The sequence below is a fragment of the Nonomuraea sp. B12E4 genome, from assembly GCF_039871825.1.
Taxonomy (GTDB): domain Bacteria; phylum Actinomycetota; class Actinomycetes; order Streptosporangiales; family Streptosporangiaceae; genus Nonomuraea.
Genome location: NZ_JBDPME010000016.1, coordinates 113589 through 169511, shown reverse-complemented (window position 1 = coordinate 169511; position 55923 = coordinate 113589). Strand labels below are relative to the sequence as shown.

At 71.2% G+C, this 55923-nt stretch carries 53 protein-coding genes and 2 pseudogenes (2 of these 55 running past the window's edge); 33 read left to right on the top strand and 22 right to left on the bottom strand.

Going from position 1 to position 55923, the window contains the following annotated elements; genetic code table 11:
- Positions 1-371 carry the 5' portion of a helix-turn-helix transcriptional regulator gene (locus ABGB18_RS31140; RefSeq protein ID WP_347699187.1) on the bottom strand. Its footprint begins 451 nt before the window's first position, so 371 of the gene's 822 nt are visible here — the first part of the coding sequence; its start codon is at positions 369-371; the stop codon falls past the left edge of the window.
- Positions 372-671: 300 nt separating this feature from the next.
- Between ABGB18_RS31140 and ABGB18_RS31135 the strand changes: the two genes are divergently transcribed.
- The 7 genes from ABGB18_RS31135 to ABGB18_RS31105 all read left to right on the top strand — a co-directional run bounded on the left by ABGB18_RS31135 (position 672) and on the right by ABGB18_RS31105 (position 7181).
- A complete protein-coding gene (locus ABGB18_RS31135; protein WP_347699186.1) occupies positions 672-2315 on the top strand; it encodes an ABC-F family ATP-binding cassette domain-containing protein in 1644 nt (547 codons plus the stop codon).
- Positions 2316-2531: 216 nt separating this feature from the next.
- Positions 2532-2807: a hypothetical protein gene (locus ABGB18_RS31130; protein WP_347699185.1), complete on the top strand. Its 276-nt coding sequence runs from the start codon at positions 2532-2534 to the stop codon at positions 2805-2807.
- A 121-nt stretch (positions 2808-2928) separates the two neighbouring features.
- Positions 2929-4527, top strand: a complete 1599-nt coding sequence (locus tag ABGB18_RS31125) for an AAA family ATPase (protein ID WP_347699184.1) — start codon at positions 2929-2931, stop codon at positions 4525-4527.
- A 69-nt stretch (positions 4528-4596) separates the two neighbouring features.
- Complete coding sequence (locus tag ABGB18_RS31120) at positions 4597-4839, top strand: ABC-2 family transporter protein (RefSeq protein ID WP_347699183.1); 243 nt, start codon at positions 4597-4599, stop codon at positions 4837-4839.
- 26 nt (positions 4840-4865) lie between these two features.
- Positions 4866-5060, top strand: a complete 195-nt coding sequence (locus tag ABGB18_RS31115) for a hypothetical protein (RefSeq protein ID WP_347699182.1) — start codon at positions 4866-4868, stop codon at positions 5058-5060.
- On the top strand, positions 5057-5320 hold the full coding sequence (locus ABGB18_RS31110) for a hypothetical protein (RefSeq protein ID WP_347699181.1): 264 nt from the start codon (positions 5057-5059) through the stop codon (positions 5318-5320). The genes ABGB18_RS31115 and ABGB18_RS31110 overlap by 4 nt, the downstream gene beginning before the upstream one ends.
- A gap of 175 nt (positions 5321-5495) precedes the next feature.
- Positions 5496-7181, top strand: a complete 1686-nt coding sequence (locus ABGB18_RS31105; protein WP_347699180.1) for a PQQ-dependent sugar dehydrogenase — start codon at positions 5496-5498, stop codon at positions 7179-7181.
- Between the two features lie 101 nt (positions 7182-7282).
- On the opposite strand, the gene ABGB18_RS31100 is transcribed toward ABGB18_RS31105, so the two are convergent.
- From ABGB18_RS31100 to ABGB18_RS31090, 3 genes are all read right to left on the bottom strand, one after another.
- The gene (locus tag ABGB18_RS31100; protein ID WP_347699179.1) at positions 7283-7930 is read right to left on the bottom strand and encodes an HD domain-containing protein; all 648 of its coding nucleotides are present in this window, start codon (positions 7928-7930) and stop codon (positions 7283-7285) included.
- Positions 7931-8224: 294 nt separating this feature from the next.
- Entirely contained in the window at positions 8225-9049 is an 825-nt protein-coding gene (locus ABGB18_RS31095) for a patatin-like phospholipase family protein (protein WP_347699178.1), read from the bottom strand.
- A gap of 263 nt (positions 9050-9312) precedes the next feature.
- Entirely contained in the window at positions 9313-9780 is a 468-nt protein-coding gene (locus tag ABGB18_RS31090) for an ATP-binding protein (RefSeq protein WP_347699177.1), read from the bottom strand.
- A 184-nt stretch (positions 9781-9964) separates the two neighbouring features.
- Here ABGB18_RS31090 and ABGB18_RS31085 point away from each other — a divergent pair, with 184 nt between their 5' ends.
- Complete coding sequence (locus ABGB18_RS31085; protein WP_347699176.1) at positions 9965-10135, top strand: hypothetical protein; 171 nt, start codon at positions 9965-9967, stop codon at positions 10133-10135.
- A 42-nt stretch (positions 10136-10177) separates the two neighbouring features.
- Here the strand turns inward: ABGB18_RS31085 and ABGB18_RS31080 are convergent, their stop codons facing one another.
- On the bottom strand, positions 10178-12460 hold the full coding sequence (locus ABGB18_RS31080) for a xanthine dehydrogenase family protein molybdopterin-binding subunit (RefSeq protein ID WP_347699175.1): 2283 nt from the start codon (positions 12458-12460) through the stop codon (positions 10178-10180).
- 73 nt (positions 12461-12533) lie between these two features.
- On the opposite strand from ABGB18_RS31080, the gene ABGB18_RS31075 reads away from it, so the two are divergent.
- Positions 12534-13004, top strand: coding sequence for an MSMEG_6728 family protein (locus ABGB18_RS31075; protein WP_347699174.1), 471 nt, complete (start codon positions 12534-12536; stop codon positions 13002-13004).
- A 194-nt stretch (positions 13005-13198) separates the two neighbouring features.
- Here ABGB18_RS31075 and ABGB18_RS31070 read toward each other — a convergent pair whose 3' ends face one another.
- The 3 genes from ABGB18_RS31070 to ABGB18_RS31060 are packed head-to-tail and all read right to left on the bottom strand — an operon-like array spanning position 13199 to position 16157.
- The gene (locus tag ABGB18_RS31070; protein ID WP_347699173.1) at positions 13199-14656 is read right to left on the bottom strand and encodes a multicopper oxidase family protein; all 1458 of its coding nucleotides are present in this window, start codon (positions 14654-14656) and stop codon (positions 13199-13201) included.
- Complete coding sequence (locus ABGB18_RS31065) at positions 14653-15057, bottom strand: hypothetical protein (protein ID WP_347699172.1); 405 nt, start codon at positions 15055-15057, stop codon at positions 14653-14655. The genes ABGB18_RS31070 and ABGB18_RS31065 overlap by 4 nt, the downstream gene beginning before the upstream one ends.
- Positions 15054-16157 carry a carboxymuconolactone decarboxylase family protein gene (locus tag ABGB18_RS31060; RefSeq protein WP_347699171.1) on the bottom strand — a complete coding sequence of 368 codons (1104 nt, stop codon included), beginning with the start codon at positions 16155-16157 and terminating at the stop codon, positions 15054-15056. The genes ABGB18_RS31065 and ABGB18_RS31060 overlap by 4 nt, the downstream gene beginning before the upstream one ends.
- Positions 16158-16352: 195 nt before the next feature.
- Here ABGB18_RS31060 and ABGB18_RS31055 point away from each other — a divergent pair, with 195 nt between their 5' ends.
- The 7 genes and pseudogenes from ABGB18_RS31055 to ABGB18_RS31025 all read left to right on the top strand — a co-directional run.
- The gene (locus tag ABGB18_RS31055; RefSeq protein ID WP_347699170.1) at positions 16353-17651 is read left to right on the top strand and encodes a sensor histidine kinase; all 1299 of its coding nucleotides are present in this window, start codon (positions 16353-16355) and stop codon (positions 17649-17651) included.
- Positions 17648-18310 carry a response regulator transcription factor gene (locus ABGB18_RS31050; RefSeq protein WP_347699169.1) on the top strand — a complete coding sequence of 221 codons (663 nt, stop codon included), beginning with the start codon at positions 17648-17650 and terminating at the stop codon, positions 18308-18310. Before ABGB18_RS31055 ends, ABGB18_RS31050 begins: the two co-directional genes overlap by 4 nt.
- Positions 18311-18364: 54 nt before the next feature.
- Entirely contained in the window at positions 18365-18964 is a 600-nt protein-coding gene (locus tag ABGB18_RS31045; protein WP_347699168.1) for a sulfite oxidase-like oxidoreductase, read from the top strand.
- Positions 18965-19693, top strand: coding sequence for a ferredoxin reductase (locus ABGB18_RS31040; RefSeq protein ID WP_347699167.1), 729 nt, complete (start codon positions 18965-18967; stop codon positions 19691-19693).
- 1 nt (position 19694) lies between these two features.
- Positions 19695-19961: a DUF6510 family protein gene (locus ABGB18_RS31035; protein ID WP_347699166.1), complete on the top strand. Its 267-nt coding sequence runs from the start codon at positions 19695-19697 to the stop codon at positions 19959-19961.
- 189 nt (positions 19962-20150) lie between these two features.
- Positions 20151-21554 (top strand): LCP family protein, encoded by a 1404-nt coding sequence (locus tag ABGB18_RS31030; protein ID WP_347699165.1) that lies wholly within the window; start codon positions 20151-20153, stop codon positions 21552-21554.
- A 115-nt stretch (positions 21555-21669) separates the two neighbouring features.
- Positions 21670-22092 (top strand): annotated as a pseudogene (locus ABGB18_RS31025) (cytochrome P450); the annotation flags it as partial.
- A gap of 22 nt (positions 22093-22114) precedes the next feature.
- Here ABGB18_RS31025 and ABGB18_RS31020 read toward each other — a convergent pair.
- A pseudogene (locus ABGB18_RS31020) lies at positions 22115-22216 on the bottom strand (DUF3073 domain-containing protein); the annotation flags it as partial.
- An 87-nt stretch (positions 22217-22303) separates the two neighbouring features.
- On the opposite strand from ABGB18_RS31020, the gene ABGB18_RS31015 reads away from it, so the two are divergent.
- From ABGB18_RS31015 to ABGB18_RS31000, 4 genes are all read left to right on the top strand, one after another.
- Positions 22304-22636: a metalloregulator ArsR/SmtB family transcription factor gene (locus ABGB18_RS31015; protein ID WP_347699164.1), complete on the top strand. Its 333-nt coding sequence runs from the start codon at positions 22304-22306 to the stop codon at positions 22634-22636.
- 134 nt (positions 22637-22770) lie between these two features.
- Positions 22771-23037: a hypothetical protein gene (locus tag ABGB18_RS31010; protein ID WP_347699163.1), complete on the top strand. Its 267-nt coding sequence runs from the start codon at positions 22771-22773 to the stop codon at positions 23035-23037.
- A 10-nt stretch (positions 23038-23047) separates the two neighbouring features.
- Complete coding sequence (locus ABGB18_RS31005) at positions 23048-23926, top strand: 1,4-dihydroxy-2-naphthoyl-CoA synthase (protein WP_347699162.1); 879 nt, start codon at positions 23048-23050, stop codon at positions 23924-23926.
- 1 nt (position 23927) lies between these two features.
- Positions 23928-24581: an aminoglycoside phosphotransferase family protein gene (locus tag ABGB18_RS31000; protein ID WP_347699228.1), complete on the top strand. Its 654-nt coding sequence runs from the start codon at positions 23928-23930 to the stop codon at positions 24579-24581.
- Between the two features lie 66 nt (positions 24582-24647).
- Here the strand turns inward: ABGB18_RS31000 and ABGB18_RS30995 are convergent, their stop codons facing one another.
- Positions 24648-25571, bottom strand: a complete 924-nt coding sequence (locus tag ABGB18_RS30995) for an NADP-dependent oxidoreductase (protein ID WP_347699161.1) — start codon at positions 25569-25571, stop codon at positions 24648-24650.
- 203 nt (positions 25572-25774) lie between these two features.
- Here ABGB18_RS30995 and ABGB18_RS30990 point away from each other — a divergent pair, with 203 nt between their 5' ends.
- From ABGB18_RS30990 to ABGB18_RS30980, 3 genes are read left to right on the top strand one after another with little or no spacing between them, the layout of a single operon-like run.
- Complete coding sequence (locus ABGB18_RS30990; RefSeq protein ID WP_347699160.1) at positions 25775-26263, top strand: hypothetical protein; 489 nt, start codon at positions 25775-25777, stop codon at positions 26261-26263.
- Positions 26263-28359: a flotillin family protein gene (locus tag ABGB18_RS30985; protein WP_347699227.1), complete on the top strand. Its 2097-nt coding sequence runs from the start codon at positions 26263-26265 to the stop codon at positions 28357-28359. The genes ABGB18_RS30990 and ABGB18_RS30985 overlap by 1 nt, the downstream gene beginning before the upstream one ends.
- 26 nt (positions 28360-28385) lie before the next feature.
- Positions 28386-33215, top strand: a complete 4830-nt coding sequence (locus ABGB18_RS30980; protein ID WP_347699226.1) for a DNA repair ATPase — start codon at positions 28386-28388, stop codon at positions 33213-33215.
- Between the two features lie 124 nt (positions 33216-33339).
- Here ABGB18_RS30980 and ABGB18_RS30975 read toward each other — a convergent pair whose 3' ends face one another.
- On the bottom strand, positions 33340-34209 hold the full coding sequence (locus ABGB18_RS30975; RefSeq protein ID WP_347699159.1) for a dihydrodipicolinate synthase family protein: 870 nt from the start codon (positions 34207-34209) through the stop codon (positions 33340-33342).
- 71 nt (positions 34210-34280) lie between these two features.
- On the opposite strand from ABGB18_RS30975, the gene ABGB18_RS30970 reads away from it, so the two are divergent.
- Positions 34281-35150, top strand: coding sequence for a LysR family transcriptional regulator (locus ABGB18_RS30970; RefSeq protein ID WP_347699158.1), 870 nt, complete (start codon positions 34281-34283; stop codon positions 35148-35150).
- Between the two features lie 22 nt (positions 35151-35172).
- Here the strand turns inward: ABGB18_RS30970 and ABGB18_RS30965 are convergent, their stop codons facing one another.
- On the bottom strand, positions 35173-35760 hold the full coding sequence (locus tag ABGB18_RS30965; protein ID WP_347699157.1) for a TetR/AcrR family transcriptional regulator: 588 nt from the start codon (positions 35758-35760) through the stop codon (positions 35173-35175).
- Positions 35761-35841: 81 nt separating this feature from the next.
- Between ABGB18_RS30965 and ABGB18_RS30960 the strand changes: the two genes are divergently transcribed.
- Positions 35842-36795: a zinc-binding dehydrogenase gene (locus ABGB18_RS30960; protein WP_347699156.1), complete on the top strand. Its 954-nt coding sequence runs from the start codon at positions 35842-35844 to the stop codon at positions 36793-36795.
- 160 nt (positions 36796-36955) lie between these two features.
- On the opposite strand, the gene ABGB18_RS30955 is transcribed toward ABGB18_RS30960, so the two are convergent.
- Positions 36956-37900 carry a serine hydrolase gene (locus ABGB18_RS30955; protein ID WP_347699155.1) on the bottom strand — a complete coding sequence of 315 codons (945 nt, stop codon included), beginning with the start codon at positions 37898-37900 and terminating at the stop codon, positions 36956-36958.
- A gap of 141 nt (positions 37901-38041) precedes the next feature.
- On the opposite strand from ABGB18_RS30955, the gene ABGB18_RS30950 reads away from it, so the two are divergent.
- A complete protein-coding gene (locus ABGB18_RS30950) occupies positions 38042-38179 on the top strand; it encodes a hypothetical protein (protein ID WP_347699154.1) in 138 nt (45 codons plus the stop codon).
- A 3-nt stretch (positions 38180-38182) separates the two neighbouring features.
- On the opposite strand, the gene ABGB18_RS30945 is transcribed toward ABGB18_RS30950, so the two are convergent.
- From ABGB18_RS30945 to ABGB18_RS30935, 3 genes are all read right to left on the bottom strand, one after another.
- Positions 38183-38719, bottom strand: coding sequence for a flavoprotein (locus ABGB18_RS30945; protein WP_347699225.1), 537 nt, complete (start codon positions 38717-38719; stop codon positions 38183-38185).
- A gap of 419 nt (positions 38720-39138) precedes the next feature.
- Complete coding sequence (locus ABGB18_RS30940) at positions 39139-40578, bottom strand: MFS transporter (RefSeq protein WP_347699153.1); 1440 nt, start codon at positions 40576-40578, stop codon at positions 39139-39141.
- Positions 40579-40617: 39 nt separating this feature from the next.
- Positions 40618-41340 (bottom strand): class I SAM-dependent methyltransferase, encoded by a 723-nt coding sequence (locus tag ABGB18_RS30935; protein WP_347699152.1) that lies wholly within the window; start codon positions 41338-41340, stop codon positions 40618-40620.
- Positions 41341-41586: 246 nt separating this feature from the next.
- Here ABGB18_RS30935 and ABGB18_RS30930 point away from each other — a divergent pair, with 246 nt between their 5' ends.
- On the top strand, positions 41587-42852 hold the full coding sequence (locus tag ABGB18_RS30930) for an LCP family protein (RefSeq protein WP_347699151.1): 1266 nt from the start codon (positions 41587-41589) through the stop codon (positions 42850-42852).
- Here the strand turns inward: ABGB18_RS30930 and ABGB18_RS30925 are convergent.
- Complete coding sequence (locus tag ABGB18_RS30925; RefSeq protein WP_347699150.1) at positions 42849-43328, bottom strand: tetratricopeptide repeat protein; 480 nt, start codon at positions 43326-43328, stop codon at positions 42849-42851. The genes ABGB18_RS30930 and ABGB18_RS30925 overlap by 4 nt on opposite strands.
- Before the next feature lie 67 nt (positions 43329-43395).
- On the opposite strand from ABGB18_RS30925, the gene ABGB18_RS30920 reads away from it, so the two are divergent.
- On the top strand, positions 43396-44325 hold the full coding sequence (locus ABGB18_RS30920) for an ATP-binding protein (protein ID WP_347699149.1): 930 nt from the start codon (positions 43396-43398) through the stop codon (positions 44323-44325).
- A gap of 83 nt (positions 44326-44408) precedes the next feature.
- Positions 44409-44795, top strand: coding sequence for an SCO5389 family protein (locus ABGB18_RS30915; RefSeq protein ID WP_347699148.1), 387 nt, complete (start codon positions 44409-44411; stop codon positions 44793-44795).
- Between the two features lie 31 nt (positions 44796-44826).
- On the opposite strand, the gene ABGB18_RS30910 is transcribed toward ABGB18_RS30915, so the two are convergent.
- The 3 genes from ABGB18_RS30910 to ABGB18_RS30900 form a co-directional block, all read right to left on the bottom strand.
- Positions 44827-45807 (bottom strand): LLM class flavin-dependent oxidoreductase, encoded by a 981-nt coding sequence (locus ABGB18_RS30910; protein ID WP_347699147.1) that lies wholly within the window; start codon positions 45805-45807, stop codon positions 44827-44829.
- A gap of 32 nt (positions 45808-45839) precedes the next feature.
- Positions 45840-46511 (bottom strand): ribonuclease HII, encoded by a 672-nt coding sequence (locus tag ABGB18_RS30905; RefSeq protein WP_347699146.1) that lies wholly within the window; start codon positions 46509-46511, stop codon positions 45840-45842.
- A 137-nt stretch (positions 46512-46648) separates the two neighbouring features.
- Complete coding sequence (locus tag ABGB18_RS30900; protein ID WP_347699145.1) at positions 46649-47626, bottom strand: LysR family transcriptional regulator; 978 nt, start codon at positions 47624-47626, stop codon at positions 46649-46651.
- Positions 47627-47705: 79 nt separating this feature from the next.
- Here ABGB18_RS30900 and ABGB18_RS30895 point away from each other — a divergent pair, with 79 nt between their 5' ends.
- From ABGB18_RS30895 to ABGB18_RS30885, 3 genes are all read left to right on the top strand, one after another.
- Positions 47706-48998: a pyridoxal phosphate-dependent aminotransferase gene (locus ABGB18_RS30895; protein ID WP_347699144.1), complete on the top strand. Its 1293-nt coding sequence runs from the start codon at positions 47706-47708 to the stop codon at positions 48996-48998.
- 142 nt (positions 48999-49140) lie between these two features.
- Positions 49141-49785: a GNAT family protein gene (locus ABGB18_RS30890; RefSeq protein ID WP_347699143.1), complete on the top strand. Its 645-nt coding sequence runs from the start codon at positions 49141-49143 to the stop codon at positions 49783-49785.
- Positions 49786-50058: 273 nt separating this feature from the next.
- Positions 50059-53238: a BTAD domain-containing putative transcriptional regulator gene (locus tag ABGB18_RS30885; protein ID WP_347699142.1), complete on the top strand. Its 3180-nt coding sequence runs from the start codon at positions 50059-50061 to the stop codon at positions 53236-53238.
- Positions 53239-53511: 273 nt separating this feature from the next.
- On the opposite strand, the gene ABGB18_RS30880 is transcribed toward ABGB18_RS30885, so the two are convergent.
- Positions 53512-54903 carry a methyltransferase gene (locus ABGB18_RS30880; protein ID WP_347699141.1) on the bottom strand — a complete coding sequence of 464 codons (1392 nt, stop codon included), beginning with the start codon at positions 54901-54903 and terminating at the stop codon, positions 53512-53514.
- 157 nt (positions 54904-55060) lie between these two features.
- On the opposite strand from ABGB18_RS30880, the gene ABGB18_RS30875 reads away from it, so the two are divergent.
- Positions 55061-55372 carry a hypothetical protein gene (locus ABGB18_RS30875; protein ID WP_347699140.1) on the top strand — a complete coding sequence of 104 codons (312 nt, stop codon included), beginning with the start codon at positions 55061-55063 and terminating at the stop codon, positions 55370-55372.
- A gap of 36 nt (positions 55373-55408) precedes the next feature.
- On the opposite strand, the gene ABGB18_RS30870 is transcribed toward ABGB18_RS30875, so the two are convergent.
- Positions 55409-55923, bottom strand: the 3' portion of a protein-coding gene (locus ABGB18_RS30870; protein WP_347699139.1) for a TetR/AcrR family transcriptional regulator. 82 nt of this gene lie beyond the right edge of the window; only the last 515 of its 597 coding nucleotides appear in the window; its start codon lies off the right edge, out of view; it ends in the stop codon at positions 55409-55411.

The following is a 55923-nucleotide window of genomic DNA, read 5'->3' as shown; positions in this document are numbered from 1 at the left end:
TGGTTGGCGGCCAGCACGTTCATCCGTCGGTCGCAGACCAGGGCGGGCGTGTCGGTCCAGCCGTCGATCAGCCATCGCAGGCAGGCGGGGACCCCCGCGTTCGGCTCCGGCGGAGGATGCAGCAGCGGGCGGGCCAGCGCCCACATCCGCTCCGCCGCGTCGGGACTCAGCTCCAGCACCCGTACGAGGGAGCCGAGGATCCGTTCCGACGGGCGGCGCTCTGTCCCGTTCTCCAGCCGGGTGTAGGAGGCGGTGCTGATCCCGGCCAGCATGGCGACCGCCTCCCTGCCGGGCTCGCTGGAGTAGCGGGCGGGTGCGAGGGTCTCACGCCAGGTCCGGAGGAAGTCGCCAAGGAGCTTGCTGCTGTCCATTTCGTCACCGTACGACGGATTTTCCCGGGCAAGGTGACCGCGCGACTCCTACGCACCCCACTACCTGGCGAGGCCGGAGCACCGGAATTCGTCCGGTATCCTGGCGGGCGCACGTGATCGGAATCAGGGAGATCCAGACATGGTGGGTGACGACGACATCTCCGGGTGATACCCGGACGTGATCGGCCTTCGGCGGGCGTGTGAGCACGCAGCCGCTGTGGCCGTTTCGTCGTTCCCCGAATCCATGTCCCCATGCCGGGCGGCCGCGGCGTGCCCGGTGTCGCATATGAGGTCTCTGACATGTCCGACGCATTCGTCATCTGCTCCAACCTGTCGTTCGCCTGGCCCGACGACACCCCGGTCTTCGAGGATCTGTCCTGCACCGTGGGCGCGGGCCGTACCGGTCTGATCGCGCCGAACGGCGCCGGCAAGAGCACGCTGCTCAAACTGATGGCCGGGCGGCTGCGGCCCACCGGCGGCTCCGTGTCCGTCCAGGGCGTGCTCGGCTACCTGCCGCAGAGCCTGCCCTTCGACGGGGACCTGAGTGTGGCCGAGGTGCTGGGCATCGCCCCGGTGATCCGCGCGCTGGACGCCATCGAGGCGGGCGACACCAGCGAGGAGCACTTCACCACGATCGGCAACGACTGGGACATCGAGGAGCGCACGCGCGCCCAGCTCGACCGCCTCGACCTGGCCGAGCTCGCCTTCACCCGGCGGCTGTCCACGCTCAGCGGCGGTCAGGTGGTCACCCTCGGCCTGGCCGCCCAGTTGCTCAAGCAGCCCGACGTGCTGCTGCTGGACGAGCCGACCAACAACCTGGACCTGGCGGCGCGGCGCCGGCTGACCGCCGTGCTCGACGACTGGACCGGTTGCCTGCTGCTGGTCAGCCACGACCGTACGCTGCTGGACCGGATGGACCGTATCGCCGAGCTCGACCGCGGTGAGGTCCGCTTCTACGGCGGGAACTTCACCTCCTACCAGGCGGCGGTACGGGCCGAGCAGGAGGCCGCCGAGAGGACCGTGCGCCACGCCGAGCAGGAGGTCAAGCGGGAGAAACGGGAGATGCAGCAGGCCCGCGAGCGGGCCGCGCGCCGGGCGAGCACCGCCGCCCGCAACCTGAGCAGCGCCGGCCTGCCCAAGATCGTCGCGGGCGGAATGCAGCGACGCGCCCAGGAGTCGGCGGGCAAGGCCCAGGAGACGCACGCCGCCCGGGTCGGCCAGGCTCAGGCCCGGCTGCGGGAGGCCGGCCGGGCGCTGCGCGAGGAGCAGCAGATCGTGCTGGAGCTGCCCGGCACGCACGTCCCCGCGGGCCGCACCCTCTTCACCGGCGAGGGCCTGCAGGCCCGGTACGGCGAGCGCGACCTGTTCGCCGGACCCGGGGTCGACCTGGTGATCCGCGGGCCCGAGCGAATCGCCCTGACCGGCTCGAACGGCGCTGGCAAGTCCACGCTGCTGCGCCTGATCGAGGGCACGCTGGCCCCGTCGGCGGGGCGGGTCAGGCGTGCCGAGGGCCGGGTGGCCTATCTGTCGCAGCGGCTGGACCTGCTGGACCTCGACCGCGGCGTGGCCGACAACCTGGCCGCGTTCGCCCCCGGCATGCTTCCGGCCGAGCGGATGAACCTGCTGGCCCGGTTCCTGTTCCGCGGCTCCGGCGCGCACCTGCCGGTCGGCGCGCTGTCCGGCGGCGAGCGGTTGCGCGCCACGCTGGCCTGCGTCCTGTGCGCCGAACCCGCCCCGCAGTTGCTGCTGCTGGACGAGCCCACCAACAACCTCGACCTGGCCGGCGTCGCCTGGCTGGAGAGCGCGCTGGCCGCCTACGAGGGGGCGTTCGTAGTGGTGAGCCATGACGAGCGGTTCCTGGCGGAGATCGACCTGAACCGGCGGCTGGCCCTGGCCGACGGGCTGCTCCGGGAAACCGGCGCCCCGACGGCCGAGGACACCTGAACCGGCCGCCAGGATGGCGAAGGGACTCTTCACCCGGCGTCGCGGATGGCGAGGGACACGTGAAGCGGCCTTCCGGGATGGCGAGGGACACGTGAAGCGGCCTTCCGGGATGGCGAGGGCTAGTGCCGCCGGCGGAGGAGGTGAGCCGGACTCAAGAAGTCACGGAGTCGAAAGTTGTGGTTCAGGTGCCGATCATCTGGGCGGCGCCATTAGGTCATGAAATATCGTGACACTCCGCCCCATGCGTACCAGCACCCCGCTGCGGTGGCCCAGCAGGCGGAGAACAAGACGGCCGCCGGCCGTGCGGCGCGGCACCGTACGCACCGCCGGGTTCCGGGCCTGGAACGGCAAGGAGGACCGGCTGCGCGCCAAGGGCCGGCCCCGAGGGGCGTGCTGTTCATCGATGCCCACGACAGCCCGACGCGCTCCCCGCTGCTGGTGGTCGGCAACGAGGTGAGCGGCACCACCGCCGTGTACGAGATCAGGTCCTGAACACCCGCGTGATCCCGCCCTGCCCGTCAGGGCGGGATCACCCCCGTTGAAAGGAGTCGCACGGCCCCCGACTTTGAGGGCTTTCGACTTGCCCAACTCAGAGCAGTGGCAGAATGTGACCATGCGGCCACCCCGAGCGAGATACTTCAACACCACCGGCCCGTGTGGCCCTCAGCACCACTACATGCTGCCCCCAACGCAGCGGCTCCCGCAGGCGCGCGAGCTCATCGAGATGGACCGCTACTTCGTGCTGCACGCGCCCCGGCAGACCGGTAAGACGACCGCGCTGCGCACCCTGGCGTCCGAGCTCACCGCCGAGGGCGACGTCGCCGCTCTGATGTTCTCCTGCGAGCGCGCGAAGTCGGCCGGCGACGACGTCGGGTGGGCGGAGTCGCTGCTGCTGGATTCCCTCCGCGAAGCCGCCGCGCGGACGGGATGGCCAGAGGAGTTGCTGCCGCCGGATCCCTGGCCTCAGGTCACGCCGGGCAGCCGGTTCGGTTCGGCGCTGAGCGAGTGGTGCCGCCGCTGCCCGCGCCGGGTGGTGCTGTTCCTCGACGAGATCGACGCCCTGCAGGGCAACAGCATGGTCAGCATCCTCAGCCAGCTCCGCGACGGCCACAACGCGCGGCATGAGGGCCGTCCGTTCCCCGCGTCCGTCGTGCTGTGCGGGTTGCGCGACCTGCGTGACTACAAGGTCGCCTCGGGTGGCGAACCCGGCCAGGCGAATCCGGCCAGCCCGTTCAACATCGTCGCCGAGTCGCTGCGCCTGGGCGACTTCACCGCCGACGAGATCGCCGAGCTGTACGACCAGCACACGCAGGCGACCGGCCAGGAGTTCACCAAGGATGCGGTGGACCGGGTCTTCGAGCTGACACAGGGACAACCATGGCTGGTCAACGCCCTCGCCTTTGAGATCATCCTCCAGATGGGGACGACCAGTGCCATCACCGACGGGCAGGTGGAAGATGCCAAGGAGCGGTTGATCCGGAAGCGCGCCACCCATCTGGACGCCCTGGTGGCCCGGCTGCGCGAACCCCGGGTGGAACGAGTGATCGAACCGATCATGGCGGGAATGTGGCCGGACACGGATAATTCCTTCGACGACGACATTTCCTATGCCCATGATCTGGGCCTCATCCGGGGGACCAGAGACCTGGAGATCGCCAACCCGATCTATCGAGAGGTCCTGCTACGGGTCCTGGGCCAGCGCACGGAGCGATTCGTGAAGGCCGACCCGCACAGCTTCGTACTGCCGGACGGCCGTTTCGACCTGCCCCGCCTGCTGGAGGAGTTCGTCGTGTTCTGGCGCGAGCACGGCGAGGTGCTCATCCGGCAGGAGGGCTACCACGAGGCCGCCTGCCAGATCATCCTCATGGCCTTCCTGCATCGGCTGGTCAACGGCGGAGGCCAGCTCGATCGCGAATATGCCGCGGGCACCAAGCGCCTTGACGTGCTGGTCCGCTGGCCCTACACCGGCCCGGATGGCGATCGGCTGGTGCAGCGGGAGGCCATGGAGCTGAAGGTCTGGCGAGCGGGCGAGAACGACCCGCTGCCCGATGGACTCTCACAGCTCGACCGGTACCTGGACCGGCTCACCCTCTCCACCGGCGTACTGGCGATCTTCGACCGGCGCCCCGAAGCCCCGTCCTGGAAGGAACGAGGCGCTTTCGGGCAGGCGACCACACCGTCCGGCCGCCAGGTCACCGTTCTGCGCGTTTGACGGGTGCCCGCCGGCTGCACGCCGAGCCATCGCGCTGCTCCGGGAAAAACGTTCCCGTTGCGGGTCTTCATGAACGACGTCTTCAGCAAGTTCGGCTCGTACCCGGTGAAGATCTTCGGCGGGGTGGTCGAGTGGCTGCTCACCTTCGTGCCGCCGGTCGCCTTCGTGGCGTACGTGCCGGTGAGCGTCATCCTGGGCAGGCTGGACAGCCCCTGGGCGCCGGCCGCGCCGGTGCTGCGGGTGGCGCTGATCGTGCCGGCGTACCGCGTGTGGCGGCGCCGGCTCGACCGCTACCAGAGCGTCAGGCACTAGGGCCGCACAATTAACTTCGTCAAGATTTGAATTCCATCGGGGGGAAGATCGCGAACGCGTGGCCGGAGGAGCACGTCGGTCGGCTGCGCCACTACCAGACGCTGCCGAACGTGATCGGCTACGTGGCCAGGACCGACCGCTACGACGAGTCGCGCATCATCGGCACGCCCACCGAGACCAACCTGTACGCGCCGGCCAGGGCCACGCAGGACCCCGGGTGAGCGTGGAGACGATCTACCGAGAGTTCGCGACCAGGACCTACGGGAAGCGGGCGGCGAAGCAGGTCGCCTCGGCGCTGTCGAAGTCGGTGCTCAAGGAGAAGGACGCCGAGCGCGTCGCCCGGCAGATGCGGGCCTACCCGACGCCGGCGGCGAGTGGCGAGTGGGACTGGGTCCGGGACGCGGCCGAGGCCGACCTCTACCACGACCGCATCTCGCGGGGCTGGGACCGCTACGGCGGCATCGCGGTCCCCCGCCCCTGACCCTCGAAGCCGCCCGGGCCGGGACGCCGGCCCGGGCACGTCGTTGAAACTTTCACGGTCGCGTGGTCATCACCGCAGATCACGGGATCGTGCCGGCCGTGATGATTGAGGTCTGGTGACCGCGATGCCTACGGTGCAGGCGTCCGCCCACGGTGATCCGGTCAAGGAGTCCGCCATGCGCGCCCGTGTCATCCCGGCCCTGATCCTGGCTCTGCTCGCACTGGTGATCAACGTCCCCGAGGCACGCGCCCAGGTGGTGGGCGGCTTCGACTTCGCCAGGGCGGAGGTGTCCGTCACGGGCCTCCAGGTGCCCTGGGCCCTGGCGTTCCTGCCGGACGGCAGCGCGCTGGCCTCGGAACGGAACACCGGCCGGATCATGCGGGTGCGCCCGGGCCAAGCGCCCACCCAGGCGGCCATGATCAACGGGGTGAGTGCCTCGGGCGAGAGCGGCCTGCTCGGCATCGCGGTGTCGCCCTCCTACGCCCAGGACGGCTGGGTGTACGCCTACTTCACCAGCACCAGCGGCGACAACCGCCTGGTCAGGCTCCAGCTCAGCGCCCCCCAGACGCAGACGGTGATCTTCTCCGGCGTCCCGAGCGCCACCATCCACGACGGCGGCCGCATCGCCTTCGGCCCGGACGGCATGCTGTACGTGGCCACCGGCGACGCGAGCACCACCGCCAACGCCCAGAACCTCAACAGCCCCGCGGGCAAGATCCTGCGCATGACGCCCACCGGCGGCATCCCCTCCGGCAACCCGTTCACGAACTCGCGCGTCTGGAGCTACGGCCACCGCAACGTGCAGGGCCTGGCCTGGGACGGCCAGGGCAGGATGTACGCCACCGAGTTCGGCCAGAACACCTGGGACGAGATCAACCAGATCGTCGCGGGCGGCAACTACGGCTGGCCCACGTGCGAGGGCAACTGCGGCAACAGCTCCTTCCGCAACCCGATCGTCACCTGGACCACCGCCGAGGCGTCACCGAGCGGCCTGGCCTACGCCAACAACACGCTCTTCGCCGCGGGACTGCGCGGCCAGCGGCTCTGGACGGTGCCGCTGACCGGCAACGGCACGCCGGGCACGCCGCTGGCCGAGCTCCAGTCCGCCTACGGCCGGCTGCGCGGGGTGGCGGTCGGGCCGGACGGCTGGCTCTGGGTGACCACCAGCAACCGGGACGGCCGCGGCTCTCCGGTGGCCCAGGACGACCGCGTCATCCGCGTCCCGCCGGCCACGAGCGGCACCGACACCACCGCGCCCACCGCGCCAGGCAACCTGTCCGCCTCGGGGACCACGGCGGCCGGCACCACGCTGTCGTGGAGCGCCTCGACCGACGACGTCGGGGTGAGCGGCTACAACGTCCTGCGCGCGCCGGGCTCGTCGGGCGGCACCTTCACGCAGGTGGGCACCTCGGCGACCACCTCGTTCACGAACACCGGGCTGTCCCCGAGCACCACCTACCGCTACCAGGTCCGCGCCCGCGACGCGGCGGGCAACCTGTCCCCCGTGTCCAACACGGTCATGGTCACCACCTCGCCCGGCGGCGGCACCGGCGGGTGCACGGTGACCGCGACCACCCAGTCCCAGTGGCAGACCGGCTACGTGGTCCAGCCCGTCACGGTCACCAACACCGGCACCTCCACGACCACGGGCTGGACGGTGACGTTCTCGCTGCCCAGCGGGCACACCACCACGGGCTACTGGAACGCCGTGATCACCCCCGGCCCGCAGATCGTCACGGTCAGGAACACCCCCAACAACGGCACGCTCGCCCCCGGCCAGAGCACCTCCTTCGGCTTCCAGGTGAGCCGCCCCAGCGGCAGCTCCGGGATGCCCTCCGGCTACCAGTGCTCAAGCTCCTGATCCGGCCCGCGCTCACGCCCGTCGCCACTCAGCCGCGGCGGCGGGCACGTGGAGCCTCTCGGCCCCTTCCGGCCGCCCGCCGCGGGGCCGGCTCGCCCTGACTACTCGGGCCAGGCAGAGCCCCGGATGGTCTCCACGAAGTCCCCGCGCCGGAACCCCGGCACGAAGTGCTCCAGCACGTCGGCCTTGACGTTGCCGAACGTCGTCTCCGGCCGCGGGGCGATGCCCTCGGTGAAGGCCCGCAGGATGCGTTCCTTGAAGTCGGGACGCGGGTGCAGGGCGACCACCTCGGCGCGCTCCTGGTCGCTGAGGTCGTCGTATCCGATCCCGAGCACGTCGTACTCCACCCCGGCTGTGACGAGCGCCACCTCGGGCTCCATGAACTGCGGGATCCCGGGCGTCGTGTGCAGGGCGATGGCCGTCCACACCCGCCGCACGCTGTCCTCGGGCACGCCCCTGCTCTGCAGGAACCGGCGGGCCTCGTCGGCGCTGTCCACCTCGAAGCGCCGGCCGCTGCCGCGGAACCTCTCGTCCAGCCCCAGATCGTGGAACATGGCCCCGACGTAGACCAGCTCCGGGTCGAAGCTCAGGCCGCGGTTGCGCCCCTGAAGGCTGCCGAACCAGTAGACCCGGCGCGAATGGTTGTAGATCAGCTCGGACGTGGTGTCCCTGACCAGCTCGGTGGCCTCCGCGGCGATCCTGGTGTCCGGTACGGCGACGCCCGCGACGGACTTTTCCTGCACTGACATGTGAGGTTCCTCCAACCCATGATGGTTCCAGCCTGCCCGTCCGCCGGTTGGAGGGGCCATGTCCCACGGGCCATGAATCCCACAAATCTGGACATAGTTAACCTGGAACGTGTCAGTGAAAGCACGTTCCGTCATCGTGTACGCCTACGACGGCGTCCGGCTGCTCGACGCCGTGGCCGCCGACCCTGCGGTCCCAGGCGGCCGTTCGCGATGGTCGCCTCTCCTGCGCCACGTGACGCCTCATGTGGTCAGGCGGAGGAGCGGCGCGGCCGTCCCGTCACCAGCGCGCTTCGCTCACCCCCACATGGCGGCCACCCGGGCCGCGGCCGAGCGGCCCTGCGCGAGGCCCGCCTGCGCGCTGGGCGTGCGCACCTCGGGATTGAGCGGATCCGTCCCGAACGCGGCCCGCGAGTCCGCGTCCGCCTCGATCACCTCGACGGTGCCGGTGAGCCCCTTCCAGGTCGGCTCCCCCAGGTCGGGCATCGGGGCCAGCACCAGCACCCGGTCGAAGCCCGCCGCGAGGTCGGCGTTGGTGGTCGAACGCATACCGCCGTCCATGTAGCGTACGCCGTCGATGGTCACGCACGGCCACACCCCGGGCACCGCGCAGCTCGCCGTCACCGCGTCGACAAGCCCCACCCCGGACTCCGGCGTGAACAGCCTCAGCTCGCCGGTGAGCGCCGCCACGGCGGTGATCACCAGGTCGCGCTCGGGCCACTCGTGCACCGGCAACCGCGCCGCGATCACCTCTCTCCGCCGCGCCTCCGTGACCGTGGACGCGCCCAGCGCCAGCGCGCCGAACGCGCGCCGCAGCTCCTCCGGGTCGGGCGTGCTCTCGAACAGCTTCTGGTAGCGGGCGAACAGCTCCTCCATCGCCACCCCGCTGGCCAGCTCGGGGTTCTGCAGCGCCGGGTCCGTCTGCCGCCGCAGCAGCTCGGGGAGCGGAAGCCCGCCGGTGATCTGGGCGCCGACCACCGAGCCCGCGGACGTGCCGACGATCCGGTCGGCGGAGGTGACGTCCACTCCCGCTTCGGCGAGCGCGGCCAGCACGCCGATCTCCCATGCGCTCCCGGCGACCCCGCCGCCGCCCAGCACCAATGCCCGCCTGACTCCGCTCATCCGCATTCGCCCCTCATGACTGCTACTGGCTGGAATGACTCCTCGAAGCGCACGGCATCGTATCGGGTCCCCCTCTCGCCCTCGCCGGCACCCAGTGGCTGCTGGACGGCTACGCGCTGGCCCTGGCCGCCCTGCTGCTCGCCGCCGGATCGGTCGCCGACCACCTCGGCCGGCGCCGCGTCTACCTGGCGGCGCTGGGAGTGTTCGCCCTGTCCTCGCTCGTCTGCGGGCTCGCCCCGACCGGCGGGAAGAACAGGCGGGAGCTAGTTCCCGGACCTGAGCGGCACGACGTTGGCGGGCGTGCCCCGGCGCGGGAGCGCGAACCAGGTGGCCTTGCCCACCAGGTCGGGCCGGGTGAGGTAACGCTGGGGGTGACAGCCGTGGAAACCGTCGGAGAGCCGGGCCACGATCCTCAGTCCGCGCCCGTGCTCGGCCCGCTCGTCATGAGGCGCCGGGGCCGGCAGGAGCGGGCTGCTGTCCACGACCAAGCACATGATCTCTTTGGCGTCCACGTGGAGCACGAGTTCGTAGGGACCGTCGCCGTACATGAGGGCATTGGTGATCAATTCGCTCACCATGAGAACGGCGTCGTCTACGAGGTCGGGAGAAAGGTCGAGTGCCGACAATTCACGGCGAATGACGGCGCGCGCCTGGCCGACCGTCCTGGCGTCCTCGCGCAGCTCCCACGCGTACTGCATCCTGCTCGGGTGAGCTGATCGCAGCGTGGGCATGGCAGGCCTTTCCTCTGTGGCCGGGCAACGGATTCGCATTTCGCTCAACAAGTGGAGCTCCCTGGGATCGGCGTACGCGGCTGTCGAAACTTGTACGCACGGGAAGCCCGTTTGGGTCGAATCTTTGGCGAGAAATCACGATTCTTTTCGGCGCGGCGCCTCCGCGAGGGGTACGGATTCTGCCATGAGCAGTACGCAAGAGAACACACCCGAGATCGACACCGAGCCGCTCCCCGAGGCCACCCGACGGCCACCGGCGCGCACGCAGCGCCCGGAACCGCCCAAGCCCGCCGGCAGGCTGGCATTGGAGCAAGCACTCATGGCAGCGGGCAAGGAGCTGAAGGACCTCACCTGACCTGGTGAACGACCGGCCGATCCAGGCGATCAGCCGGTCTTCTCATACCCGCAGCAGGGACCACACGGCCGCCGGGGTCAGTGGGACGTCCGTCACCCGCTCCGCGATCTCCGGCAGGGCGGCGGCCACCGCGTTGGCGATGGCGGCCGGCGGGCCGATCGTGCCGGACTCGCCGCAGCCCTTCATCCCGCCCGGCGTGACCGGCGAGGGCGTCTGCAGCGTGACCACCTCGATGTCCGGCACCTCGCGCGCGGTCGGCAGCAGGTAGTCGGCGAACGCCTGGCCGTCGGCGGTGTAGACGATCTCCTCCGTCAGCGCCTGCCCGATGCCCTGCGCGACGGCGCCCCTGATCTGCCCCTCCACCACGGCCGGGTTGACCAGCACGCCCGAGTCGTTGACCACCCAGTAACCTTCGAGCTCGACCGCGCCCGTCTCCGGGTCGACGGCCACCGCCGCCGCGTGCGCCCCGTAGGCGAAGGTGTAGGCGGCCGGGTCGTAGCTGACGCGTTCCTCCAGGCCGGGTGTGACGCCGTCGGGCAGGTCCCAGCCGCGCCACGCCGACGTGGCCAGCTCCCGCAGGGGCACGGACGCCCGCGGGTCGCCCTTCACCCGTATGGCGCCCTCCACCAGCTCCAGGTCGGCCGGGGCCGCCTCCAGCCGGTGCGCGGCGATGGCCACGAGCTTGCCGCGCAGCCGGTCGGCGGCCTGCGTGAGCGCCCCGCCGCTGACCGGCAGCGACCGGCTCGCGATCGACCCCATCGACGAGTACGGCGTCGCCGCCGTGTCTCCCAGCACCACCCGCACCCGGTCGATGGGCACCCCCACCCGGTCGGCCGCGAGCTGGGCCAGCGTCGTCTCGATGCCCTGTCCAATCGACACCACCCCCGCCGACACCACCACGGACGCGTCCTGTTCCATCCGCAGGACCGCGCTCTCGTATCCGCCCGACTGGATGCTCGCGTCCTTGAGCTCCATCGACGGCCCCATGCCGGTGCTCTCCGTGTGGCAGGAGTATCCGATGCCGCGTCGGCGCCCGTCGTCCTTCTCGACCGGCCTGACCAGGTCGCGCAGGGTCCGCAGGGCCAGCGGATAGTCGCCGGAGTCGTAGCGCTGGTAGACCCGCGTCGTGTACGGCAGCTCGTCGGGCCGCAGCATGTTCCGCAGCCGCAGCTCGATCCGGTCGAACCCGAGCCGGCGGGCCGCCTCGTCGATCAGCCGCTCCCTGGTCAGGGTGGCCTCGGGCTGGCCGAAGCCGCGGTAGGAGCCGGCCGGGGTGGTGTTCGTGGCCACGCCGCGCACGCGTACCGCGACCCGGTCGAACCGGTAGGGACCGGGCATCAGCGTGGCCGTCACCGCGAACGTCGCGGCGCCGGAGTTGGAGGGGTGGGCGCCGAGGTCACCGATGACGTCCACGTCCAGCGCCACGAACCGCCCGTCACCGTCCAGAGCGAGCCGCCCCCGGTGCACGGCGGCCCGTGCGGGCAGCGTGGCCGTCAGCCGGTCGCCCGGCGACTCCGACCAGCTCACCGGACGACCCAGGCGCCGCGCGGCCAGGCAGACGAGCGCCTCGTCCGGGTAGACGTGCTCCTTGGCGCCGAACCCGCCGCCCGTGTCGCGGCTGATGACGCGTACCTGGTCGTGAAGGAGGCCGAAGGCGTCCGCCAGGTGCTCGCGTACGTGGTGCGGCGCCTGCGAGGAGATGTACAGGGTCAGCTCGTCGCCGTCGTAGGAGGCCACCACGCCGCGCGGCTCGATGGGGTGCGGTGAACAGCGGCCCATGGTGAACGTCATCTCCACCACGTGCTCGGCCCCGGCCACGGCCGCCGCGCAGTCGGCGTCGCCGAGCGTGAACTCGGTGAGCGTGTTAGTGCCCAGCTCCGGATAGAGCAGCGGGGCCCCGGCGGCCAGCGCCCGCTCGGCGCCGACGACCGCGGGCAGCTCGTCCAGCTCCAGGTCGATCAGGTCGGCGGCGTCCCTGGCGGCCTCCGGCGTGCTCGCCACGATGACGGCCAGCGGCTGGCCCGCGTACCTGATCTCGTCGTCCAGCACCCGGTAGGACGTGAGGGCCTGGCCCGGAGCCAGGCTGACGCAGGGCAGGCGCAGGTCCGGGGCGTCGGCGGGGGTGATGACGTCGAGCACGCCGTCCAGCGCGCGGACCGCCTTGGTGTCGCAGCCGAGCAGCCTGCCGTGCGCGATCGGGCTGCGCACCACATGCGCGTGGGCGGTGCCGGGGAGCCGGACGGTGCCCACGTACTTGCCCTTTCCGGTGAGCAGCCGGGTGTCTTCCCGTCGTGGCGTCCGAGCGCCGACATACGCGTCTCCCATGGCCCGATTGTGAACGCCCACCACCCGACGGTCTATACCATCCGCGGGGAGGAGCACGTCAGCGGGGGTTCCGATGCAAACATTCCTGCCCTTTCCGGACTTCGCCGCCTCGGCCGCCGCCCTGGACCCGCTGCGGCTGGGCAAGCAGCGGGTCGAGGCCCTGCAGGTCCTGCGCGCCCTCACCGTCCCCGGGTACGGCTGGCGCCACCACCCCGTCGTCAGAATGTGGGCCGGCTACGAGGAGGCGCTGGTCCGCTACGGCCTCGAGATGTGCGACCGCTGGTGCTCCGCGGGCCGCCCGGACACCTGCGCCGCCACGATGACCGGCGAGCTGGCCGTCCACCGGGGCGTGTGCGGCGTGCGCCACCAGGTGGAGCTGGGTGCCGCGGGCGAGCTGCCGCCCTGGCTCGGCTGCGAGGCACTGCACCTCAGCCACCGCTCGGCGCTCCTACGCAAGGACCCCGGCCACTACCGGCCGCTCTTCGGCGACGACCCGGACGACCTCCCCTACGTCTGGCCCCGCTCCGACCGCCCACCCACCTGATCATGCCCCGGGGCACGCGCCCGCCCGCTGATCGCCTTCCTCCTGGTCGCCTACCCACCCGCGCCTCACGCCATCCGGGGCCGTCGCCCGGCCGGCGATCGTGGAGGCCGGGCCGATCCGTGCTCGGCGTCCGCGTCTCCCCCGCTTCGGCGGGCGGGGGTCGCGATGCCGGCGGAGGCGCCGTCCGCGCCTGGTCAGACGACCTCGAAGGCCGCCATCATGGCCATGTCCTCGTGTTCGAGGTTGTGGCAGTGCAGCACGTAGCGGCCGCGGTAGTCGGTGAACCGGGTGACGATCTCGACGGTCTGCGCGTCGCGCAGCTCGACGGTGTCCTTCCACTCCGGCGGCCCTGTCCGGCGCTCGCCGTTGACCGACACCACCTGGAACTGGTCCAGGTGCAGGTGGACCGGGTGGGCCACGTCGCTGGTCAGCCGCCAGACCTCGACGTCGCCGAGCTTCGGCCTGGCCTCCATCCGCCCGGGCTCGAACGGCCGGCCGTTGATGAGCCACCCGGTGCCCCCGTGCAATCCACCGCTGCTGAACTCGAAGTCCCGCGTCACGACCGCCTTGCCCGGGTCGAGCGCCTCCACCGTGGACAGCCGCCCCGGGACGGCGGAGTCGTCGGCCTCCTCCCGATCCACCGCGAACCGCATCACCCGCCCCTGCGCGCCCTCCGCCGCCAGGTTCCGCAGCTCCACCCGCCGGCCCAGCGCGTAGGCGGAGAAGTCGACGACCACGTCGGCCCGCTCCCCCGGGGCCAGCCGGATCCGCTCCACCGTACGCGGCGCGGCCAGCAGCCCGCCGTCCGTACCGATCTGGATCATCGGGCCGCCGGTCGCCAGCTCGTACGCGCGGGCGTTGGAGGCGTTGCACAACCGCAGCCGGTAACGCGCCCTGGCCACCCGCAACTCCGGCCACGGCGCCCCGTTGACCAGGATCACATCGCCGAGCACGCCCCCCATGTACGCCTCCCGCACCCCCGGCCGCCCCGCCAGCCCCGGATACAGCAGCGTGCCGTCGGCCGCGAACGACCGGTCGCAGATCAGCAGCGGCAGGTCGCGCTCCCCCGTGGGCAGCGGCAGCTCCGCCTCCTCCTCGTCGCGCACCAGGAACATCCCGGCCAGCCCACGCCAGACCTGAGGCCCGGTGTGGTCCATCCGGTGGTCGTGGTACCAGAGCGTGGCTGCCCGCTGCCGCAGCGGGAAGGCGTACTCGCGGGCCGCCCCCGGGGCCACCAGGTCGGTGGGGTGGCCGTCGGACTCGGCCGGGGTGTGCCCGCCGTGCAGGTGCAGCACGGTCGGCTCGCCGAGCCTGTTGACGAGCTTGACGACGATGGGCCGGCCGCTGCGCGCCTCGATGGTCGGTCCGGGGAACGTCCCTCCATAGCCCCAGATCGGCGTGCGCAACCCCGGCAGGATTTCCGCCTCGGCCGCTCGCTCGTCCAGCTCGTAGTAGTCGACCGCGCCTTCGTTACGTACCGGTTCTGCCACCTCGGGGACCGGCAGCGGCACCGCGTACGGGTTGGGCAGCGGAGCGGCGCTGACCAGCAGTTGCGGCTGCGGGGTGCCCGCGAGCAGCCCGCAGCCGGACGCCCCCGCCGCGACCGCGCCCAGCCCGGCCAGCCGCAGCACGTCCCGCCTGGTCGGGCTCATGCCCGGGCCTGTCGGGCCATGACCCGCTGGAGCTGCATGACCCCGCCGCCGAACAGCATCACGCCGAGCGGCACGTGCACGGCCTTCACGTGGGCCATGCCCAGCACCGCCGCGACGACGGTGAACACCAGCATCGACGCGGCCAGCGGGATGAACCCGGCGGGCCCGCCGGCCGGCCGCCAGACCAGGATGGCCAGGACGAGATGGAGGAGGGCGACGACGGCGACGGCGCCGGCCGAGGCCAGGTGCAGCGCCCGGCCGCCGGGCGAGGACAGCAGCAGCCCGGCGGTCACCGCCTGCGTCAGCAGCACGACGACGTGCAGGACCGCCACGGCCCGCAGGGCTCTCATGGCCCACGTCTGCTCGACGGGACGGCCGGCGATGGCGGATGGCGCGGTCATGATCTGTCTCCCCAGGTCGGTGCTTCGGTGGTGGCGACGGAGGGCTCCCCGATGATGGCGGCCGTGCGTTCGGTGCCGCGCATGGCACCGAACGCGCACAGCCGCACCAGATCCTCATCCGCCCCCGAGCCGCGCGAGGCGGTCACATCAGCGTCGGCTCCCGAGTCGCGCCACGCGGCCACGTCTGCGTCGGCCCTCGATTCGCGCCAGGCGGCCACGTCGGCGTCGGTCAGCCGGTACGGCGCGAGTGCCGCGAGCAGCGCGATCCTGGCCCCTGGCCGCTCCCCGGCGGGCAGGCCGGCCAGCGGCTGGTCCAGCCAGTCCTCACCCAGCGGCGGATGCGAGCCGTCCCAGTCCCCGACCGCCCCCGTCACGGCGGCCCGCCCGGCCTCGCCCAGCAGCTCGCCACCGGCCCCCGCGACGGCACCGAGCACGGCATAGGCGGAGCCGACCGGCGTTCCGGCGCCCCAGGCGGGCTCCGGCAGCGCGGGCAGGCCGTCGATCAGCGGCAGGCTCAGGCCGGGCGTCGCCCGCCGCCGGGTCTTGCGGGCCAGCGCCAGCCCGCCGACGCCCCTGACCAGGCGGGACTTCTGCAGGTTGGCCGGCAGCAGGTTCTCGGTCAGCAGTGCCGAGACCATACGGTTGATGAAGTGGAAGGCCAGCGCGGTGCCGACGTACTCGGGCGCCAGCTCCGCGGTGAACGGCCTGGGCAGGCCACCTTCGCGCGCCTTGGCCCAGTCCAGCAGCCTCGCCTGCGCGGGATCCGGCGGCGTCCCGCCGCCGGCGACGGCCTCACCCAGCCGGTGGTCACCGGTCGCGTGCAGGAACGTCGTGTGCGCGGCCACGCAGAACGGGCACTTGTTGGCCATCGACACGCCCAGCGCCACGAGCTCCTTGCCGGTCCTGGGCGCGTTCCCGGTCAGCAGCGACTCGCGCAGGGTCGCCCAGGTCGCGGCGAGCACCTCGGGTGCCGGCGACAAGGTCAGGAACACCGGCATTCGGGCCATCCCGACCTCGTCCGCGAACTGCGCGTACACCTGGGCGACCCGCCCGGTCGCCACCTGCGGGTCCACCGGTGTGACATAACGGAAGCCGGCCATCAGCCGACCTTGTCTCTCATCGTCTCCATGCCGGATATCGTCGTCTTCGGCCTGGTGAGAAGTCGTCGGCCCCGGGGAGGCTCCTGCCACTACGATCCGGGAAGCAGGATCGGCGGGACTACCACGCCAGGAGTAGGCACGAATTACCACCTGGCGCGGAGGATAATTGTCCCCTCCGGGATCTAATGTGCAGGAATGAGCTCTCCGTACGGGTGGCGCCCGCTCGCCCTGGACGCCGCGCTCTCCGCCGTGGTGGCCGCGCTGCAGGCGACCACCGTGCTGGCCAACCCGAGGGCCGGAGCCGTGGACCTGGTCGCCGTCCTGATCGGCGCGGCGGCGCTGGTGGCCTGGCGGCGTGCTCCCCTGGTGCCGCTCTATGTCAGCACCTTCTGCATGCTCGTCTTCTCCGTGCACGCCCAGGCGGGGCCGCAGGCCGCGTTCCCGGTGGTGGCGGCGGTGTTCGCGGCGGCCAGGGCGGGGCACCTGGTGGCATCGGCGCTGGCGAGCGCGGCCTTCCTGGGCGTGAGCCTGGCGACGAACCTCGCCGTCGCCACCGGTCAGGATTCCCAGGACCTCGTGCAGCGTACGACGCTGCTGCTCGGCTGGTTCCTGGCCGCCGGGGTGGCGGGCATGGTGACCCGGCACCGGCAGGCGTACCTGGAGCAGGTCGAGCAGCGAGCCGCGGAGGCCGAGCGCACCCGCGAGGAGGTGGCCCGGCGGCGGGCGGGCGAGGAGCGGCTGCGCATTGCCAGAGAGCTGCACGACTCGCTCACCCACAGCATCTCGATCATCAAGGTCCAGGCGGGAGTGGCCGTCCACCTCGCGCGCAAACGCGGCGAGGAGGTGCCCACGGCACTGCTGGCCATCCAGGACGCCAGCCGCGACGCCATGCGCGAGCTACGCGCCACGCTGGAGCTGCTACGCGAGGACTCCGACGACGCGGGCGACGAAACCGGATCTGACATTCCGGGCAGCTCGAATGGCGCAGGCAGCTCAGGCAAAGCGGGTGGCTCAAACGGCGTGGGCAGTCCAAGTGGCGTGGGCGGCGCGAGCGAATCCGGCGGGATGGGCGCCTTGTCGCTGGTCAGCGGGCTGGATCGGCTCGACGAGCTCGTCCGGCGGGCCCGCTCGGCCGGTCTGGCGGCCACGGTGACGATCTCCGGCGTTCGCCGCGCGTTACCCGTCGAGGTGGACCGGGCCGCGTACCGGATCGTGCAGGAGGCCCTCACCAACGTCTCCAAGCACGCGGGCGGGGCCGGCGCGTCGGTGCGCGTGGACTACCGCGGCAGCGAGCTGGTGGTGCAGGTGGACGACGACGGCCGGGCGAGCGGGGACGCGCCGCCCGTGCCCGGCGTGGGCCTGCGCGGCATGCGCGAGCGCGTCTCGGCGCTGGGCGGCCGGCTGCACGCCGAGCCGCGACCCGAGGGCGGCTTCACCGTACGCGCCGAGCTACCGCTCGACGGAGCCCGACTACCGGCAGGGGAGATCGCATGATCCGGGTGCTGCTCGTGGACGACCAGGCCCTCATCCGCGGCGGCTTCCGCGCCCTGCTGGAGGCCGAGGAGGACATCGAGGTGGTGGCCGAGGCCGCGAACGGCGAGCAGGCCGTCGCCCTCGCCGTGGAACACCGCCCCGACGTGGCGCTCATCGACGTCCAGATGCCGGTGATGGACGGCATCGAGGCGACCCGGCGGATCGCCGCCGACGAGCGGCTGAGCGCGGTCCACGTGGTGATCCTGACCAACTACGGCCTCGACGAGTACGTCTTCAACGCGCTGCGGGCCGGCGCCGGCGGCTTCCTGGTCAAGGACACCGAGCCCGCCGACCTGCTGCAGGGCGTCCGGGTGGCGGCCCGCGGCGACGCGCTGCTGTCCCCCGCCATCACCCGCCGCCTGATCGGCGAGTACGTCGCCCGCCGCCCCGAGCCGGAGCCGGCCGGGCTGGACGTGCTCACCAACCGCGAACGCGAGGTGACCGCCCTGGTGGCCCGCGGCATGTCCAACGACGAGATCGCCGCCCACATGGTGATCAGCCCGACCACCGCGAAAACGCACGTCAGCAGGGCGATGACCAAGCTGCGCGCCCGCGACCGCGCCCAGCTCGTGGTCTTCGCCTACGAGTCGGGACTGGTCACCCCCCGGGCTCGGCCCTGACCACCCCGCTCCCATATTGTGGTGCCACGAGCTTCTGATCGCTGGGGAGGGGTCGTGGGCATCATCTCGCGCGGCTTCCAGGGCAGGCGCAGGGCGGACGGCGACCGGTTGCCGCCGGGACAATACCTGGTCGAGGACTTCCCGGTGCTGTCGGCCGGGCCGACGCCGCGGGTCCCGCACGACCGGTGGGAGTTCACCATCGACACCGAGGCGGGGCAGACCCACCGCTGGTCGTGGCAGGAGTTCATGGCGCTGCCGAGCCAGCGGCCCACCGTGGACATCCACTGCGTCACCGAGTGGTCCAAGCTGGACACGACCTGGGAGGGCGTCTCCCTCGACGTGTTCTTCGAGGACGTGGAGACCGCCGCCGAATACGCGCTGGTCCACTCCTACGGCGGTTACACCACCAACCTGCCGCTGGAGGACCTGCTCGACGGCAAGGCGTGGATCGTGCACCGCTTCGACGGCGAGGACCTGGAGCCCAGGCACGGCGGCCCGGCGCGGCTGATCGTGCCGCATCTCTACTTCTGGAAGTCGGCCAAGTGGGTGCGTGGCATCCGGCTGCTCAACGAGGACTGGCCCGGCTTCTGGGAGACCGCCGGCTACCACAACTACGGCGACCCGTGGCGCGAGCAGCGCTACGAGGGCGACTAGATGCGCCGCCGTCTGGAGTGGCGGGCCGCCGAACTCGTCAAGATCGTCGATGAGACCGGCACCGCGCGCACGCTGCGCTTCCGGGTGCCCGGCTGGCCCGGTCACCTCGCGGGGCAGCACGTGGACGTGCGGCTGACGGCCGAGGACGGCTACTCCACACGGCGCAGCTACTCGCTGGCCGCGCCCGCCGACGGCGACCTCGTCGAGCTGACCGTGGAGACGGTGCCCGACGGTGAGGTCTCCCCATACCTCAACGAGGTGATGGAAATCGGTGACCAGGTCGAGCTCCGCGGGCCGGTGGGCGGCTGGTTCGTCTGGCGGCCGGCGAGCGAGAGCCGGGTGCTGCTGGTCGCCGGCGGGTCGGGCATCGTGCCACTGATGTCCATGATCAGGGCACGCCGGCGGGCGGGCAGCCGCGTGCCGTTCAGCCTGCTCTACTCGGTGCGCGACGCCGAGCGCCGCTACTACGCCGACGAGCTGGCCGTGCCGGAGCCCGGCCTCGACGTCACCTACCTCTACACCCGGCAGGCCCCGCCCGGCTCGTCCCGCGCGGTGGGGCGGATCATGCTGGACGACCTGGCGGCCGGCGGCCGGCCCGCCGTCGCCGAGCCCGACTGTTACGTATGCGGGCCGACCGGGTTCGTGGAGGCGTCCGCCGACCTGCTGCTCACGCTCGGCCACGCGCCCGAGCGCATCAGAACCGAACGTTTCGGCCCGACCGGAGGCTGACATGACCACTGAACACCTGGACGGCAACGCCCTGGCCGGCCCGCTCGGCGAGATCTTCGCCGTGGACGTCACCACCTGCACCGGCCGCTGCGCGAGCTGCGGCCTGACCACCCCGGTCGCCTCCCTGCACGTCTACGGCCCCGAGCCCGGCCTGGTGGCCCGCTGCCCCGGCTGCGACGAGGTGGTGCTCCGGCTGGTACGCGCCCCCGGCGCGGCCTGGCTGGACCTGCGCGGCACGGTCTGCCTCCGCGTGAACCTCCCCGACTGACGGATCCCCCTCCAGGGGCTTCCCACCGGCCCAGGGCCCGTCCGTCCCTGTGAAAGCCTTCAGACTGGCGGGCCCTCGCCCACGGAGCCGTGGGATTTCAGTACACTCGCCTCGTTCAACCGGCCGATATCTGCACAGCGAGGCTCCTCGCCAAGGCGGCGGCCCTCGGCCCCGTCCCTCTGGAGTCACGTGAGCAGCGGGCTTGTCGACGCGCCGCCTTCCGAGCCGAGCGCGCCAACCGGGTGGCGCCGCCACTGGCTGCGCTGGGCGATCGCGATCTCGGTGACCGTCGTCCTGCTGGTGGCGGGCATCGCGGTGGGCATCGCCGTCAAGCTGAACGGCAACATCAAGCACATCGACGTCACCGCCGACCTCGGTGCCACCCGCCCGCCCAAGGTCGCCGGCACCGCGATGAACGTCCTGATCGTCGGCTCCGACCAGCGCGACGGCAAGAACGCCAAATACGGCCACCACATCAGCGGCGAGCGCACCGACACGATCATGCTGGCGCACGTGTCGTCCAAGCGCGACAACGCCATGGTCATCAGCTTCCCGCGTGACTCGCTCGTGCAACTGCCCGCCTGCCGCGCCACCGGGAGCCTGACGGGGCAGCGGCCGCACCTCGGGATGATCAACGAGTCGTTCAACTCCGGCGGCATCGGCTGCACCTGGAAGACGATCGAGTCGCTCACCCACATCCGCATCGACCATTTCGTGAAGGTCGACTTCACCGGGTTCAAGAGCATGGTCGACGCCGTCAGCGGCGTGGAGGTGTGCCTGCCGACGCGCGTGGACGACAAGAAGGCGCTGCTGCACCTGCCCGCCGGGCGGCAGACGCTCAACGGCGAGCAGGCGCTCGGCTACGTACGCGCCCGCTACAGCCTGGGCGACGGCTCCGACATCGGGCGCATCCAGCGGCAGCAGATGTTCATCGCCTCGATGGTCAAAAAGGTGATGAGCGGCGAGACCCTCACCAACCCGGCCAAGCTGCTGGCCTTTCTCAACGCCGGGACCAAGGCGGTGACCACCGATCCCGACCTGACGCCCAACGTCATGAAGGACCTCGCGGTCAGCATGCAGGGCCTGGACGCGGGCAAGATCCGCTTCATCACCACCCCGTGGCACTACTCCCTCACCCAGCCGGGGCGGGTCGAGTGGGTGCAGCCGCAGGCGGGCAAGCTGTTCCAGATCGTGGCCAAGGACCAGAGCGTCGAGGGCGTCAAGGGCGGCCAGGCCAAGGTGAGCCGGTCCCAGATCCAGGTCGAGCTACGCAACGGCACCTGGCGCGGCGGGCTCGCCACCGAGGTGGCGGCCTACCTGGAGCAGCGCGGCTACCATATCGCCCACATCGGTGACTCGGGCAAGAAGCCGCAGCCGAAGACCACCATCATGTACGGCCCCAACGGCGAGACCCGCGTGCCCACACTGACCAACGACCTGCAGGCCGCCGTGTCGAAACCGGTCCCGGGCGCCACGACCAACCGGCTGGTGCTGGTGATCGGCGACGACTGGAAGGGCCTGAAGCCCCAGCGAGCCGACGACACGGAGTCGATCAAGGGCTTCGACGCCACCCACGACACCTGCGCCGCCTGACGGCCCGGGCGCTTCGTCCACGAGACCACCGCCACCGGACTGGCGTGGGCCTTCGAGCGGCTCCCGCGCATGCCCGAGGTGCTGCGGCGGCTGCCGGACGGAGCCCTACCTCGACGCGGTGGTCAAGGAGGTGCTACGCGTCCGGCCCGTCGTCTTCGAGGCGCCGCGACTACTCGACGCCCCGCTCCTGCTGGGTGACTACGAGATCCCGGCCGGCTGGTACGCCGGACCGTACATCCCGCTCGTGCACCGTGACCCCGCCGCCTTCCCGGAGCCGGCGGAGTTCCGTCCGGAGCGTTTCCTGGAAGGGCACCAGAGCAGGGCCTGGATGCCGTTCGGCGGGGGGCGGCGCTTCTGCGTGGGTGCGCAGCCGGCCCTGCTGGAGATGCGCGTCATCATCCGGGAGGTCCCGCACCGCCTGGAGCTCGCGGCGCCCGACCAGGCGCCGGAGGCCAGGCGGCTGAAGAACGTCACCCTCGCTCCCGCCAAGCCGGCGCGGGTCATCGCCCGCGCTCGGACTCCTGCTCGGACGGCGTAGCCTCCTCGCTACGCTCGTCGGCGCCCAGCTCCTGCCTGAGCCTGTCGTAGTCGATGTGGTGGTTGGTGTACTTCAGCTGGCGAGCGACCTTCGTCTGCTTCGCCTTGGCTCTTCCTCGGCCCATGGCTACTCCCTAGTCCCCGCTGTCATGCTATCCAACAACGTTACGACTTGAAGAATTATGCAACTGCGCTGGATTAGTCTGGGCTATATGCACGTGGAGGTCCACCAGGCCAAGGCCGACTTCTTCAGAACGCTCGGCCACCCCGCTCGCATCCGAGTGTTGGAGCTTCTCCAGGAAGGGCCGCTTCCCGTCAGGGATCTGCTGGCCCAGATCGACATCGAGGCTTCGAGCCTCTCACAGCAGCTCGCCGTCCTGCGCAGGGCGGGGATCGTCAGTGCGATCCGCGAGGGCAGCACCGTGGTCTACACGCTGGCGACCCCCGAGCTGGCCGACCTGCTCGGAGCCGCCCGCCGAATCCTTACCGACATGCTCACCGACCAGGGGGAACTGCTCGCGGAGCTGCGGGCCGAGGTCACCTGACAGTCACCTGACCGGCTCCCGCACTCACCTCACCAGGGCCCGCCGCCGCAAGTGACCGGGATACCGCCCGGTGCAGGCGGCGGGCGCCGCGAACGTGGGCGCCCTGATGTGTTTCACCGGCGCCGTCGCGCGCGGTGGAGCCGGTCCGGTCGCAGCGCAGCGACATGCTGCTGCGGATGTTCTTCCTGGCCCAGGTCGCCCCCGAGCAGGCCCGCGACTACCTGCGCCACCAGGCCGAGGTGGCCGCCAGGCAGCTCGAACACCTGGAGAGCATCCGCGGGTTCGTCGAGAGCGGCAGGGACAACCTCTCCGTCTACGGCAGGCTCGTCCTCGACTACGGAGTGCGTCTGGGCAAGGCACAAAGGGAGTGGGCGGAATGGGCCGAAAGTCAGATCGACTAGGCTCACGGCCATGGTCTCCGAGCTGTTCGATCCCAAGGCGTGGCAGGCGGTCGAGGGATTCGACTTCACCGACATCACCTACCACCGGGCGGCCGACCAGGGCACCGTGCGCATCGCCTTCGACCGTCCCGAGGTGCGCAACGCCTTCCGCCCACAGACGGTCGACGAGCTCTACCGCGCGCTCGACCACGCCAGACAGACCACCGACGTCGGCTGCGTGCTGCTGACCGGCAACGGCCCCTCGCCCAAGGACGGCGGCTGGGCCTTCTGCTCGGGCGGCGACCAGCGCATCCGGGGCAAGGACGGCTACCAGTACGCCGACGGCTCGGCCGCCACCGGCCGCCTGCACATCCTGGAGGTGCAGCGCCTGATCCGCTTCATGCCCAAAATCGTGATCTGCGTGGTGCCCGGCTGGGCGGCGGGCGGCGGGCACAGCCTGCACGTGGTGTCCGACCTGACCCTGGCCAGCGCCGAGCACGCCCGGTTCAAGCAGACCGACGCCGACGTCGCGAGCTTCGACGGCGGTTTCGGCTCGGCCTACCTGGCGCGGCAGGTCGGACAGAAGTTCGCCCGCGAGATCTTCTTCCTCGGCGACACCTACACCGCGGCCGACGCCCACCGCATGGGAATGGTCAACGCCGTGGTCCCGCACGAGGAGCTGGAGGCCACGGCGCTGGAGTGGGCAAGCAAGATCAACGGCAAGTCGCCCACGGCGCAGCGCATGCTGAAATACGCCTTCAACGCGGTGGACGACGGGCTGGTTGGCCAGCAGGTGTTCGCTGGAGAGGCGACGCGGCTGGCCTACATGACGGAGGAGGCCGCCGAGGGGCGCGACTCGTTCCTGGAGAAGCGCGCGCCCGACTGGTCGCCCTTCCCCTGGCACTACTGAGCTGAGAGGGCATGCGGATCGAGGTGCCGGCGGCGTTGACCGCGTCGCATGTGAAGTTCGACGGGGAGGCCGACCGGCCCCTGTCCGCCGAGCCGGACGAGATGGCGGCGCTGGGCATCCTGACCGGCCTGCTGCGCCGCCTGGTGGCCTATCCGGCGCCGGCGGGGATGCGCCGGCTGGCCGGCATCGCCCGGGCCATGCCCGACGACGTGCCCGGCGCCGTGGCGAAACTGCCCGGGAGCGGGACCGCCACCGGCTGCGGCAGTGCGCCGCGGCGGTCGCCGAGGTCCTCCCCGATCTCGGGCCCGGCGACCGGCTGCTGCACTGGGACCTGCACTACGACAACGTGCTGGCCGCCGACCGGGAGCCGTGGCTGAGCATCGACCCCAAGCCGCTGGCCGGCGACCCGGGCTTCGACCTGATGCCCGCCCTGCACAACCGGTGGGCCGAGGTGGTCGCGTCCGGGGACGTCACACGGGCGGTGCTGCGGCGCTTCGACTTCATGGCGGACGGGCTCGGCCTCGACCGCCGGCGCGCGGCCGGCTGGACGCTCGCCCGCGCGCTGCAGAACTCCCTGTGGGACGTCGAGGACGGCGATCGCGAGCTCCAGGAGGTCCAGCTCGCGATCGCCGAGGCCGTCTGGCTCAGGTGGTGACGGATCTCACGCCCACCGAGCCCGTGCGGCTCAGGGGGTGACCAATCTCACGATCGCCGACGGCCGTCAGAGGGTGAGGACTATCTTGCCCCGGCCGTGGCGGGTCTCCATCTCCCGGTGCGCGTCCGCGGCCTCCTCCAGCCGGTACGTCCGGCGCACCGGAAACGTGAACGCCCCCTCGGCGTACAGGGCGGCGTAACGCCCGAGCCGCTCCGCCGTACGCTCGCCCTGGACCACCTGGATCCCCAGCTCGGCCGCCTTGCCGTGCTCGACCATCGTGACGATGCGGCTCCGGTCCTGCACGAGCTCCAGCGACACCTCCAGGGCGTGCCCGCCGGCCCCGTCCAGCGCCGCGTCCACCCCGCCGGGGGCGAGCGCGCGCACCCGGTCGGCCAGCCCCTCCCCATACACGACCGGGACGGCCCCCAGGTCGCGCAGGTAGTCGTGGTTGGCCTCGCGGGCGGTGCCGATCACGGTGGCGCCGCGCCGCCGGGCGATCTGCACCGCCGCCCCGCCCACGTTCCCGGCCGCCCCGTGCACGAGCAGCGTCTCGCCCGCCGCCAGGCCCATCGTGTCCAGCGCCAGCTCGGCGGTCTGCACACCCGCGGTCATCCCGCCGGCCACCTCCCACGGCACTCCCGCCGGCTTGGCCGTCACGTGGAGCGCTGGAACCACGACATACTCCGCATAGGCGGACAAACTGCAGAAGCCGAGCACCTCGTCGCCGACGGCCACCCCCTCCGCTCCCGGACCCACCTGGTCGACCACGCCCGCGAACTCGTTGCCGGGGATGCGCGGGAAGTCCAGCGTCCCCAGCCCCGGCGGCGCCCACCCGGCGCGTACGACCGTGTCGAACGGCTGCACCCCGGCCGCCCGCACCCGCACCCGCACCTGGCCCGGCCCCGCCTGGGGCGCGGGCACCTCCATCACCTTCAGCACCTCGGGCCCGCCCGGCTCGGTGAACGCCGCGGCTCTCATCACCTCAGTCATGGCCCTCATTCTTCTACCTCAACCGAGGTTGAGGTCAATCGCCAACTTTCCTGCCAAGTCGGGAACTTTCACCTTTACTCAGGCTTTATCTGTATTAGAGTCCGTCAGGACATCAACGGGGGACGGGTAACCGGGGCGGGATGGTCGAGTTCTTAGATACCGCATTGAGCTTTCCGACGGTCATTTTCACTTTCCTTCTGCTGGTGGTCGTCGCTTATTGGCTGGCCGTCGTCACCGGGCTGTTCGAGCTGGAGGACGACGCCGCGTGGCTGGGCCTCGGGGGAGTGCCCGGCGGCGTCGCAGTCTCGCTGCTGATCGCGCTGGCCTGGCTGCTGTGCCTGATCGGCAGTCAGGTGACGAGCGGCGGCCCGCTGATCGCCGTGCCCTTCGCGGCCGCGGCCGGAGCCTGGCTGGCCACCCGCGGCCTGCTGGTTCCGCTGCGCAGGCTGTTCCCGGAGGGTGACCGGCACTCGCGTGGCGACTTCGTCGGCCGGATGTGCGTGATCCGCACCGGCGCGGCCACCCACGACTTCGGCCAGGCCGAGGTCACCGCCGCGGACGGCTCGTCCGCGGTCGTGCAGGTACGCACGACCGGCCAGGACCGGCTCGTCCGGGGCGACAACGCCCTCATCTTCGAATACGACAAAGACGGCGAATTCTTCTGGGTCATGCCCTACGAAAGTGAGCAATGATGAACGTCATCTCCACTGGCTTCGGCGTATTTATCGCCGTCATCCTGGTCGTCGTGATCGGCCTGCTCATCGTCATCGCGCGCCTTTTCCGCAAGGTCGAGCAGGGCAAGGCGCTGATCGTTTCGAAGGTCAACAGGGTCGATGTGACGTTCACCGGTGCCGTGGTGCTGCCCGTCATCCACAAGGCCGAGATCATGGACATCTCGGTCAAGACCATTGAGATCGAGCGCACCGGTCGCGAGGGCCTGATCTGCCGGGACAACATCAGGGCGGACATCAAGATCACATTCTTCGTCCGGGTGAACAAGACCGCCGAGGACGTCATCAAGGTCGCCCAGGCCATCGGCACCGTACGCGCCAGCGACGAGGCGACGCTGCAGGAGCTGTTCAGCGCCAAGTTCTCCGAGGCGCTCAAGACCGCGGGCAAGCACCTCGACTTCGTGGATCTCTACACCAAGCGCGACGAGTTCCGGGACGAGATCGTCCGGCTCATCGGCACCGACCTGAACGGCTACAGCCTTGAGGACGCCGCCATCGACTACCTGGAGCAGACCACGCTGCTCCAGCTCGACAAGAGCAACATCCTCGACGCCCAGGGCATCCGCAAGATCACCGAGCTGACGGCCATCGAGCACGTACGCACGAACGAGTACCAGCGCAACGAGGAGAAGGAGATCACCCGCCAGAACGTGGACGCCCGCGAGGCCATCCTCGAACTCCAGCGCCGCCAGGCCGACGCCGAGCTCAAGCAGCGGCGCGAGATCGAGACCGTCAAGGCCCGCGAGGAGGCGGAGATCGCCCGCGTGCAGGCCGAGGAGCGGCTGCGTGCCCGCACCGCCGACATCAGGACCGACGAGCAGCTCGGCGTGCAGCAGGAGAACCAGGCCCGCGAGGTCGCGGTCGCCGCGAAGAACCGCGAGCGCGTCATCGCGATCGAGTCCGAGCGGATCGAGAAGGACCGCATGCTGGAGGTCATCTCCCGCGAACGGGAGACCGAGCTGTCGCGCATCGCCAAGGACAAGGAGCTGGAGAGCGAGCGGCGGGCCATCGCCGAGGTCATCCGCGAGCGCATCGCGGTCGACAGGACCGTGGCCGAGCAGGAGGAGAGCATCAAGCGGCTGCGCGTGGTCGAGGAGGCCGAGCGCACCCGCCAGAGCCTGATCATCGCCGCCGAGGCCGAGGCGCAGGAGAACCTGGTCAAGGACATCAAGGCCGCCGAGGCCGCGGAGGCCGCCGCCAAGTTCAGGGCGCGCGAGGAGCTCACGCTGGCCGAGGCCAGGCAGCAGGCCGCCGAGTTGGAGACCCGGGCCAAGATCCGGCTGGCGGAGGGCGTACAGGCCGAGTCGGCCGCCACCGGGCTGGCGCAGGTGCAGGTCCGGGAGCGGGACGCCGAGGCCATCGAGAAGGTGGGCCGCGCGGAGGCCGTGGCGCTGACCGAGAGGCTCCGGGCCGAGGCCGACGGCGCCAAGGCCATGGCGGTGGTCGAGGGCGAGCGGCTCAAGGCGCGCGCGGCGGGCGAGGAGGCCATGGCGCTGGCCGGCGCGACCGCGGTGGGCGAGAAGCTCAAGGCCGAGGCCGAGGGTCTCACCCAGAAGGCGGCCGCGATGGCGGCGCTGGACGAGGCCAGCAGGTCGCACGAGGAGTACCGGCTGCGGCTGGAGGCCGACAAGGAGATCCGGCTCAAGCACATCGAAGTGTCGCGGCAGGTGGCCGAATCGCAGGCGAGTGTGCTGGCGGCCGGCCTGGCCAAGGCGAACATCGACATCGTCGGCGGCGAGACCGCGTTCTTCGACAGGGTGGTCGGCTCGATCACCGCGGGCAAGGTGGTGGACGGGTTCGTGGACAGCTCGCAGGTCGCGGGGGCGCTGGTCTCGCCGTACGTGAACGGCACGGCCAGCCTGGCGGCGGACCTGGCGAGCGTGGTCGGCGGGGTACGCACCGAGGACCTCAAGAACCTGACCGTGTCCGCCGTGCTCATGCGGCTCATCCAGGACGGCGGCCCGCAGACGACGGCGCTCGGCGAGCTGCTGGAGACGGCCCGCCGGCTGGGCGTGGCCGACTCCCCGGTGGCCGCGCTGGCGGGGGCGAAGGGCTGACGGTGAGCAAGCGGACCACCGGGCCTGTGACCGTGGCGGAGACGGAGCCGGCGGCGGAGCTGGCGGCGGAGCTGGCGGCGGGGACCTACGAGGTCCTCAGGAACCGGCTCCAGGTCCAGGCCAAGGCCCTGACCGCGGCGGCCGAGGCGCTCAACACGGCGCGGCTGGGCGTCTTCGGCGGCGCGGAGCTGCGACTGCTCGGCACCGAGCGGATCCGCACCGAGAACAACTGCGTCCCCAGGGACATCGTCTCCCTGGGTGACGTGATGCTGTTCGGCTACAACGTCTTCATCGGGCTCAAGCCGGAGACGACGGTGGCCGACGTGTTCGCGGTGCACCGGTTCTCCAGGGACGGGGAGGCGTTCCGGTTCGACCCGGACCGGCTGGAGACGCTGGACGACCCGGCCTTCGGCAAGGACTTCGCCGAGCTCTACCGCTATTACAAGGAGACGCGGCTGCGGCGGCTCCGGCGGGTGGAGGACAGGCTGCTGGCGGTGTTCCAGACCGGGCCGGCGGACCAGCGGGTGCTGCGCTGGACGGTCAGCAACGACGGGGTCCCGAAATATCAGGACAACAGGGGGGAGCGGGACCACGTCCTCCCCCCGGCGCACGACTTCGAGTGGACCGCGACCACCCGCGACGACCACGTGCTCGGCCGCCACCCGCACATCTCCATCGGCGGCGAGGTGTTCGTCGAGACGGTGGGCGGCGACCTCACCATCAAGATCGAGGACAACACGGAGACCGGCGCCGGGATCTACGCCGAGCCGGTCACCGAGCCCCTGCAGAGCCTGGCGGACGCCGACGTCGAGTACGCTCGCGTGGGGCCGCTCATCCTCCTGCGCATCAGGCCGTACAAGGAGAGCGGGTGGCGGCACCTGGTCTTCAACACCCGTACCAAGGCGGTGGTACGGCTCGACGGCATCGGGCAGGCGTGCCGGCGGCTCCCCGAGGACCAGGGGCTGATCTTCCCCGGCGGCTACTACCTGGCGACCGGGCTCAGCAAGACGTTCGAGACGGACGTGGCGGACCTGGAGTTCGAGCGGGTGGTGCGCTCGCCCAACGGCGAGGACGTCCTGTACGTCTTCCACGCCGCGGGTGACGGGCGCTCGTTGCTGCTGCCGTACAACGTGATCAGGAAGGAGGTGGCCAACCCCATCGTCTGCCACGGGTACTCGCTGTTCGACGACGGCACGATGGTGGTCTTCCGGGCCACCTCTGAGGAGCCGACCCGGGTCCACCCGATGCAGGTGTGGCAGACACCGTTCGTGTCGGACACCTACGCCGCCGCCCAGCCCGCCGGGACCGGCCCCCTGGAGCGCATCGGCAACGCCGAGCTGGTACGCGGCATCTCGGACTGCCTGTCCGTCACCCGCATGATCGCGGAGATGGCGCCGTCCACCGGTACGTTCGAGGGGCTGATCGCGGCCTGCACCCGGGCCTTCGACTCCTACCACTGGCTCGGCGAGCACGGGCTGCGCGCGCCGCTGGCCGACGTGCGCGCCACCGCCGAGCAGGTCCTCGAAGAGTACGAGAACGTCGAGCAGCTCACCCGCCAGGCCGCGCGGGAGCTCGCCGCGGCGCAGGAGGAGACCACCCAGCTCGTACGCCGGTCCGCCGCCGGCGACCCGGACACCGCCGACGCCTGGGTCACCACCCTGGCCACGCTGCGCAGGGCTCAGGGCCGGCTGATGACGCTGCGCGAGGTCCGCCACATCGACCTGGCCGCGCTGGACACGCTGGCCGCCTCTGTGGCGGACGAGCTGGCCTCGGCGGGCCGGCGGGCGGTGGCCTTCCTGGCGGGCGCGGAGGCGTTCACCGGCTACCACGCCGCGGTGGAGCGGCTGGCCGCCGACGCGGCCGCCATCGGCACGGTCGCCGAGGCCGCCCCCATCGCGGACCGGCTGGCCGAACAGGGCGAGGGGCTGGAGGTGGTGACGGAGGTGGTCGGCTCGCTGGACATCGCCGACGCCACCCTGCGCACCTCCATCCTGGCTCGGATCGCCGAGGTGCTCGGCGGGGTGAACCGGGCCAGGGCCGTGCTGGACGGCCGCCGGCGCGAGCTGCTGGGCACGGAGGGCCGGGCGGCCTTCGCCGCCGAGTTCGCGCTGCTGGGCCAGGCCATCACGGGCGCGCTGGCGATGGCCGACACTCCCGACAAGTGCGACGAGCAGCTTGGCCGGCTGCTGCTCCAGCTTGAGGGGCTGGAGTCGCGTTTCGGCGAGTTCGACGACTTCGCCGCGCAGTTGTCGGCCAAGCGGGAGGACGTCTACGAGGCGTTCTCGGCCCGCAAGCAGACCCAGCTCGACGCCCTGGCCCGGCGCGCCGACCGGCTTTTCGGCTCCGCCGAGCGCGTCCTGGGCGGCATCACCCGGCGGCTGGCCTCGCTCGCCTCGCCGGACGAGATCAACACCTACTTCGCGACCGACCCCATGGTGGCCAAGGTGCGCTCGACCGCCGGGGAGCTGCGCTCGCTCGGCGACGCCGTACGGGCGGAGGAGCTCGAAGGCCGGATCAAGGCGGCCCAGCAGGAGGCCGGGCGGGCGCTCAGGGACCGCCTGGACCTCTTCACCGACGGCGGCGCGACGCTGCGGCTGGGCCACCACCACTTCGCCGTCAACACCCAGCCCATCGACCTGACGCTGGTGCCGCACGACCACTCGATGCACTTCGCGATCACCGGCACCGACTACCGCTCGCCCGTCCCCGAGTCGTTCGCCGACACCCGCCCGTTCTGGGACCAGCTCCTGGTCTCGGAGACGCCGCAGGTCTACCGCGCCGAATACCTGGCCACGTCGCTGCTGGACTCGGCCGCCCCCGGCACTTCCCTCGCCGACCTGGTACGCCAGGCGGCCTCGGACCGGTACGACGAGGGATACGAGCGCGGGGTGCACGACCACGACGCCACGGCCATCCTGGACGCCCTGATGCGGTTGCGGGCGGGCGCCGGGCTTCTGCGCTTCCCGGCCGAGGTGCGGGCGGCGGCCCAGCTCTTCTGGGCGTTCGGCCTGACGGAGGTTTCACGTAAAACATTCGCCACCCGCGCCGTGTCGCTGTCCCGGGCTCGCACGGTCTTCGGCCGCCCGCCCGCCCTGGACGCACTGGCTGCGGAGCTGGGCGGGCTGATCACCGAGTTCACGGCGGAGCTGGGCGCGGCTGCGGTGGCCGGGTCGGCTGGGGAGTATCTGGTCGAGGAGCTCGGGGGTGCCCCCCTCGGGTTCGTGACCAGCAAGGCGGCGCGCGAGGTGCTCGACGGGTTCCGGCAGGAGCTGGGGCCGGTCAGGACACGCGAGTTCGAGGAGGATCTCAAGGCCGTACCCCTGCCCGAGCGCCTCCAGCTCGCGCAGGCGTGGCTGGCCGCCTACCACCGGGGCCCGGAGACGGCCGAGGCGGTCGCCGTACAGCTGTGCGACCTTCCCCGGCACGAGTCCAGCGCCGCCCTGGCCGTGACCGTGGACGGCCTGCTCGGCGCCCACCCCCGCATCCAGAACCGCAGGCTGGAGATCAGGATCGACGAGATCCTCACCAGGACGCGTACGTTCGAGCGGGAGCGCGTCCCGGCCTACCGCGAATACCAGCGCCGCCGGAGCGAGCTGGTCGAGGCCGAGCGGCGCCGGCTGCGGCTGGAGGAGTACAAGCCCAAGGTCATGAGCGCCTTCGTGCGCAACCGCCTGCTCGACGAGGTGTACCTGCCGCTGATCGGTGACAACCTGGCCAAGCAGCTCGGCGCGGCGGGCGCGGGCAAGCGTACCGACCAGATGGGCCTGCTGCTGCTCATCTCGCCGCCCGGCTACGGCAAGACGACCCTGATGGAATATGTCGCGAGCCGCCTCGGCCTGATGTTCGTCAAGGTCAACGGTCCCGCCCTGGGCCACGAGGTGACCTCGCTGGACCCGGCGGACGCGCCCGACGCGACGGCCAGGCAGGAGGTGGAGAAGATCTCGTTCGCGCTGGAGGCGGGCAACAACACACTGCTCTACCTGGACGACATCCAGCACACCTCGCCGGAGCTGCTACAGAAGTTCATCTCCCTGTGCGACGCCCAGCGCCGCATCGAGGGGGTCTGGAACGGCCGCACCCGGACATACGACCTGCGTGGCAAGCGGTTCGCGGTGTGCATGGCGGGCAATCCGTACACCGAGTCGGGCACCCGGTTCCGCATCCCCGACATGCTGGCCAACCGGGCCGACGTGTGGAACCTGGGTGACGTCCTGTCGGGCAAGGACGAGCTGTTCGCGCTGAGCTACGTGGACAACGCCCTCACCTCCAACCCCGTCCTCGCGCCCCTGGCCGGCCGCGACCGCGCCGACGTGGAGCTCCTGGTACGACTCGCCAAGGGCGACCCGACGGTCCGGCCGGACCAGCTCGGGCACCCGTACGGCAAGCCGGAGCTGGACCAGATCCTCAGCGTGCTGGCCAAGCTGGTGCGCGTCCAGGAGGTCGTGCTGGCCAACAACCGGGCCTACATCGCCTCGGCCGCCCAGTCCGACGCCGCCCGTACCGAGCCGCCGTACCGGCTGCAGGGCTCCTACCGCAACATGAACAAGCTGGCCGAGCGCATCGTCCCCGCCATGAACGACGCCGAGCTGGAAGCGGTCCTGGACGACCACTACCTGGGCGAGGCCCAGACCCTGACCGCCGACGCCGAGGCCAACCTGCTCAAACTGGCCGAACTACGCGGCCGCCTCACCCCGGCCCAGGCCGCACGCTGGACGGAGGTCAAGGCCGCCTACCTCCGTGCCAAGGCCCTCGGAGGCGCCCAGGACGACCCGATGACCCGGGCGGTGGGCGCCCTGGGCCTCCTGGCGGACCGGGTCCGCGAGGTCGGCTCGGCGATCCGGGACTCCGACCGTTGAGGCGCGCGCCGGTCACAGCGGTATCCGAGCCCCCGTGGCCGCTGTCGCGATGACCGCGGCGCCGGTCAGGGTGGTGTCCGGGTCCGCGTGGCCGCTGTCGCGGTGAGCGCGGCGCCGGCCGGGGTTACGCGGTCGCCGCCCGGAGGGCCTGTGACACGGCGGCGGGGTCGGCGGGGAGCAGTGGCAGCCGCACGTCCGGGGTCGGGATCAGGCCCTGGGCGCGCAGGACGCCCTTGATCACGGTGGGGTTCGGCTCGGCGAAGAGCGCGGCCGACAGCCTGGCCAGCCGGTGCCCGAGCGCCCTGGCCCGGCCCACGTCGCCCTCGTGCCAGGCGGCCACCAGGTCGGCGAAGCCCCTGGTGTCCACATGCGCGGAGGCCAGGATCGCGCCCGCGGCCCCCAGCGCGAGCAGCGGCGAGACGAGCGCGTCGTCCCCGCCCAGCACCTCGAACCCGCCGGGCAGGTCACCGAGCAGGTCCACCGTCTCCTGGTCGATGCCGCCGACCGCGTACTTCACCCCGGCGATCATCGGATGCGCCCCGAGCCGCCGCAACGTCGCCGCCCCGACCGGCTGCGAGGTCCGGTACGGGACGTGGTAGATCACCAGCGGCACCCGCGTCTCCTCCGCCAGCGCCTCGAAGTGCGCCGCCACGCCGCGCTCCCCCGGCCGCAGGAAGTACGGGACGGTCACCAGCGCGGCCCCGGCCCCCTCGGGCAGGTCGCGCAGCGCACGGGCGGTCGAACGCGTGTCGTTCCCGGTCACGCCCACCGTCAGCAGCGCCTGCTGCTCCGCGCAGACCCGCGCGCAGATGTCGACCACCCGCGCCCGCTCCTCCGGTTCGAGCGCGGCCACCTCGGCGGTGGTCCCGAGCGCGACCAGCCCGGCCGCGCCCTGGTCGAGCACGTGGCAGGCGAGCTTCTCGACGGCGTCGGCGGCCACCCGCCCGGCAGCGTCGAACGGGGTGACCAGCGGTACGTGCAGTCCTCTCAGCATGTTTCGAGCGTGCCCCGCACAGACTCGTTAGGTCCAGCACGGATTTCTACGCTTGAGCTTAAGCTCGACTTATGCTCGACCCACGCAAGCTCCACCTGCTCCGCGAACTGGCCAGGCGGGGCACCATCGCCGCCGTCGCGCAGGCGGTCACCTTCACCCCGTCCGCCGTCTCCCAGCAGCTCAGCGCCCTGGAGCGGGAGGCCGGCGTGCCGCTGCTGGAGCGTACCGGCCGCACCGTGACCCTGACGCCCGCGGGGCTGCTGCTGGTGGAGCACGCGCAGGCTGTACTGGAGCAACTCGACCGCGCCGCGGCGGCGCTGGCCGGCGCGCGGGGCGGGCCGTCCGGGCCGCTGCGGATCGGCGCGTTCCCGACGGCGGCCCGCGTGCTGCTGCCGCCCGCGCTCGCCGCCCTGACGGGCGCGCACCCCGGGTTGGAGCCGATGGTCGCCGAGATCGACCCCGCCGACGTCTCGGCCGCGCTGCGGGCGGGTGAGCTGGATGTGGCGCTGGTGCACGAATACGACTTCGTGCCGCCGGTCACCGACGCCTCCATCGAGACGGATCCGCTGTTCACCGAGCCGATGTACCTCACCGGCCGCCCCACGATCGCCGCCGCCCGGACCGACGCGTGGATCACCAACAAGCCCGGCACCCTCTGCCACACGATGGCGGTCAGGGCCTGCCAGGCCGCCGGGTTCGAGCCGCTCGTACGGCATCACATCGACGACTTCGACACCGTGCTCGCCTTCGCCGCGGCCGGTCAGGGCGTCGCGATCGTCCCCCGCCTGGCGGCCACCGACCCCCCGACCGGGGTGCGCCTCACCCGCCTGCCCCTCAGCCGCCGCACCCTGGCCGCCTTCAGAAGGGGGTACGGCGAGCACCCGGCGATCCGGGCGGCCGTCACCGCCTTCCACACCGCCGTCCCGCACCTACCCGTGTAACTCCCCCTTGCGCGACGGTTGTCTACCCATCGCCCAGCAGGCTCCTGACCAGCGCGGCGAAGCCGGCGGCGAGCCGCTTGTGCTCGCCCGCCCGCAACTGGCTCGCGATCGGCTCCATGTGCAGCGTGCCGAGCAGCATGTGCGCGATCAGCTCGGCGTCCAGATCGGGCCGCGCCTCGGCGATCAGCCCGGAGACGTGCCCGTGCCAGTACACGTAGATCGGATTGGCCTCCCTGGGCGTCTCCGCGGCCTTCCTGGTGACCATGGCGTGCTCGTGGGCCGCCATCAGGTTGCCGTTGCGCGAGCCCAGCTCGGCGACCGCCGCGAGGAACGCGACCAGCCGCTCGACCGGCTCCGCACCCGGGCCGAGCGGCGGCGGCCCGACGGCGACGGCCTGCTCCAGCTCACGTGCCCGCTCGGCCATGAGCTCCACCATGAGCCCCGCCCGGCTGCCGAACCGGTGGAAGACCGTCCCCTTGCCCACCCCGGCGGCGGCCGCGACCCGCTCGACGGAGACCTGCTCGGGCGGGTGCCGCCGCAGCAGTTCCTCGGCCGCCCGCAGGATCGCCTGCCGGTTGCGCGCGGCGTCGGCCCGCTCTCGACGTTCCATCCGGTCATTCTGTCCCATGGACAAACTTGACCAGTGGTCCATATATTAACTGGACCAAAGGTTCAGTATCGAAGGAGTCACATGCGCGCGATCGTCCTGACCGGCAAGGGCGGCCCCGAGCGGCTTGAGGTGGCCGACGTGCCACGCCCGCGTCCGGGCGCGGGCCAGGTCCTCATCCGTACCCTTGCCGTCGGCGTCAGCTACGGCGAAACGCAGGTCAGAGCGGGGGTGCTGGAGTTCCCGGTGCCGCTGCCCGTCGTGCCGGGCGCCGAGGCGGCCGGCGAGGTGGTCGAGGTGGGCGAGGGAGTGGACCCCAAGCTGCTCGGGAGCACGATCGTCGGGGTGACCGGCGGGATCGGAGCGTACGCCGAGTACGCGACGCTGCCCGTCACCATGACCTGCCCGGTGCCGGAAGGCGTGGCGCCGGCGGACGCGCTGGCCGCGGCGGCGCCCGGCGCGGTGTCCCTGGCGCTGCTGCACCGGGCCCGGCTCGACGGCGGGCAGACCGTGCTGGTGGAGGCGGGCAGCGGTACGGCGGGGAGCCTTCTCGTGAAGCACGCGAAGGAGTTCGGGGCGAAATTCGTGATCGCCACGGCCGGCTCGGCCGCCAACCGGGACCGCGCCGCCGCCCTCGGGGCCGACCTCGTGCTCGACCACAGTGACCCCGGCTGGCCCGACGAGTTGCCGGACGTGGACGTGGCCTTCGAATCCATCGGCGGCACGACGGCACGACGAGTGCTCGACCACCTCACGCCCGGCTCGGGGCGCATGCTCACCTATGGGCAGCTGAGCGGTGAGCCGGCCGCCATCACGGCCGCCGACCTCATGGAACGCGGGGTGACGATCGTCGGCTGCGGCGGGCCGGGATGGGCCAGCGAGGTCTTCGAGACGCACTATCCGGCGATGCTGGCGCGGCTCGCCGCCGGGCGGAGCAGCGCGCGTATCGACCGCACGCTGCCGCTGGAAGAGGCCGCCGAAGCCCACCGCCTCGTGGAAAGCCGCACCCTCACCGGCCGGGTCCTCCTCATCCCCTGACCAGGACCAAACCCGGGCTCATCCTCTGACCAGGGCGAGGAACGAACCCGGGCTCATCCCCTGATCACGGGTTCGGCCCGGGGAACTCACCCTCTGACCGCAGGGCGACTCGAAACCGGACCCTTGGCACCATTCCGTGATTCCGGTGCCCGGGTCGGGTTCACCTGTCCAGGATGGCGTCGAGCACGGCCGTGGCGCTGGTCTGCTCCTGCTCGTACTCCCCGGCCGTGATGGCGACCACCAGTTCCTCACCGGGAACCACGAGCAGCCGCTGCCCGCCGTTCCCGATCGCCTCCACCCAGTGACGGTCCCCGGTGCTCACGTACCAGTGGTAGCCGTACTCGAATCCGTCCGCGATCACCACCCGGGGCCGCAGCATCTCCTGGAGCCACCCACCGGGCACGATCCCCCGCCCGCCGTCGAGCACGAGCTGCCCGACGGCGGCCAGATCGACGGGCCGCAGCCGCAACCCGGCGGCGGCCATCGCCAGCCCGTCTTTCCCCTTGCTCCACTGGAAGTCCTCGACCCCGAGCGGCTGGAAGAGCACACCGGCCGCGTACTCCTCCAGTGGCCTGCCGGTGCCCCGCTCGATGATCCCCCCGATCAGCGCCGTGGCCCCGCCGCAGTAGTTCCACCGCTTCCCCGCCGCCTCGACGACGGGCCGCTCCAGCACGTACCGGTAGCGGTCCGGGGCCAGCTCCATGGCGATCTCGCTGTTGGCCGTGCTCGTGTAGGGCGCGTCCTCGGTCCAGTCGAGCCCGAGCGTCATGGTCAGCGCGTGCTCGATGGTCAGGTGAGCCCGCCCGAGATCCTCCACCAAATCCGCATATTCCGGGAACTGCCGAACCAATCCCTCCCCCGGCTCCGGCACCAGCCCCTCGCCCAGCGCGATCCCGTACAGCAGCGCCACCACGCTCTTGGACACCGACCGCACGTCGTGCAGCGTGTCCCGGCCGAACTCGACATGCCCCAGCGACTCGCCCAGCCGGTGATCCGCCCCGGCCCCGTACCACTCCAGAACAACGTTCCCGCTCCGCCTCACCACGAGCCCGTGCAGGTTGGGAGCCTTGCCCGAACGCAGGACCGCATCGATCCGCTCAGTCATCGCCACGATATTCCTCCCCGGAAGTCGGCACATCCTGGCATATCTCCTCACAGGGTGTCAGGCACAATTTCGCGGGAAGGTAGCCGCCGTCTAAGTAAGATTGAGTCTTACTTAGATGCAGTCATACTTTGGAGCCGCGTCATGGTGGTCGAATTCTCCGTCCCCGGCACGACCGCCACCACGCGCCGGATCGCCGTCTCGCGCGCGGGCGCGGAGCCCGGGCTCCCGCTGCGGCAGCTCTGGCGCCCGGAGGACCTGCTGGCGGCCTGGGCGGCCTGAGCGTTACGAGAGCTGTGCGGCGAGTTCCGCCAGTGCCGACTCCCAGGGGTAGGCGTCGAAGTTGTCGGCGCCGGTGCTCGGCTCGTGGGGCTCGAAACGGCCCGGGCCGATCAGCACGCGTACGCCGTCGGCCCGCAACTCCTCGACGCTGCGCCGGAAAGCCGTACGGGCGGCCAGGGCACGGTTGACGAAGGGCAGCACCACGACCGGGATGCCGAGCCCGGGCGCCTCAGCGAGCACCCCCAGGGCGTAGGTGTCGGCGATGCCGAGGGCGAACTTGTTGATCGTGTTGTACGTGGCGGGCGCGACGATGATCGCATCGGCCCGCGGCGGCTTCGGCTCGTCCGGCTTGCGATACCGGCTACGCACGGGGCGACCGGTCCGCCGCTCCAAGTCGGCCACGTCGATGAAGTCCAGCGCCGACGGCGTGGCGACGATCTGGACGACCCACCCCGCCGCCTGGGCCAGGCCCACGAGCCGGCCGACCTCGGCGGCCGGCCCGGCCGCGCACACGACAAGGTAGAGCACTTTGCCCGGCATTTCGGTCACGTGACAACCCTCAGGGATGCTGACGACAAATGGAATTCCATACGGCACACGCTACCGACAGATAAATGCACATAAATCGTCATTCACTACGATTTAGCCGCCCTCGCCGGCAACTACACCCACCATAACGGGAGAATATTGGGCGGCACCACGGAGGAGTTCGACGCGGAGAAGCGGTCACCGCTGGACCGGCTCCTCAACAGCTGCGGGCTCAGCCAGCCGCGTAGCCTGCGGCGAACTGAGCCCGCACACACCGGGGCCCCAATTCGATATGCCGGTCACAAGGGCCCTTCCCGTGTCCGTGCCAGATTAGCCCATGCACCAATACGAAAGCCGTTCAACCGGCCGACTCCCTTCGCCGAATAATCAGAAAATTGCCCGCAACTCATAGACTCCGCACACACTCAACGTCATGCGGCTTTGGACACCTCAGCCGAGGTGAGCGGCGGCGCGATGGCCTCCAGGCCCCTGCGCTCGGCCTTGACCCCGAGGAACAGCTCGACCAGCCCTGCGACGATCATCACCGCCGCGCCGATCGCGAACGCCAGCGCTGTGTCCCCCGGCACCCCGGTCTCCACCAGCGAGGCGAAGAGCAGCGGGCCCGTGATGCCGCCGGCGGCGGTGCCGACCGCGAAGAAGAACGCGATGGCCATGGCCCTGGTCTCCATCGGGAAGATCTCGCTGACCGTCAGGTAGGCCGAACTGGCCCCCGCCGAGGCCACGAACAGCACCACCGACCAGCACGCGGTCAGCGTGACCGCGGTGAGCGAGCCCTGCGCGAACAGCCAGGCCGTGCCCAGCAGGAGCAGCCCGGAGCCGATGTACGTGGCCGAGATCATCGGGATCCTGCCGACCGTGTCGAAGAGCGGGCCGAGCAGCAGCGGGCCCAGGAAGTTCCCGACCGCGATCACCGCGAAGTAGTAGCCCGTGTGCGTGTCGATCTTGAAGAACATGGCCAGGATCTGCGCGTACCCGAAGGTGATGGCGTTGTAGAGGAAGGCCTGCCCGATGAAGAGCGACAGCCCCAGCACCGTGCGCTTGGGGTAGAGCGCGACCATGGTGTGCGCGATGCGCAGGAAGCCGATCGACTTGCGCTGGTGCACGGTCGTCGGCTGCGCAGGCTCCGGCAGGTCCCCGCCGACCCGCTTCTCGATGTCGCCGACGATCCCCTCGGCCTCCTGGTCCCGGCCGTGGATGAACAGCCAGCGCGGGCTCTCCGGCACGTTGCGGCGGACCAGCAGAATGGCCAGCCCCAGCACCACGCCCAGGCCGAACGCCACCCGCCAGCCGATGTTGACCGGCAGGTCGTTCAGCAGCGGCACGGTAAGCAGTGCGCCGCCGGCCGCGCCGAGCCAGTAACTGCCGTTGATCAGGATGTCGATACGCCCCCGGTGCCGGCTCGGGATGAGCTCGTCGATGGCCGAGTTGATGGCCGCGTACTCGCCCCCGATCCCGAACCCGGTCAGGAACCTGAACAGGAAGAACCACCAGGCGCTGAAGGAGAAGGCCGTCATCAGCGTCGCCACCAGGTAGACGATCAGCGTCACGATGAACAGCTTCTTGCGGCCGAACCGGTCGGTCAGCCAGCCGAAGAAAAGCGCCCCCGAGCAGGCCCCCGCCACGTAGAGCGCGGCGGCCACGCCCGCGACCTGCGCCGCGGTGATGTCGAGGCCGCTGCCCGGCTTGGCCAGTTGCGCGGACAGGTTACCGACAATGGTGACTTCGAGGCCGTCGAGAATCCAGACCGTGCCAAGCCCGACGACGATCATCCAGTGCCAGCCGGACCATGGCAGCCGATCCAGACGAGCCGGAATTTTCGTGCTTATCGTGCCGGTCTCCACGTCGCTCATGGCCCATACGGATACCCGGGAAGCGCGTGGCAAACATGATCAGGGTTTCCTGGCCTCCACCATGTCCGTCCTGAACCACGGCCCGCCGTACCAGAACCGCCAGCCCAGATCGCGCCGGCGCACGTCGGTCACGCCGAGCTCGCGGAGCGTGGCCTCGTACGCGGGCGCGTGCTGGAAGTCGGCCACCAGCAGCAGCCCGCCGGGCCGCAGCACCCGGTGCGCCTCCCCCACGGCCCGCGCGCGCCCCTCGGCGTCGGGGATGTTGTGGACGGCCAGGCTCGACACGATCACGTCGAAGGCCCCGTCCCCGAACGGCAGTTCGCGCATGTCGCCCGTCACCGGCTCCACCCGGTCGGAGACGCCTTCGGCCACGGCGTTCGCCCGGGTCGCCGCCTCCTTGTTGCCCGACTGGTCCTTCGTGCTCCACAGGTCGACGCCGGTGGCCCGCCCCCCGGCCAGCCGCCCGGCCGCGAGCATCAGCGTCGCTCCCCGGCCGCAGCCGAGGTCGAGCAGTCGCTCGTCGCCCTCCAGCCGGCGCAGCTCTGCCGCCCAGACGACGAACTTGCCGCGCCGCGTCGTGTAGAGGTAGCTGGCCGCGCTGGCCAGCGTGTAGAGCCCGCCGAGGGTGAAGGCCACACCCGCCGCGAGGATGTCGAGGCCATACGAGAACGCCGCCAGGGCCAGCAGGATGACCGCCCCGAAGAAGAGACCGGTCAGCGCCCAGGGCGCGTCGAATCCATAGCTACCGTGTCGCTTGCGCACATTCACGTTATGTCTCAACAAGGACTTGGCGGGGAATTGACCAACCCTTTCCCGGCGAACCGCCAATCCCGCACAACGCATTACTAAGGTGACCTGAACGGGTGTGCAGTGGGGGTTTGACCAGGGATGACGGGTAAAGACCGTGAACTCGGACTGGGAGCCAGCATCGTGTTGACACTGAGTTCTGCCGTTTTGTGGGGGGTTGCCCATGTGGCCGCCGACCGCCGCAAAACCGGCATCACACTCATGGCCGTGTACCTTCTGATGCTCGCCGGCATCCTGGTGCTGTTCACGGCCTTCAGCTCCCATCTCCTGTCGCTGGCGGTCCAGCCCCGCTGGCTGATCGCGCTCAGCGTGGCGCTGGTGGTGCTCGCACTCGCCTGGACCGGCGTGATCGTCTGGTCCTTCCTCCTGGTACGCCCGCCGAGCACGGACACGGTCGGCCGCTTCCTGACCACGGCCCTGACCCTGGCCCTGTGCGGCCTGGTCCTGATCCCGACCGTCTACGCCGCCCGGCTGGCCTACCTGTCCCGGGACGTCGTCAACACGCTGTTCTCCAGCGACGGCCAGGCGGCCCTGGCCCACGACCCGTGGAACGGAGCCCGGCACGTCAACTTCCTGCTCCTCGGCGGGGACGCGGCCCCCGGCCGGCCCGGCGTACGCACCGACAGCGTCACCGTGGCCAGTGTGGACACCACCAGCGGCGAGACCGTGCTGTTCGGCCTGCCGCGCAACCTCCAGCGGATCCAGCTCCCCGCCGGCCCGGCCAGGGACCGCTTCCCGACCGGCTTCACCGGCGACGGCAACGCCGACACGCCGGGTCTGCTCAACGAGATCTTCCAGTACGCCGAGGACCACCCCGACCTGGTTCCGGGCGTGCCGAAGGGCAAGCGCGGCCCGACGCTGATCAAGCAGACCGTCGGCGACATCCTGGGCATCCCGGTGAGCTACTACGCCCTGATCGACATGAAGGGCTTCGCGCAGATGATCGACGCCATCGGCGGCGTACGCGTCACCATCAAGCAGCCCATCGTGTACGGCAAGTATCGCGAGGGCCTGCTCCCGGCCGGCACCCGCAAGCTGTCGGGCGAGGAGGCGCTCTGGTTCGGCCGCTCCCGCACCGACAGCGACGACTACGTCCGCATGGGCCGCCAGAAGTGCCTGCTCAACGCCGTCGCCAAGCAGGCCGACCCGATGACCGTGCTCAACAGCTTCGAACGCCTGGCCGCGCTCACCAAGCGCTCGATCTCCACCGACATCCCGCAGCAGGTCCTGCCGGGGGTCGTGGACCTGGCCCAGAAGATGAAGGGCACCAAGATGCGCAGCCTCAGCTTCGTGCCCCCGCTGGTCGACACGGCCAACCCCGACTGGCGCCTCATCCGCCGCAAGGTCGCCGAGGCCCTGGACGAGCAGCGGCGCCCCACGGCCAGGCCCGCGACCGCCAACCCCCAGAAGCCGGTCGCGGTCCAGAGCCCGGACCAGCCGATCAGCCTGGACTCGACCTGCGGCTAGACCGTCTCGTCCAGGTTGTCGGCGTAGTAGGCGATGGCGCGCCGGTAGCGGCCCGCCTTGTCCGACTCGGCGACGACCTTGAGCAGCGTCGTGACCGCCTCGCCCGAGCGGCCGGCGTTGTGCAGCGCCATCGCCGTGAACGTCCGCAACCCGGCATCCCCCGGGAACTCCAGCAACCCGCGCCGGAACGTCTCCAGCGCGTCGTCAACCCTGCCGAGCACCCGTAGCGTGCTCCCGAAGCCGGTGAAGGCCCCCAACCGGTCGGCGGCGCTCAGCCCTTGCCCCGCCAGTGCCCGCTCGTAGTGGGGCACCGCCTCGGCCTCCAGCCCGAGCGCGTCATGCACCCATGCCGTCTGGTAGGCCACCTCGGCGTCATCGGGGTGCCGGGCCGCCAACTCGACCAGCGACACCCGTGCCTGCTCCAACTCGCCCGTCTCGCGCAGGCGCACCGCCTGTGCCAACTGAACATCACGCATGCACCGAGTGTGGCATGATGGTGACCGTCCCAGACGGAAACGATTTTCATACCCACCAGGAGTCGCCGTGAGAGTGGCGTTCGTCGGCAAGGGCGGCAGCGGCAAGACGACGATGTCGGCGCTGTTCGCGAGGCACGTGGCGAGGCAGGGCGGGCCGGTGGTCGCCATAGACGCCGACATCAACCAGCACCTGGCCCTCGTGCTCGGCCTCGACCGCCAGCCCGAGCCGCTCGGCGCCCACCTCACCGAGATCAAGGACCGGCTGCGCGGCGACAACCCGCGCATTCCCTCCGCCGAGGTCATGGTCAAGACCACCCCGCCGGGCCGCGGCTCCAGGCTGCTGAGCTTCGACGACCTCGCCGCCGACCCGTGGGCGCTGGCCACCCCGGACGGGCCGCGCCTCCTCGCGACCGGCCCGTTCAGCGAGGACGACCTCGGCGTGGCCTGCTACCACTCGAAGGTCGGCGCGGTGGAGCTGCTGCTCAACCACCTGGTCGACGGCCCGGGGGAATATGTCGTGGTGGACATGACGGCCGGGGCCGACTCCTTCGCCTCGGGCCTGTTCACCCGCTTCGACCTGACCTTCCTGATCGCCGAGCCCACCCGGCAGGGCGTGAGCGTCTACCGGCAATATCGCGACTACGCCTCCCGCTACGACGTCGCGCTCACCGTGGTCGGCAACAAGGTCCACGGCGAGTCCGACGTCGACTTCCTGCGCGAGCACGTAGGTGACGACCTGCTCACCTGGATGGAGCACTCCTCCGCCGTCCGCGCCATGGAGCAGGGCCGCCACTTCGCCCTCGGCGATCTGGAGCCCGGCAACATCGACGCGCTGACCCTGCTCCGCAAGACCCTCGACGACCAGCGGAAAGACTGGGCCCGGTTCGGTCGCCAGGCCGCGGAGTTCCACCTGCGCAACGCCCGCGCATGGGCCAACGAGCGCACCGGCACCGACCTAACCGCCCAGATAGATCCGGATTTCGTCTACGGCCCTTGACCGCACTGTCCCCCTCCAGGCGACTGGAGGCTTCCCCCATCCCCGCCTAGCGTCAAATGTGATCCCTTTCGAGAGGAGACAGCATGTCGCTGACCGTTCCGAACGATCTACTCGACCAGGCCAGAGCCGGTGAGGTCGACGACGCGGCCTTCGTCGCGTGCGTACGCGACTCACTGCCCTACGCGTGGTCGCTGATCAGCGAGCTGGTCAAGCAGCGCGAGCAGACAGGAGCCGAGTTCGCGGACAACCAGGTGCCGCCGCCGTCGGAGGAGGCCCGCGGCCAGCTCCTGCGCTGCCTGGCGAGCGACGCGATGCGCGGTGCCCTGGAGCGCCACTTCGAGGTACGGCTGGCCTTCCAGAACTGCCACCGGGTAGCGGTCTTCGACCCGGAGGCCACCAAGGCCCTGCTCGACTTCGTCACTCCGAGAGCGCAGATCCTCAACCAGAAACCGGAGCTGGTGGACTGCTGAACCGCCGCCCGGTGACCCGGCCACACCCGGGTCACCGGGCCAGCAGCGGCAGCACCTCGGCCCCGAACCGCCGAATGTTCTCGACATTCCTGCGGTGTTCCCCGGCACCCTCCACCATCAGAATGAAACGCTCGATCCCGGTGATTTCCGCGGTACGGAGCAGCGTTTCCGCACAATGCCCGGCCGACCCCACCGGATGAATCCGAGTCAGCAAATCCACATATGCCGGAATATTTCGCATTGGCCGCACCCGGTCGTCCACCGGCACATATCCGGCCAGCCCCGGCCCCAGCCACCGGGGCATAGACTCCCTGACCTCTCGCACGGCCGCCGCCGTGGAGTCGGTCACGTACGCCACTCCCGCCGCGACATGGTCGTCCGCGCTGCCCCCGCGGGCCCGGTAGTCCGCGACCAGGGCGGCCTTCTCCGCATCCCCGACGTGCATGCCGAGCAACATCGGCAACCCCCGGGCGGCCGCCACCCCCACGGTCGCCTCCGACGTGCACGCCACCACCGGCCGCAGCCGGGCCGGCGGCACCACCTCGACCTGCCTGAACCGGAAGAACTCCCCGTCGGCCCCCACCCGGCCCCCCGACAGGGCCTCGACCAGCACGTCGAGCGACTCCCCGAACCCCCGCTCGAACCGCTCCATCCCGGTCCCGAACACCTCCAGGTCCACCCACGGCCCGCCCCTGCCGACCCCGAGCGTGAACCGCCCGCCCGACAGGTGGTGCAGCATGGCCGCCTGCTCGGCCAGCGCCACGGGATGCCAGGTGGACAGGACGCTCACGGCCGTACCCAGCCCGATCCGGGTGGTCCTGCCGACGGCCACCGCCGCGAGCGTGGTGGCGGACGGGCACACGCCATAGGACATGAAATGGTGCTCGGCGATCCACGCGTCGTCGAAACCCGCCTGTTCGGCGGCCGTTATCAATTCCACCGCGTCGGCCAGCACCCGCCCGGATCCCTGGCCGGGAAAACGCGCCGCCAGCACGAAAACGCCGATTCGCATTCATCCCATGGTGACGAGCCCGCCGCGTTCGTTCAACCGAAAAGGCTGGCCTGCCCTTCGAAGGCCAGCGGATCCCGGTGGAGTTTCAGGTGCCGCCACTGCGGCAGGTCGTCGAGGTAGGACCAGGAGAGCCGGTGGTGGGGCGTGGGGCCCAGCCGGGCCAGGGCCTCCTGGTGCACGGGTGAGGGGTAGCCGGCGTTGTCGGCGAAGCCGTAGTCGACGCAGCCGATCGTCGCCATGTACGCATCGCGCCTGACCTTGGCCAGCACCGAGGCCGCCGCGACCGAGACGCTGGCCGCGTCGCCCTTGATCTCCAGGCGCACCGGCCAGGGCGCGCCGATGTAGTCGTGCTTGCCGTCGAGGATCACCGCGTCGGGGCGCACCGGCAGCGCCGCGAGGGCCCGCCGGGCGGCCCTGCTCAGGGCTTCCGTCATGCCGAGGGCGTCGATCTCGTCGTGCGTGGCCTCGCCGAAACCGATCCCCGCGGCCCAGGAGCCCAGCTCCTCGGCCAGGGAACCGCGCCGGGCGGCGGTGAGCTGCTTGGAGTCGGTCAGGCCGGACGGCGGCTCGGACAGGTCGGTGACGACCGCGCAGACCGTGACGGGCCCCGCCCAGGCGCCCCGTCCCACCTCGTCGATGCCCGCGACCGTGCGGGTGCTGGGCTGGGCGAGCAAAAGGTGCTCGATGTCGTACGTCGGCGCCATAGGCGCACACGCTATCGGCCACCCGCACCTCCGGCGACCTGATCACCGTCCTGCGGGTCACCCGTCCCCCACAGCCCACGATCGCCCGGAGACCCCGCAGTCACCCGGGGAGCCCCGGTCCCCCAGAGAGCCCGCGGTCACTCGGTGGGCGAGTCATCTCCGGCGGGCTTGTCGCCGCGCGGCCGGTCCGCCGGGCGTACCGGGTCGAGGTCGCCGGCGATGTAGCGGGCGGCCACGTGGATGGCCCGCAGCGTCACCGACACCGACGGCCGGTGCACGCTGGACGCGCGGGCCACGGCCTTCACGTCGCGCCCCACCGGATTGCCGGGGAACTGCCGCACGGCCAGCCCCCGCACCCCGGCGGCCAGCGCGAGCGCGGGCACGGCGGCGATGCCGATGCCCTTGGCGACGAGCGACAGAATGGTCCCCAGCCCCTCGAACTCCCACGGCGTCGGCCTGGTGCCGCCCACGTCCACGAGCAGCCGGTCCATCGCCAGCCGCGAGGGCTCGCCGTCGGGCGTCGCCATCCACGGCTCGTCGCGCAGCTCCCGCAGGTCGACCGGCACGTCGGAGTCGGCCAGGCGGTGCTTGCGCGGCACCACCAGCACCAGCGGGTCATGCAGCAGCGGGAACACCCGCAGGCTGTCGCTGTCGCTCACCAGCCCGTACCAGTCGTCGACCAGCGCGATGTCCACCTCTCCCGACTGGACCTCCCGCATCCCCCGCCCCGACCTGCTCTGCCCCAGCCGCAGCGTCAGCTCCGTGTGGCGGCGCAGCGAGCGGGCGAGCGCCGGCGCGAAGGCCACCGCCGCCGTCGGGAAGGCCGTGACCACCACCCGCCCCACCGGCGCCCCGGCGTGCGCGGACAGGTCGGACTCGGCCTCCTCGACCATGGACAGGATGCGCTCGGCGTGCACGACCAGCCGCCGTCCCGCGTCGGTGAGCTCGGCGCTGCGCGCCGTGCGGTCGATCAGCGCCGTGCCGGTCTCGCGTTCGAGCGCCACGAGCTGTTGCGAAACGGCCGACGGACTGTACCCCAATGACTCGGCCGTCGCGGCGATACTGCCCCGACGAGCAAACTCGCAGATCAGCACCAACCGCCGCAATTCGAGCATCGGACTTCCTTATGCCTACCCACGAAAAGCCTCGCTTGTCCTGATGCCTTCATACAACCACCCTGGGAACGTGACAAACATGACCGTGACTCTGTCCGCCACCCTGGCGGCCAACGAGGACATCGAGCGAAGACGGCGCGCCGGGGAGCGAGTGCTGCACCTGGCCTTCGGTGAGGCCGGTCTGCCCGTCCACCCGGCGCTGCGCGAGAGGCTGGCCGCCGCGTCGGGGAGCAACGGCTACGGGCCGGTCTCCGGAGCGCCCGCGCTCCGGAGCGCGGCGGCGGGCTACTGGGCGCGACGGGGACTCCCCACCGACCCCGAGCTGGTCGTCTGCGGACCGGGCAGCAAGTCCCTGCTGTACGGCCTGCTCCTCGCGATCGGCGGCGACATCGTCCTGCCCATGCCGAGCTGGGTCAGCTACGCCGCGCAGGCCGACCTGGTCGGCGCGCGTCCCATCCTGGTGCCCGCACCGCCAGGAGAGGGCGGAGTGCCCGACCCGGACCTGGTGGCCGCCGAGGTGCGACTCGCCCGGTCCCAGGGCAGGACCGTGAGCTCGGTCCTGGTGACGCTGCCGGACAATCCCACCGGCAGGCTCGCCATGCCGGAGACCGTACACCGCCTGGCGCGGGTCGCCCGCGAGCTCGACCTGATGATCATCACGGACGAGATCTACCGGGACCTGGTGCATGACTCCTCCCTGCCCTTCACCTCGCCGGCCGACGTGGCACCCGAGCGCACAGTCATCACCACCGGGCTGAGCAAGAGCCTGGCGCTGGGCGGCTGGCGGATCGGCGTGGCCAGGCTGCCCCACGAGGCGGGCGGGCAGGCGCTGCGCAGGAAGCTGCTGGCGGTGGCCAGCGAGATCTGGTCGGCCCCGGCGGCGCCCGTGCAGGAGGCCGCGGCCTACGCCTTCGACGACCCGGCCGAGCTGGCCGAGCGCATCGCCCTCAGCCGCCGGTTGCACGGCGTGGTCGCCAGGGCCGTACGCGACCGCTTCGTGGAGATCGGCGCGAGCGTGCCGATGCCGCAGGGCGGCTTCTATCTCTATCCCGACCTGAGCCACCTACGACTCGGCGGCGCCCCCGAGATCACCAGGATCCTGCTGGAGGACCACGGCATCGGCGTGCTACCCGGCCACGCCTTCGGCGACGACCCCGCCGCGGCCAGGGTGCGGGTCGCGGTGAGCCTGCTCTACGGCGAGTCCGCCGAGGCCCGGTTGATCTCTCTGACCAGCGCCGACCCGCTCCAGCTGCCGTGGATCGCGGCCAATCTCGACCACCTTTCGATGGGTTTGAAGGAGCTTTCCCTGGTACGTCACAGCGCGGTGCGTGAACGCCATCCCGCGCTCGTGCCGACACCATGTCACGGTTAGGCGAATCTTTCCCCAAGATCGGCTTTGCCATCCCCCAAAAGGGGACTCTGACCTGCGGAAACATCCTGTCCGCTGAAGCCGTTCGATAGCGGGTCCAAGTGCCTGGTTACATGCACGCTGGGTTCCCCTCCATCATGTGCACATGCCCGCTCTTGTCACCCTGTCCGGGCGCTCCGTGCGCCTGGAACCTCTCAGCCTCGCGGCGGTCGATGACCTGACCGCCGCGGCGAGTGAAGACCGCTCCACTTACGCCTTCACTCGCGTCCCGGAAGGCCGGGACGAGGTGGCCACCTACGTGGCCGCCGCCATGGCTGAGCAGGCGGAGGGCCGCTCATTGCCCTTCGCCATCCGGTGGCTGAACACCGACCGTGTGGTCGGTGCCACCCGTCTCATGCACCTGGAGTACTGGCAGGGCCCCATGCCCTGGCCGCCGGGTACACGCGGTGCGGTGGGCGACATCCCGTCCGTGGCCGACATCGGTTACACCTGGCTGGGCGCGAGCGCCCAGGGCACCGGGATCAACCGGGAGAGCAAGTTCCTGCTGCTCTCACACGCCTTTGAGACATGGAACGTCCACCGCATCACCCTGAAGGCAGACGTACGCAACACCAGATCCCGGGCCGCCATCGAGGCCCTCGGCGCACACTTCGACGGGGTGCGGCGAGCGGATAGCCGAGGCGCCGACAACACGGTCCGAGATACCGCGTTCTACTCGATCCTGAACTCCGAATGGCCTGCCGTAAGGGAGCGGCTCGCCATGCGGCTCGGACTGGTCGAGGCAGCCTGAGAACCCGTCCACCTGAAGGCCCTGCCCGATTTCCGGGCGGGGCCTGTATTTTTCGGCGCCCCCGCGTGCTCTACATGACACGCCCCCGCGGCGTGCTCGATGGTCGCGCCAATGCGTCATGCCAAGCCGACCACCAGCATCGACCGGGAGGTTCAACGCTTGATTGACAGCCGATCAACGGGCAGGTTAACGATCAGGTCGGCTCTAGGTGGTGAGCAATGTCCGATCTATCATTTGGTCACAAATCATCCCATTGGCTTGGAGACAGACGGCATGGCTGGTCAGAACGTTGAAGGCGGACTGCGGTTCGCCGTCCTCGGTCCTGTCCGCGCGTGGCGTGATGGCCTCGAACTCGATCTGGGCACCCCCCTGCAGCGTTCCATACTCAGCATGCTGCTGCTGCGCGCGGGCCATGCGGTCACCCCCAACGAGATGATCGACGCGGTCTGGGGCGAGGACGCCCCGCCCCGGGCCCTGGGTGCGCTGCGCACCTACGTCTCCAGACTCCGTACCGTGCTCGAACCGGACAGGCCCGCTCGTTCCCGGCCCGAGCTGCTCACCTCCATCGGCCGGGGCTACGCGCTGCGGCTGCCGGACGAGGCCCTCGACCTGACCCTCTTCGAGCGCGGCATCGCCGAAGCCGAGGCGGCACGCAAGGCGGGCCGGCTGCGCGAGGCCGCGGAGCGGCTGCGCGCCGCGCTGGCGCTGTTCGCGGGCGAGCCGCTGGCCGGGACCGTCGGGCCCTACTCGGAGCACCAGCGCGACCGGCTGATCGAGCGCCGCATCAACGTCATCGAGACGCTCATGGACCTGGACCTGGAGCTGGGCAACCACGCCAAGATCGTGTCCGAGCTGATCGCGCTGACCGCCGACCACCCGCTGCGCGAGCGGCTGCGGGCCCAGCTCATGCTGGCCTTCTACCGGTGCGGCCGGCAGGGCGACGCGCTCAACGTGTTCACCGAGACGCGCGAGGCGCTGATCGACGAGCTCGGCATCGAGCCGGGCCCCGAGCTGGCCGCGCTGCACCAGCGCATCCTGGCCGCCGATCCCACGCTGGCCCCGGCCGAGACGGCCGCCGACGAGCCGCCGGAGCCGGAGGAGCAGCCGCCGGCCCTGGAGCTGCCGCGCCCCGCCCAGCTCCCCGCCGCCGTCAGCGACTTCACCGGGCGCAAGGAGCTCGCCGGACGGCTGCGCACGCTGCTGTCGGCCCGGCCCCCGGCTCAGTCCTCCGCCCTCTCGTCGGCCGGCGGCGTCCCGGTGGCGGCCATCTCGGGCATAGGCGGCGTCGGCAAGACCGCGCTGGCCGTGCACGTCGCCCACCTGGCCGACGATCTGTTCCCGGACGGCCAGCTCTACGCCGACCTGCGCGGTTACACCGACGAGGCGACCGCGCCCGAGTCGGCGCTCGGCGGCTTCCTGCGCGCCCTCGGCATCCCGCCCGACGTCATCCCCGACGGCCTGCCGGAACGAGCCGCGCTCTACCGCTCGATCCTGGCCGAACGCCGCATCCTCGTGCTGCTGGACAACGCCCGCGACGCCGCGCAGGTCGTCCCGCTGCTGCCCGGCTCGCCCGGCTGCGCGGCCATCGTGACCAGCCGGGTCAAGCTGGCCGACCTGCCCTCGGCCCGGCTGATCGACCTCGACGTGATGGAGCCGGGCGAGGCGTTGTCGCTGTTCGGGGCGGTGGCCGGGGCCGAGCGTGTGTCGGCCGAGCACGGCGCCGCCATGGACGCGGTGGCCGCCTGCGGGTTCCTGCCGCTGGCGGTGCGGATCGTGGCGGCCAGGCTGGCCGCACGGCCCTCGTGGACGATCGCCTCGCTGGTGCTCCGGCTGGCCGACGAGCAGCGCCGCCTCGACGAGCTACGGGTGGGCAACCTGGCCGTGGAGGCCACGTTCGCGCTCGGGTACGGCCAGCTCGACCCGGCCGCGGCCCGCGCCTTCCGGCTGCTGTCGCTGCCCAACGGGCCGGACATCTCCGCCGGGGCCGCGGCCGCCGTGCTGTCGATGAGCGCGCTGGACGCCGAGGAGGTGTTGGAGTCCCTGGTGGACGCGAGCCTGCTGGAGGCGCCGGCGCCGGGCCGCTACCGCTTCCACGACCTGCTCAAGCTGTTCGCCAGGCGGGAGCTGGACAAGAGCGAGCGGCCCGTGGACCGGACCATGGCGCTGCGCCGGCTGCTCGGCTTCTACCTGGCCTCGGCCCAGTCCGCGCACCGGCTGGCCTACGAGGGCAGCCTGATCTCCGACAACCTCGTGGTGATCGGCAGCGGGCGGACGTTCGCCGGCGCGGACGAGGCCGTGGCGTGGCTGATCTCCGAGGGCGACTCACTGTTCGCGGCCATCAACCAGGCGGCCGCGGTCGCGCGCACCGACGAGCAGCTCCGGCCCGCGGCCGACCTGCTGGTGGCGATGGAGCCGCTGCTGGAGTCGGGCACGCACACGCGCGAGTTCGACCAGAGCACCCGCGCCGTGCTGGCCGCCGCGCAGACCCTCGGCGACCAAGCCGAACCCGGACGCGATCAGTCGGGCTCCGGGCTCGGGCGCGATCAAGCCGGCGCCGGACTCGGGCGCGATCAAGCCGGCGCCGGACTCGGGCAAGCAGGCGGCGGGGTCGGGCGCGATCAGGCGAGCGAGCTGCGCGCCCGTTATGTGCTGGGCCGGGTGCTGTTCGCGGGCAACCGGCTGAAGGAGGCCGAGGAGCAGTTCAGGATCGTGCACGAGCTGTCCCGCGCCCGCGCGGAGAAGGTCGTCACCGGCGAGGTGCTGAACGCGCTGGCCGTCGTGGTCGGCCGGCAGCGCCGCCACACCGAGGCGCTGTCGTTCTTCGACGCGGCGATGCGGTTCTACCGCGAGAACGGCGTGCCGGCCGGCGAGGCGCTGGTGCTCAGCTACTCGGCCCGCGACCACCTGGGTCTGGGCCACGCCGAGGACGCGATCGCGGCGGCGGAGAAGGGGCTGGCCATCTTCACCGAGATCGGCAGCGGCGCCGGCACCGCCCGGGCCCGCTACCACCTTGGCATCGTCCTGTCCCGGGTCGGCCGGCTCACCGAGGCCGTCCACCACCATGCCGAGTGCCTGGCCTTCTTCCGGGCCGGCAAGCAGCGGGTCTGGGAGCAGCGGGTGTGCTCCCGGCTGGCCGAGACGTTCATCGCCGCCGAGCGCTACGCCGACGCCGTACGCCATGCCGAGCAGGCCCTGGTGGTCTCACGCGACATCGGCCACCCCTACGGCGAGGCGCTCTCCCTCACCGTGCTAGGCAAGGCGCTGCGCGGTCTCGGCAGCAGGACGCGGAGTCTCGACTGTCTCAACCGGGCATTCGACATCTTCACCCGGCTCGGCGCTCCCGAGGCCGGAGACCTGAAGGTGCTGCTGGACAACCTCGCCGTCACGGATACCGCCGGACCCACCGCAGATCCCGTCGCCGAGCCCGTCATCGAATCCGTCGTCGAGCCCTGAGTACAGCTCGTCGTCCAGACGTGTCATCCACACATGGTTGATCAAGGCTGTCCTTAGGGAGTCACGAAAGATCGTGATCGATGGTGTTCAGCCCGGCCGGCCTTCCATTGCCGCCACGCGTCGCTAGGGGGCCCGGTCATCCGGATGCTTCGCGTGGCGGCTAGCCGCCTCACTTGGACGACCGGCCGGACCTGACACGGCCCTCGAACCCCCCAGGTCCGTGTCATGACCAAGAGCCTCCACCCAGGGGGTCAACGTCGAATCAACAGCCGATTAAAGCAGGAAGTAACCCTCCGCGATCAACGGCCTGACCGCGTCGGCGTTGGGGATCTCGCCGTCGCCGACCAACTCGGCGATCACGTTGAGCAGCGGGCCGAGTGCCAACTCGCCGTCGCACACGCCGGCCAGCGCCGCCTCCACCGTGCCGACGTCCCTGCTGCGCCGCAGCCCCTGCGTCTGGCGCAGCACGATGCGGATGGGGTCCTCGGCGCCCGGCAGGCCGATGCGCTCGTCCAGCAACCCCTCGGCGGTACGCAACCGCGCGGCGTCCAGATCCCCGGCCCGGTGCGCGGCGGCCACGGCGTCGAGCACGTCGTCCACGTAGTCGCCGACCGGGAGCGAGACCTGGTGCTCCAAGTGCTCCACGCGGACCACAGGGTCGAACGCGCCCGAGTTGCGCATCGTGATCCAGCCGAACCCGATGCCCTCCACCTTGTACTCGTTGAACCAGGCCAGCCAGCGGTCATAGCGCTCGGCGTAGGCCTCCGTGCCCTGCTGGGCGGCGTCCCGCAGCCACAGCTCGACGTATTCGGCCGGGTCCTGCACGTCGCGCTGCACCACCCAGCCGTCGCAGCCGGTCTCGCGCAGCCAGCCGCCGACCCGGTCGTGCCAGTCCTCGCCCTCGACGTGCAGCCAGTTGGCCAGGAAGTGGGCCTGGCCGCCGGGGGCGAGGTGACGGGGCGTACGGCGTACGAGGTCGCGGCAGAACCCGTCGCCGCCCACCTCGCGATAGGTCAGCCCCGGCCCGGGCGAGATGACGAACGGCGGATTGCTCACGATCAGGTCGAACAACTCGTCCTCGACCGGCTCGAACATCGACCCGACCCGCGCCTCCACCCCCGAGACCCCCGACAACTCCCAGCTCAGCCTGGCCAGCTCCACGGCCCGCGGGTTGACGTCGGTGGCCACGAGCTGCTCGGCCCGCCCGGCCAGGTGCAGCACCTGCACCCCGCAGCCGGTGCCGAGGTCGAGCGCGCGCCGGACCGGGCGGCGGGTGACGAGCTGCGCCAGGTTGGCCGAGGCGCCCCCGGCGCCGACGACGTGGTCGGCCCGCAGCGCCGGGTCGCCGGGACGCACCTTGCGGTCGGAGATCAGGTAGCCGCCGGTCTCCCAGGGCTGCAGGTGCACGGTCGCGCGGACCTCGTCGCCCTCCACCGCGACCAGGCCGGAGTCGAGCACCTCGGCCGGCACGGACCCGGCGGGGACCGGGGCGCCGAGCCACCACAATCTGATCAGCGTGGCCAGCGGATCGCCGTCGGCGGTGGCGCGCAGTGCCGGGACCAGCTCCTCCCTGGCCAGGGCCGAGGCGGCCATGCCGCCCAGCCGAGCGCGGACGCCGTCGATGGTGTAACCGGTCTCCAGGAGGTGATGGCGCAGTCGTTCCACAAGACCATCCTTTCACCACGGGCTTCCTGGCATGATCCGATACTCACAGTGCCCATACTGTTACTTAGGCGTCCAAGCATTCTTCAATCCATGAACAAGGCAGGCGCGATATCTCTTAGGAGGAGGCCGCCACCACCTCACCTTGAGGAGCGGACCGATGCTGATCCCCTGCTTCGCCTGCGAGTCCCGATTCGGACCGGACGAATACTTCGGAGCCTGCTCCGACTACAACCGGGGCCTGGACCTGGTGTCCTGGACCTGCCCGCGCTGCGGGAACCGTGACGACCTGCGCGTGCTGCCGGGCGAGCTCGGATTCGGCTATCGGCACCGGGGCCGCTTCGCCGTGCACGCCCGCGTACGGGTGCCGGGGCTGCGCCGGCACCGCGGCGACCTGCGGCTGGATATCTTGCTCGACCGGGCGAGCTGGCGGGTCAGCGCGAGCCTGCACCAGCGACCGGCGGCGCGCTGAACGGGCTTGGCCACGCACCGGCGGCTCGACCAGCTCTCACTCGGGGCGCTGGCGCAGGCTCTGCCAGGCCGCCTCGCCCAGTCCCCTGATCTCGTCGTCGGTGGGCGTGTGCGCCCCGGCGAACCACAACCGGCACATCTCCTGCGCCGGCCCCAGCCACAGCACGTAGCACATGGTGGCGTGCACGGGCTGGAGCAGGCCGTTCTTCATGTGCGGCCGCCACCAGTCGGAGACCTGGCGGAAGAACCCCCGCCGGGCCTCGGCCACCTCCGTGCCGCCCGGTTCGTGCTTGCGCGGCGGCCGCTCGCTGACCAGCAGCCTGGCCCGCTCGGGATGCTCCCCCGCCCACCGCATGTGGAAGGCGACCACGGCCTCGATGCCGTCGCGGGCCTCCTGGTGGCTGACCAGCTCGGCGAGGAAGGCATTTTGGTAGGCGGTGAGGATCTCGGCGTAGAGCACGCCGAAGACATGTTCCTTGCTGGCGAAGTGGTGGTAGAAGCTGCCGACGCTCACTCCGCTCTCTTCGCGGAGGCTGGCCAGCGTGGTGGCCG

Bases quoted from the DNA above. Each gene is read 5' to 3' on its own strand.
- ABGB18_RS31135 (WP_347699186.1), top strand. From the start codon at position 672: ATGTCCGACGCATTCGTCATCTGCTCCAACCTGTCGTTCGCCTGGCCC.
- ABGB18_RS31130 (WP_347699185.1), top strand. From the start codon at position 2,532: ATGAAATATCGTGACACTCCGCCCCATGCGTACCAGCACCCCGCTGCG.
- ABGB18_RS31125 (WP_347699184.1), top strand. From the start codon at position 2,929: ATGCGGCCACCCCGAGCGAGATACTTCAACACCACCGGCCCGTGTGGC.
- ABGB18_RS31120 (WP_347699183.1), top strand. From the start codon at position 4,597: ATGAACGACGTCTTCAGCAAGTTCGGCTCGTACCCGGTGAAGATCTTC.
- ABGB18_RS31105 (WP_347699180.1), top strand. From the start codon at position 5,496: ATGCGCGCCCGTGTCATCCCGGCCCTGATCCTGGCTCTGCTCGCACTG.
- ABGB18_RS31100 (WP_347699179.1), bottom strand. From the start codon at position 7,930: ATGTCAGTGCAGGAAAAGTCCGTCGCGGGCGTCGCCGTACCGGACACC.
- ABGB18_RS31095 (WP_347699178.1), bottom strand. From the start codon at position 9,049: ATGAGCGGAGTCAGGCGGGCATTGGTGCTGGGCGGCGGCGGGGTCGCC.
- ABGB18_RS31090 (WP_347699177.1), bottom strand. From the start codon at position 9,780: ATGCCCACGCTGCGATCAGCTCACCCGAGCAGGATGCAGTACGCGTGG.
- ABGB18_RS31085 (WP_347699176.1), top strand. From the start codon at position 9,965: ATGAGCAGTACGCAAGAGAACACACCCGAGATCGACACCGAGCCGCTC.
- ABGB18_RS31080 (WP_347699175.1), bottom strand. From the start codon at position 12,460: ATGGGAGACGCGTATGTCGGCGCTCGGACGCCACGACGGGAAGACACC.
- ABGB18_RS31075 (WP_347699174.1), top strand. From the start codon at position 12,534: ATGCAAACATTCCTGCCCTTTCCGGACTTCGCCGCCTCGGCCGCCGCC.
- ABGB18_RS31070 (WP_347699173.1), bottom strand. From the start codon at position 14,656: ATGAGCCCGACCAGGCGGGACGTGCTGCGGCTGGCCGGGCTGGGCGCG.
- ABGB18_RS31065 (WP_347699172.1), bottom strand. From the start codon at position 15,057: ATGACCGCGCCATCCGCCATCGCCGGCCGTCCCGTCGAGCAGACGTGG.
- ABGB18_RS31060 (WP_347699171.1), bottom strand. From the start codon at position 16,157: ATGGCCGGCTTCCGTTATGTCACACCGGTGGACCCGCAGGTGGCGACC.
- ABGB18_RS31055 (WP_347699170.1), top strand. From the start codon at position 16,353: ATGAGCTCTCCGTACGGGTGGCGCCCGCTCGCCCTGGACGCCGCGCTC.
- ABGB18_RS31050 (WP_347699169.1), top strand. From the start codon at position 17,648: ATGATCCGGGTGCTGCTCGTGGACGACCAGGCCCTCATCCGCGGCGGC.
- ABGB18_RS31040 (WP_347699167.1), top strand. From the start codon at position 18,965: ATGCGCCGCCGTCTGGAGTGGCGGGCCGCCGAACTCGTCAAGATCGTC.
- ABGB18_RS31035 (WP_347699166.1), top strand. From the start codon at position 19,695: ATGACCACTGAACACCTGGACGGCAACGCCCTGGCCGGCCCGCTCGGC.
- ABGB18_RS31015 (WP_347699164.1), top strand. From the start codon at position 22,304: ATGCACGTGGAGGTCCACCAGGCCAAGGCCGACTTCTTCAGAACGCTC.
- ABGB18_RS31005 (WP_347699162.1), top strand. From the start codon at position 23,048: ATGGTCTCCGAGCTGTTCGATCCCAAGGCGTGGCAGGCGGTCGAGGGA.
- ABGB18_RS30995 (WP_347699161.1), bottom strand. From the start codon at position 25,571: ATGACTGAGGTGATGAGAGCCGCGGCGTTCACCGAGCCGGGCGGGCCC.
- ABGB18_RS30985 (WP_347699227.1), top strand. From the start codon at position 26,263: ATGAACGTCATCTCCACTGGCTTCGGCGTATTTATCGCCGTCATCCTG.
- ABGB18_RS30975 (WP_347699159.1), bottom strand. From the start codon at position 34,209: ATGCTGAGAGGACTGCACGTACCGCTGGTCACCCCGTTCGACGCTGCC.
- ABGB18_RS30970 (WP_347699158.1), top strand. From the start codon at position 34,281: ATGCTCGACCCACGCAAGCTCCACCTGCTCCGCGAACTGGCCAGGCGG.
- ABGB18_RS30965 (WP_347699157.1), bottom strand. From the start codon at position 35,760: ATGGAACGTCGAGAGCGGGCCGACGCCGCGCGCAACCGGCAGGCGATC.
- ABGB18_RS30960 (WP_347699156.1), top strand. From the start codon at position 35,842: ATGCGCGCGATCGTCCTGACCGGCAAGGGCGGCCCCGAGCGGCTTGAG.
- ABGB18_RS30955 (WP_347699155.1), bottom strand. From the start codon at position 37,900: ATGACTGAGCGGATCGATGCGGTCCTGCGTTCGGGCAAGGCTCCCAAC.
- ABGB18_RS30950 (WP_347699154.1), top strand. From the start codon at position 38,042: ATGGTGGTCGAATTCTCCGTCCCCGGCACGACCGCCACCACGCGCCGG.
- ABGB18_RS30945 (WP_347699225.1), bottom strand. From the start codon at position 38,719: ATGCCGGGCAAAGTGCTCTACCTTGTCGTGTGCGCGGCCGGGCCGGCC.
- ABGB18_RS30940 (WP_347699153.1), bottom strand. From the start codon at position 40,578: ATGAGCGACGTGGAGACCGGCACGATAAGCACGAAAATTCCGGCTCGT.
- ABGB18_RS30930 (WP_347699151.1), top strand. From the start codon at position 41,587: ATGGCCGTGTACCTTCTGATGCTCGCCGGCATCCTGGTGCTGTTCACG.
- ABGB18_RS30925 (WP_347699150.1), bottom strand. From the start codon at position 43,328: ATGCGTGATGTTCAGTTGGCACAGGCGGTGCGCCTGCGCGAGACGGGC.
- ABGB18_RS30915 (WP_347699148.1), top strand. From the start codon at position 44,409: ATGTCGCTGACCGTTCCGAACGATCTACTCGACCAGGCCAGAGCCGGT.
- ABGB18_RS30910 (WP_347699147.1), bottom strand. From the start codon at position 45,807: ATGCGAATCGGCGTTTTCGTGCTGGCGGCGCGTTTTCCCGGCCAGGGA.
- ABGB18_RS30905 (WP_347699146.1), bottom strand. From the start codon at position 46,511: ATGGCGCCGACGTACGACATCGAGCACCTTTTGCTCGCCCAGCCCAGC.
- ABGB18_RS30900 (WP_347699145.1), bottom strand. From the start codon at position 47,626: ATGCTCGAATTGCGGCGGTTGGTGCTGATCTGCGAGTTTGCTCGTCGG.
- ABGB18_RS30895 (WP_347699144.1), top strand. From the start codon at position 47,706: ATGACCGTGACTCTGTCCGCCACCCTGGCGGCCAACGAGGACATCGAG.
- ABGB18_RS30890 (WP_347699143.1), top strand. From the start codon at position 49,141: ATGCCCGCTCTTGTCACCCTGTCCGGGCGCTCCGTGCGCCTGGAACCT.
- ABGB18_RS30885 (WP_347699142.1), top strand. From the start codon at position 50,059: ATGGCTGGTCAGAACGTTGAAGGCGGACTGCGGTTCGCCGTCCTCGGT.
- ABGB18_RS30875 (WP_347699140.1), top strand. From the start codon at position 55,061: ATGCTGATCCCCTGCTTCGCCTGCGAGTCCCGATTCGGACCGGACGAA.